General features: G+C 70.9%; 49 protein-coding genes and 1 tRNA gene (1 of these 50 running past the window's edge). 10 read left to right on the top strand and 40 right to left on the bottom strand.

Features of this window, described 5'->3' with window-relative positions:
• Positions 1–144: 144 nt before the first annotated feature.
• From mmsB to KSO98_RS18850, 6 genes are all read right to left on the bottom strand, one after another.
• Positions 145–1,371 carry a multiple monosaccharide ABC transporter permease gene (gene mmsB, locus KSO98_RS08855; RefSeq protein WP_225284961.1) on the bottom strand — a complete coding sequence of 409 codons (1,227 nt, stop codon included), beginning with the start codon at positions 1,369–1,371 and terminating at the stop codon, positions 145–147.
• Complete coding sequence (gene mmsA / locus KSO98_RS08860; RefSeq protein ID WP_225284963.1) at positions 1,368–2,945, bottom strand: multiple monosaccharide ABC transporter ATP-binding protein; 1,578 nt, start codon at positions 2,943–2,945, stop codon at positions 1,368–1,370. The genes mmsB and mmsA overlap by 4 nt, the downstream gene beginning before the upstream one ends.
• A 128-nt stretch (positions 2,946–3,073) precedes the next feature.
• Entirely contained in the window at positions 3,074–4,114 is a 1,041-nt protein-coding gene (gene chvE, locus KSO98_RS08865; RefSeq protein WP_225284965.1) for a multiple monosaccharide ABC transporter substrate-binding protein, read from the bottom strand.
• A gap of 199 nt (positions 4,115–4,313) precedes the next feature.
• Positions 4,314–5,828 carry an arabinosylfuranosidase ArfA gene (arfA, locus tag KSO98_RS08870; RefSeq protein ID WP_225284967.1) on the bottom strand — a complete coding sequence of 505 codons (1,515 nt, stop codon included), beginning with the start codon at positions 5,826–5,828 and terminating at the stop codon, positions 4,314–4,316.
• A 22-nt stretch (positions 5,829–5,850) separates the two neighbouring features.
• The gene (locus KSO98_RS08875) at positions 5,851–7,011 is read right to left on the bottom strand and encodes a cystathionine gamma-synthase (protein ID WP_225284969.1); all 1,161 of its coding nucleotides are present in this window, start codon (positions 7,009–7,011) and stop codon (positions 5,851–5,853) included.
• Positions 7,012–7,110: 99 nt separating this feature from the next.
• Positions 7,111–8,121 carry a GNAT family N-acetyltransferase gene (locus KSO98_RS18850; protein ID WP_225284971.1) on the bottom strand — a complete coding sequence of 337 codons (1,011 nt, stop codon included), beginning with the start codon at positions 8,119–8,121 and terminating at the stop codon, positions 7,111–7,113.
• Positions 8,122–8,238: 117 nt separating this feature from the next.
• Between KSO98_RS18850 and msrA the strand changes: the two genes are divergently transcribed.
• The gene (msrA, locus tag KSO98_RS08885) at positions 8,239–8,886 is read left to right on the top strand and encodes a peptide-methionine (S)-S-oxide reductase MsrA (protein ID WP_225284972.1); all 648 of its coding nucleotides are present in this window, start codon (positions 8,239–8,241) and stop codon (positions 8,884–8,886) included.
• A 233-nt stretch (positions 8,887–9,119) separates the two neighbouring features.
• On the opposite strand, the gene KSO98_RS08890 is transcribed toward msrA, so the two are convergent.
• The 3 genes from KSO98_RS08890 to KSO98_RS08900 are packed head-to-tail and all read right to left on the bottom strand — an operon-like array spanning position 9,120 to position 10,857.
• A complete protein-coding gene (locus tag KSO98_RS08890) occupies positions 9,120–9,503 on the bottom strand; it encodes a nitroreductase family deazaflavin-dependent oxidoreductase (protein ID WP_225284973.1) in 384 nt (127 codons plus the stop codon).
• Positions 9,504–9,542: 39 nt separating this feature from the next.
• Positions 9,543–10,094: a YbaK/EbsC family protein gene (locus tag KSO98_RS08895; RefSeq protein WP_225284975.1), complete on the bottom strand. Its 552-nt coding sequence runs from the start codon at positions 10,092–10,094 to the stop codon at positions 9,543–9,545.
• Between the two features lie 25 nt (positions 10,095–10,119).
• A complete protein-coding gene (locus KSO98_RS08900) occupies positions 10,120–10,857 on the bottom strand; it encodes a VOC family protein (protein ID WP_225284976.1) in 738 nt (245 codons plus the stop codon).
• 23 nt (positions 10,858–10,880) lie between these two features.
• On the opposite strand from KSO98_RS08900, the gene KSO98_RS08905 reads away from it, so the two are divergent.
• Positions 10,881–11,108, top strand: coding sequence for a DUF167 domain-containing protein (locus KSO98_RS08905; protein ID WP_225284977.1), 228 nt, complete (start codon positions 10,881–10,883; stop codon positions 11,106–11,108).
• Positions 11,109–11,136: 28 nt separating this feature from the next.
• Positions 11,137–12,045, top strand: coding sequence for a glucose 1-dehydrogenase (locus KSO98_RS08910; protein ID WP_225284980.1), 909 nt, complete (start codon positions 11,137–11,139; stop codon positions 12,043–12,045).
• Positions 12,046–12,052: 7 nt separating this feature from the next.
• On the opposite strand, the gene KSO98_RS08915 is transcribed toward KSO98_RS08910, so the two are convergent.
• From KSO98_RS08915 to KSO98_RS08935, 5 genes are read right to left on the bottom strand one after another with little or no spacing between them, the layout of a single operon-like run.
• Complete coding sequence (locus tag KSO98_RS08915; RefSeq protein ID WP_225284982.1) at positions 12,053–12,496, bottom strand: TspO/MBR family protein; 444 nt, start codon at positions 12,494–12,496, stop codon at positions 12,053–12,055.
• Between the two features lie 52 nt (positions 12,497–12,548).
• Positions 12,549–13,322 (bottom strand): sulfite exporter TauE/SafE family protein, encoded by a 774-nt coding sequence (locus tag KSO98_RS08920; protein ID WP_225284988.1) that lies wholly within the window; start codon positions 13,320–13,322, stop codon positions 12,549–12,551.
• 22 nt (positions 13,323–13,344) lie between these two features.
• Positions 13,345–15,327 (bottom strand): vWA domain-containing protein, encoded by a 1,983-nt coding sequence (locus KSO98_RS08925; protein ID WP_225284990.1) that lies wholly within the window; start codon positions 15,325–15,327, stop codon positions 13,345–13,347.
• A gap of 9 nt (positions 15,328–15,336) precedes the next feature.
• Positions 15,337–16,659: an MFS transporter gene (locus tag KSO98_RS08930; RefSeq protein ID WP_225284994.1), complete on the bottom strand. Its 1,323-nt coding sequence runs from the start codon at positions 16,657–16,659 to the stop codon at positions 15,337–15,339.
• A gap of 4 nt (positions 16,660–16,663) precedes the next feature.
• On the bottom strand, positions 16,664–18,052 hold the full coding sequence (locus KSO98_RS08935; protein WP_225284996.1) for a MoxR family ATPase: 1,389 nt from the start codon (positions 18,050–18,052) through the stop codon (positions 16,664–16,666).
• Between the two features lie 32 nt (positions 18,053–18,084).
• Here KSO98_RS08935 and KSO98_RS08940 point away from each other — a divergent pair, with 32 nt between their 5' ends.
• Entirely contained in the window at positions 18,085–18,456 is a 372-nt protein-coding gene (locus KSO98_RS08940; RefSeq protein WP_225284997.1) for a YchJ family protein, read from the top strand.
• 32 nt (positions 18,457–18,488) lie between these two features.
• Here KSO98_RS08940 and cydD read toward each other — a convergent pair whose 3' ends face one another.
• From cydD to KSO98_RS08960, 4 genes are all read right to left on the bottom strand, one after another.
• Entirely contained in the window at positions 18,489–21,884 is a 3,396-nt protein-coding gene (gene cydD, locus KSO98_RS08945) for a thiol reductant ABC exporter subunit CydD (protein WP_225284999.1), read from the bottom strand.
• 1 nt (position 21,885) lies between these two features.
• Entirely contained in the window at positions 21,886–22,896 is a 1,011-nt protein-coding gene (gene cydB / locus KSO98_RS08950) for a cytochrome d ubiquinol oxidase subunit II (protein WP_225285000.1), read from the bottom strand.
• Positions 22,897–22,906: 10 nt separating this feature from the next.
• Entirely contained in the window at positions 22,907–24,382 is a 1,476-nt protein-coding gene (locus KSO98_RS08955) for a cytochrome ubiquinol oxidase subunit I (RefSeq protein WP_225285001.1), read from the bottom strand.
• A 106-nt stretch (positions 24,383–24,488) separates the two neighbouring features.
• Entirely contained in the window at positions 24,489–25,883 is a 1,395-nt protein-coding gene (locus KSO98_RS08960; protein ID WP_225285002.1) for a cystathionine beta-synthase, read from the bottom strand.
• A gap of 36 nt (positions 25,884–25,919) precedes the next feature.
• Between KSO98_RS08960 and KSO98_RS08965 the strand changes: the two genes are divergently transcribed.
• Entirely contained in the window at positions 25,920–26,900 is a 981-nt protein-coding gene (locus tag KSO98_RS08965; protein ID WP_225285003.1) for an SGNH/GDSL hydrolase family protein, read from the top strand.
• Between the two features lie 2 nt (positions 26,901–26,902).
• Here KSO98_RS08965 and KSO98_RS08970 read toward each other — a convergent pair whose 3' ends face one another.
• Positions 26,903–27,766: a Bax inhibitor-1/YccA family protein gene (locus KSO98_RS08970; protein WP_225285004.1), complete on the bottom strand. Its 864-nt coding sequence runs from the start codon at positions 27,764–27,766 to the stop codon at positions 26,903–26,905.
• Positions 27,767–27,938: 172 nt separating this feature from the next.
• Between KSO98_RS08970 and KSO98_RS08975 the strand changes: the two genes are divergently transcribed.
• Positions 27,939–28,631 carry a hypothetical protein gene (locus KSO98_RS08975; RefSeq protein ID WP_225285005.1) on the top strand — a complete coding sequence of 231 codons (693 nt, stop codon included), beginning with the start codon at positions 27,939–27,941 and terminating at the stop codon, positions 28,629–28,631.
• 26 nt (positions 28,632–28,657) lie between these two features.
• On the opposite strand, the gene KSO98_RS08980 is transcribed toward KSO98_RS08975, so the two are convergent.
• The 5 genes from KSO98_RS08980 to KSO98_RS09000 all read right to left on the bottom strand — a co-directional run bounded on the left by KSO98_RS08980 (position 28,658) and on the right by KSO98_RS09000 (position 31,016).
• Positions 28,658–28,731: transfer RNA gene (locus tag KSO98_RS08980), tRNA-Leu, on the bottom strand.
• Between the two features lie 59 nt (positions 28,732–28,790).
• Positions 28,791–28,952, bottom strand: a complete 162-nt coding sequence (locus tag KSO98_RS08985; RefSeq protein ID WP_225285011.1) for a hypothetical protein — start codon at positions 28,950–28,952, stop codon at positions 28,791–28,793.
• Positions 28,949–29,911, bottom strand: coding sequence for a Ppx/GppA phosphatase family protein (locus KSO98_RS08990; protein ID WP_225285012.1), 963 nt, complete (start codon positions 29,909–29,911; stop codon positions 28,949–28,951). The genes KSO98_RS08985 and KSO98_RS08990 overlap by 4 nt, the downstream gene beginning before the upstream one ends.
• A gap of 6 nt (positions 29,912–29,917) precedes the next feature.
• Positions 29,918–30,433: a DUF501 domain-containing protein gene (locus KSO98_RS08995; protein WP_225285014.1), complete on the bottom strand. Its 516-nt coding sequence runs from the start codon at positions 30,431–30,433 to the stop codon at positions 29,918–29,920.
• A gap of 1 nt (position 30,434) precedes the next feature.
• The gene (locus KSO98_RS09000; RefSeq protein WP_225285016.1) at positions 30,435–31,016 is read right to left on the bottom strand and encodes an FtsB family cell division protein; all 582 of its coding nucleotides are present in this window, start codon (positions 31,014–31,016) and stop codon (positions 30,435–30,437) included.
• Positions 31,017–31,175: 159 nt separating this feature from the next.
• Between KSO98_RS09000 and KSO98_RS18855 the strand changes: the two genes are divergently transcribed.
• On the top strand, positions 31,176–32,084 hold the full coding sequence (locus KSO98_RS18855; RefSeq protein ID WP_308012748.1) for a collagen-like domain-containing protein: 909 nt from the start codon (positions 31,176–31,178) through the stop codon (positions 32,082–32,084).
• A gap of 61 nt (positions 32,085–32,145) precedes the next feature.
• On the opposite strand, the gene eno is transcribed toward KSO98_RS18855, so the two are convergent.
• Positions 32,146–33,423, bottom strand: a complete 1,278-nt coding sequence (eno, locus tag KSO98_RS09010; protein ID WP_225285018.1) for a phosphopyruvate hydratase — start codon at positions 33,421–33,423, stop codon at positions 32,146–32,148.
• 154 nt (positions 33,424–33,577) lie between these two features.
• On the opposite strand from eno, the gene KSO98_RS09015 reads away from it, so the two are divergent.
• Positions 33,578–34,186 (top strand): malonic semialdehyde reductase, encoded by a 609-nt coding sequence (locus KSO98_RS09015; protein ID WP_225285020.1) that lies wholly within the window; start codon positions 33,578–33,580, stop codon positions 34,184–34,186.
• 123 nt (positions 34,187–34,309) lie between these two features.
• On the opposite strand, the gene KSO98_RS09020 is transcribed toward KSO98_RS09015, so the two are convergent.
• The 6 genes from KSO98_RS09020 to KSO98_RS09045 form a co-directional block, all read right to left on the bottom strand.
• On the bottom strand, positions 34,310–34,714 hold the full coding sequence (locus tag KSO98_RS09020; RefSeq protein ID WP_225285022.1) for a MazG nucleotide pyrophosphohydrolase domain-containing protein: 405 nt from the start codon (positions 34,712–34,714) through the stop codon (positions 34,310–34,312).
• Positions 34,711–35,292 (bottom strand): DUF4916 domain-containing protein, encoded by a 582-nt coding sequence (locus KSO98_RS09025; protein WP_225285023.1) that lies wholly within the window; start codon positions 35,290–35,292, stop codon positions 34,711–34,713. Before KSO98_RS09025 ends, KSO98_RS09020 begins: the two co-directional genes overlap by 4 nt.
• A 28-nt stretch (positions 35,293–35,320) precedes the next feature.
• Complete coding sequence (locus KSO98_RS09030) at positions 35,321–36,565, bottom strand: arginine deiminase (protein WP_225285024.1); 1,245 nt, start codon at positions 36,563–36,565, stop codon at positions 35,321–35,323.
• Positions 36,566–36,576: 11 nt separating this feature from the next.
• Positions 36,577–38,040, bottom strand: coding sequence for a basic amino acid/polyamine antiporter (locus KSO98_RS09035; RefSeq protein WP_225285029.1), 1,464 nt, complete (start codon positions 38,038–38,040; stop codon positions 36,577–36,579).
• A gap of 79 nt (positions 38,041–38,119) precedes the next feature.
• A complete protein-coding gene (mfd, locus tag KSO98_RS09040; RefSeq protein ID WP_225285031.1) occupies positions 38,120–41,686 on the bottom strand; it encodes a transcription-repair coupling factor in 3,567 nt (1,188 codons plus the stop codon).
• Between the two features lie 26 nt (positions 41,687–41,712).
• On the bottom strand, positions 41,713–42,975 hold the full coding sequence (locus KSO98_RS09045; RefSeq protein ID WP_225285036.1) for an oxygenase MpaB family protein: 1,263 nt from the start codon (positions 42,973–42,975) through the stop codon (positions 41,713–41,715).
• 45 nt (positions 42,976–43,020) lie between these two features.
• Between KSO98_RS09045 and KSO98_RS09050 the strand changes: the two genes are divergently transcribed.
• The gene (locus KSO98_RS09050; protein ID WP_225285037.1) at positions 43,021–43,614 is read left to right on the top strand and encodes a TetR/AcrR family transcriptional regulator; all 594 of its coding nucleotides are present in this window, start codon (positions 43,021–43,023) and stop codon (positions 43,612–43,614) included.
• Positions 43,615–43,670: 56 nt separating this feature from the next.
• Here KSO98_RS09050 and KSO98_RS09055 read toward each other — a convergent pair whose 3' ends face one another.
• The 9 genes from KSO98_RS09055 to KSO98_RS09095 form a co-directional block, all read right to left on the bottom strand.
• Positions 43,671–44,366, bottom strand: a complete 696-nt coding sequence (locus KSO98_RS09055; protein WP_225285039.1) for a lytic murein transglycosylase — start codon at positions 44,364–44,366, stop codon at positions 43,671–43,673.
• The gene (locus KSO98_RS09060) at positions 44,363–45,226 is read right to left on the bottom strand and encodes a phosphate ABC transporter ATP-binding protein (RefSeq protein ID WP_225285042.1); all 864 of its coding nucleotides are present in this window, start codon (positions 45,224–45,226) and stop codon (positions 44,363–44,365) included. Before KSO98_RS09060 ends, KSO98_RS09055 begins: the two co-directional genes overlap by 4 nt.
• Positions 45,227–45,332: 106 nt before the next feature.
• Positions 45,333–46,802 (bottom strand): substrate-binding domain-containing protein, encoded by a 1,470-nt coding sequence (locus KSO98_RS09065; protein WP_225285044.1) that lies wholly within the window; start codon positions 46,800–46,802, stop codon positions 45,333–45,335.
• A gap of 44 nt (positions 46,803–46,846) precedes the next feature.
• Positions 46,847–47,785: a sortase gene (locus KSO98_RS09070; protein ID WP_225285047.1), complete on the bottom strand. Its 939-nt coding sequence runs from the start codon at positions 47,783–47,785 to the stop codon at positions 46,847–46,849.
• Positions 47,782–52,194, bottom strand: a complete 4,413-nt coding sequence (locus KSO98_RS09075; RefSeq protein ID WP_225285049.1) for a substrate-binding domain-containing protein — start codon at positions 52,192–52,194, stop codon at positions 47,782–47,784. Before KSO98_RS09075 ends, KSO98_RS09070 begins: the two co-directional genes overlap by 4 nt.
• Positions 52,191–53,429, bottom strand: a complete 1,239-nt coding sequence (gene pstA / locus KSO98_RS09080) for a phosphate ABC transporter permease PstA (RefSeq protein WP_225285052.1) — start codon at positions 53,427–53,429, stop codon at positions 52,191–52,193. The genes KSO98_RS09075 and pstA overlap by 4 nt, the downstream gene beginning before the upstream one ends.
• A 49-nt stretch (positions 53,430–53,478) precedes the next feature.
• Positions 53,479–54,648 (bottom strand): PstC family ABC transporter permease, encoded by a 1,170-nt coding sequence (locus tag KSO98_RS09085; RefSeq protein ID WP_225285054.1) that lies wholly within the window; start codon positions 54,646–54,648, stop codon positions 53,479–53,481.
• Positions 54,649–54,870: 222 nt separating this feature from the next.
• Positions 54,871–55,623, bottom strand: a complete 753-nt coding sequence (locus tag KSO98_RS09090; RefSeq protein ID WP_225285055.1) for a siderophore-interacting protein — start codon at positions 55,621–55,623, stop codon at positions 54,871–54,873.
• Positions 55,620–56,405 (bottom strand): 3'(2'),5'-bisphosphate nucleotidase CysQ, encoded by a 786-nt coding sequence (locus KSO98_RS09095; RefSeq protein WP_225285058.1) that lies wholly within the window; start codon positions 56,403–56,405, stop codon positions 55,620–55,622. Before KSO98_RS09095 ends, KSO98_RS09090 begins: the two co-directional genes overlap by 4 nt.
• Before the next feature lie 198 nt (positions 56,406–56,603).
• Between KSO98_RS09095 and KSO98_RS09100 the strand changes: the two genes are divergently transcribed.
• Positions 56,604–57,354, top strand: the 5' portion of a protein-coding gene (locus KSO98_RS09100) for a hypothetical protein (RefSeq protein WP_225285060.1). 191 nt of this gene lie beyond the right edge of the window; 751 of the gene's 942 nt are visible here — the first part of the coding sequence; the start codon lies at positions 56,604–56,606; the stop codon falls past the right edge of the window.

Below are 57,354 nucleotides of genomic sequence, written 5' to 3' on the forward strand. Positions count from 1 at the left end.
CGGGCTGTCGCGCTTCCTGGGCCCCGTGACCGTCGGCCACGTGCCGAGACTCGGGCCCCGGCGAGACCGGGGACGGCCGCCGTCCCCCGTGGGACGGCGGCCGTCGCTGTCAGCCTCGTGTCGAGGCCGGTGTTCAGGCTGGGGTCAGGCACCCGCAGGCGCGCTGAGCTCCTCGGCGAGCGCTGTCGGAGGTGGCGGCGTGGCCTCCTCGGCCCCGGCTCCTCCCCCGCCCGCGGTGCGGCGCTTGTTCCACACGTCGAAGGCGACGGCGGCCAGCAGGACGAGGCCCTTGACCGTCTGCTGCCAGTCGATGGAGACGCCCATCAGCGACATGCCGTTGTTGAGCACGCCCATCACGAGACCACCGATGATGGCGCCGACGACGGTGCCGACGCCGCCGGTGACGGCCGCACCGCCGATGAAGGCCGCGGCGATGGCGTCGAGCTCGTAGTTGGTGCCGGCCTTCGGGTTGGCCGCGGTGAGACGGGCGGCGGTGACCAGACCGGCCAGGGCGGCGAGCATGCCCATGTTGGCCATCACGAGGAAGTCGATCCGCTTGGTGCGGACACCCGACATGGTGGCGGCGTCGACGTTGCCGCCGATGGCGTATACGTGGCGACCGGTGATCGTGCGCTGCGTGACGAAGCTGTAGATGCCGATCAGCGCGAAGAGGATCAGGCCGACGATCGGCAGGCCGCGGTAGTCCGCGAGGCGCCAGGCGAAGGCCATGATGACGACGACGAGCGCGACCAGCTTGGCGTAGAAGAGCGGCGCCGGGGTGACGTCGAAGTTGTACTTCACCGCCGAGGCACGCTCACGGAACTCCAGCACCACCAGCAGGAGGCACAGCAGGGCGCCGAGCACGAGGGTGATGTTGGTGTTCGGCAGGAAGCCGTTGCCCATCTTGAGGAAGTTCTCCGGCAGGCTGCCGACGGTGGCGCCGTCGAGCACGACGGTCGTCAGGCCGCGGAAGATCAGCATCGAGGCGAGCGTGACGATGAAGGCCGGGATGCCGACGTAGGCGACCCAGAAGCCGTGCCAGGCGCCGATCGCCAGGCCGATCGCCAGGCAGATGACCACGGCGAGCAACCACGGAACGTCGTGCTTGCTCATCAGGATCGCGCCGACCGCGCCGGTGAAGGCCGCCACGGAGCCGACCGAGAGGTCGATGTGGCGGGCCACGATCACGATCACCATGCCGACGGCCAGGATCAGGATCGAGGCGTTCTGCGTCAGCAGGTTGGTGACGTTGAGCGGACGGAGCAGCACCCCGTCGGTCTGGAACTGGAAGAAGATCACCAGCGCGGCGAGCGCGATGACCATGCCGTACTGACGGGCGTTGCCGCGGAGCAGCGACTTGAGGGTGTTCATCGGGCGACCTCGGAGGCGTCGCGGCCGGTGCCGTGCGAGGCCCGGTCCTTGGTGGTCATGTAGCGCATCAGCGCTTCCTGGCTGGCTTCCTCGCGGGCGAACTCATGGGTGATCCGCCCTTCAGCGAGGGTGTAGATCCGATCGCAGAGACCGAGCAGCTCGGGCAGCTCGGAGGAGATGACGATGACGCCCTTCCCCTCGGCCGCGAGCTGCTGGATCACGACGTAGATCTCGTACTTGGCGCCGACGTCGATACCGCGGGTCGGCTCGTCGAGGATCAGCAGCTGCGGGTCGGTGAACATCCACTTGCTCAGCACGACCTTCTGCTGGTTGCCGCCCGAGAGCTTGTTGACGCCCTCGGTGACGGTCGGCGTCTTGATCCGCATCTTCTTGCGGTACTCCTCGGCGACGGTCATCTCCCGGCCCTCGTCGATCGTGAGGCCCTTGCGGAGCTTGCCGAGTCCGGCCGAGGAGATGGAGGTCTTGATGTCGTCGAGCAGGTTGAGGCCGAGGACCTTGCGGTCCTCGGAGACGTACGCGATGCCGGCCTCGATCGCCGCCGGGACGCTGCGCAGGCTGACCTCCTTGCCGTCGATGACCATCCGGCCCTCGACGCGGCTGCCGTAGTTGCGCCCGAAGATGCTGCGGGCCAGCTCGGTGCGGCCGGCGCCCATCAGGCCGGCGATGCCGACGATCTCACCGTGGCGCACCTTCAGGTTCGCGTCGTCGATGACCGTACGGGAGGTGTCCTGCGGGTGCTTGACCGTCCAACCGGAGACCTCGAAGAGCATCTCGCCGATCTGCGGCGTGCGCTCGGGGAAGCGGTTCTCCAGGGAGCGGCCGACCATGCCGCGGATGATCCGGTCCTCGTCGACCGGGCCGTCCTGGCCGCCGACCGCGAGGGTCTCGACGGTCTGGCCGTCGCGGATGATGGTGATGGCATCGGAGATCTGCTCGATCTCGTTCAGCTTGTGGCTGATCATGATCGAGGTGATGCCCTTGTCCTGCAGGTCCTTGAGCAGACCCAACAGGTGCTGGGAGTCGTCGTCGTTGAGCGCGGCGGTGGGCTCGTCGAGGATGAGCAGCTTCACGTCCTTGGAGAGCGCCTTGGCGATCTCGACGAGCTGCTGCTTGCCGACGCCGAGCTCCTTGACCGGGGTCAGCGGGTTCTCGGCGAGGCCGACCCGCGCGAGCAGCTCGATGGCCTCACGGTTGGAGCGGTCCCAGCTGATGATGCCGCGCGAGGCACGCTCGTTGCCGAGGAAGATGTTCTCGGCGATGGAGAGCTCGGGGATGAGGGCGAGCTCCTGGTGGATGATCACGATTCCCGCGTGCTCGCTGTCGCGGATGGACTTGAACTCCACGACCTTGCCGTCGTACACGATGTCGCCGTCGTAGGTACCGTGCGGGTAGACCCCGCTGAGCACCTTCATGAGGGTCGACTTGCCGGCGCCGTTCTCACCACAGATCGCGTGGATCTCGCCGCGCTGGACGGTGAGGTTGACGTCCTGCAGCGCTTTGACGCCGGGGAACTCCTTGGTGATCCCCTGCATCTGGAGGAGGGGACTGGTCATGCTCTGACTCCCTGGATCGGGGGTGCGCTCGTGGCGCGGGATGGGACAGAGGTACGGCGCGCGGGGTCCGCGCTGTGGCGGTGCGCCCGCGCGCCGTACTTCGTGGTGGCTGGACGCCTAGGACCGGGTCACATGCCCAGGTCGGCGGCGGTGTAGTAGCCCGTGTCGACCAGAGCGGTCTTCACGTTGTCCTTGGTCACCGGCACCGGGGTGAGCAGGTAGGCCGGGACGACCTTCTTGCCGTTGTCGTACGTGGTGGTGTCGTTGACCTGGGGCTTCTTGCCCTCGGCGATCGCCTGCACCATGCCGACGGTCACCTTGGCGAGCTCGCGGGTGTCCTTGAAGATGGTGGAGTACTGCTCGCCGGCGAGGATCGACTTGACCGACTGCGCCTCGGAGTCCTGACCGGTGACGATCGGGAGCTTCTTGCCGGCGCCGCCGTAGCCGTTGGACTTGAGCGCGGCGATGATGCCCAGCGAGAGGCCGTCGTAGGGCGAGAGGACGCCGTCGACCGTGGCGCTGGTGTACGACTTGGTGAGGAGGTCCTCCATCCGCTTCTGCGCGGTGGCCGGGTCCCAACGCAGGGTGGCGGCCTGCTGGAACTTGGTCTGGCCCGACACGATCTTGAGGGTGCCGTCGTCGATCTTCGGCTGGAGCACCTTCATGGCGCCGTTCCAGAAGAAGGTCGCGTTGTTGTCGTCCGGCGAGCCGGCGAAGAGCTCGACGTTGTACGGGCCCTTGCCGCGGGTGGCGAGACCGTCGAGCAGCGACTGGGCCTGCAGCTCGCCGACCTTCTCGTTGTCGAACGTGGCGTAGTAGTCGATGGTGTCGCTGTCGCGGATCAGGCGGTCGTAGGCGATGACCGGGATGTCGCTGGCCTCGGCCGTGTCGAGCACGTCGCCGAGGGCGGTGCCGTCGATCGCGGCGATGACGAGCATCTTCTCGCCCTTGGTGACCATGTTCTCGACCTGGGAGACCTGGGTCGGGATGTCGTCCTCGGCGTACTGGAGGTCGACCTTGTAGCCGGCGTCCTCGAGCTGCTTCTTGATGTTGTTGCCGTCGGCGATCCAGCGCTCCGAGGACTTGGTCGGCATGGCGACACCGATGGTGCCCTTGTCGCCGCCGCCGTCACCGGCGGAGTCGTTGCTGCCGCTGCCGCAGGCAGCCATGCTCAGAGCGAGCGTGGCGCCAGCCACAGTCGCGATCAACTTGCGCACTGAGTTACTCCACTTCGTTGTGCCCTACCCGCGCCGGGCCGGGGTCCTGTCGCGACGCCTGTCGTGTGACGACCGTCGCATCAGGCAGGACGTTAGCGCTAACATTTCCCCGAGTGCTAGGGGTTCAGGTCACGTTCCGGCAACGATCCGTTCAGCTGCGCTTGACGAGACGCAGGATCGTCCAGGAGACCGGGGGGAGCTCGACGGTCGCTCCCGACGCCACCACGGAGGCCGAGGCGTTGGGCCGCGGCAGCACCGATGCGGCGTCGTCCGCGGTCGCCGCCCAGGTGTGGTCGGCGTTGCTCAGGGTGAGCGCCTCGAGCACCTCGAGGTCCCCGAAACCGGCCAGGTCGACGGCCAGCTCGAGCGGCTCGTCCTGCGAGCGGTTGACCGCCAGGACCGTGAGGGAGCCGGTCTCCGCGTCGTGGGTCGCGACCGCGTCGACGAGCGCGGCCTGCCCGTACTTCCTGGTCTCGTACGTCGGCGCCTCGACCACCGCCTGCAACACCTGCCCGGCGGCGTGCTGCGCGGTCAGCGCGAACGGGTGGAAGGTGGTCTGGCGCCACGAGCGACCGCCCGGCTCGGTCATGATCGGTGCGATCACGTTGACCAGCTGCGCCTGGGAGGCGGCGTGGACGCGGTCGGTGTGGCGCAGCAGCGAGATCAGCAGGTTGCCCACCACGACCGCGTCGGCGACGGTGTAGCGGTCCTCCAGCAGGATCGGCGCGACCGGCCAGTGGTCGCCCGTCGGGGGCTGGGACTCGGCACGGTCGATGTACCAGACGTTCCACTCGTCGAACGAGATCGCGATCCGCTTGTCGTGCTTGCCGGCCGCGCGCACCGCGTCGGCGGTGGCCACGACGGCCTCGATCATGTGGTCCATGTCGACCGCGGAGGCGAGGAACGACCCCAGATCGCCGTCCTCCTCGCGGTAGTAGGCGTGTGCGGAGACCAGGTCGACCTGGTCGTACGACTCGGCGAGGACGGTGCTCTCCCAGGTGCCGAAGGTCGCCATCCCCGAGCCCGAGGAGCCGCACGCGACCAGCTCGATGTCCGGGTCGACCAGACGCATCGCGCGCGCGGTCTCGGCCGCCAGCCGGCCGTACTCCTGCGCGGTCTTGTGCCCGATCTGCCAGGGGCCGTCCATCTCGTTGCCGAGGCACCACATCCGGATGCCGTACGGCTCCTGCGCGCCGTTGGCGCGACGCAGGTTGGCGAAGTGGGTGTCGGCGGTGCCGTTGCAGTACTCGAGCAGGTCGAGCGCCTCCTGGACGCCGCGGGTGCCGAGGTTGACGGCCATCATCGGCTCGACGCCGGCCTTGCGGCACCACCGGACGAACTCGTCGACGCCGACCCAGTTCGGCTCGGTGGAGTGCCAGGCCAGGTCCAGCCGGCGCGGCCGCTGCTCGCGCGGGCCCACCCCGTCCTCCCAGCGGTAGCCGCTGACGAAGTTGCCACCCGGGTAGCGCACGGTGCTGACGCCGAGCTCGCGCGCCAGGTCGATGACGTCCTCGCGGAACCCGTCCTCGTCGGCGCTCGGGTGGGCGGGGTCGTGGATGCCCGAGTAGACGCAACGGCCGAGGTGCTCGACGAAGGAGCCGAACGTACGACGACGGACGGGTCCGACGGTGAAGGCGGGGTCGAGATGGAGGGAGGCCCGAAGCATGCGAGGTGTTCTACACCACGCTTTACCCCAGGGCGCGATCCAGGTCGTCGATCAGATCCTCGACGGTCTCGATGCCGACGCTGAGCCGGATCAGGTCGCCAGGGACCTCGAGCTCGGTGCCGGCGACGCTGGCGTGCGTCATCCGCCCGGGGTGCTCGATGAGCGACTCGACGCCGCCGAGGGACTCCCCCAGCGTGAAGACCTCGGTGGCGGCGCAGACGTCGAGCGCCTTCTGCTCGCCGGCGCGCACCCGGAAGCTGATCATGCCGCCGAAGCGCTTCATCTGCTTGCCGGCGACGTGATGGCCGGGGTGGGTCTCGAGGCCCGGGTAGATGACGTCGCCGACGGCCGGGTGGGCGCAGAGGAAGTCGACGATCCGCTCGGCGTTGTCGCAGTGGCGGTCCATCCGTACGGCGAGCGTCTTCAGGCCCCGGTGGGTGAGGTAGGCGTCGAACGGGCCGGCCACGGCGCCCATGGCGTTCTGGTGGAAGCCGATCCGGTCCGCGAGCTCGAGGTCGCGCACGACCAGGGCGCCGCCGACGACGTCGGAGTGACCGCCGACGTACTTGGTGGTGGAGTGGACCACGACGTCCGCGCCCAGGGTGAGGGGCTGCTGGAGGTACGGGCTGGCGAAGGTGTTGTCGACCACGAGCAGCGCACCGGCGTCGTGCGCGATGGTCGCCAGCGCCTCGATGTCGCCGATGTTGAGCAGCGGGTTGGTGGGCGTCTCGACCCAGACGAGGCGGGTCCGGCCAGGCTCGATCGCGGCGGCGACCTTGTCGAGGTCGCTGATCGGCGCCGGGGTGTGCTCGACGCCCCACGGCTTGGCGACCTTGTCGACGAGGCGGAAGGTGCCGCCGTACGCGTCGTCGGGGATGACCAGATGGTCCCCGGGCCTGGTCAGGCTGCGCAGCAGCGTGTCCTCGGCGGCCAGTCCGCTGGCGAACGCGAAGCCGCGCTCCCCCGACTCGACCGCGGCGAGCGCACCCTCGAGGGCGGTACGCGTCGGGTTGGCGCTGCGGCTGTACTCGTAGCCGCCGCGCAGCCCGCCGACGCCGTCCTGCTTGTAGGTCGAGCTGGCGTAGATCGGCGGATTGACCGCGCCGGTGGTCGGGTCCGGCTCGTAGCCGGCGTGGATCGCGCGGGTCTCGAAACCGCCCTTGTTCGCGTGCTCCTGGGTCATGGCATCGAGACTAGGCGACCGGGCGAGGCACTGCGAGCTGGCTCGTAGGTGCCGGGCGAGGGAGCCGGGCGCGCCCTGCGGCCCCGCCCGGCCTGCTGCTCAGACGGTGATGTCCTGGTGCCAGGACTCGGTGACGTAGTCGGTGCGCCAGCCCATCGACGTGTAGAGCCCGTCGGCTCCGGTGGGGCTGTCGGCGTCGACCTCGAGGCCGACGCGATCGCCACCGCGGGCGGCGGTGCCCTCGATGACGCTGTGCAGCAGCGCCTTGGCCACGCCGCGGCCGCGGGCGCTGCGGCTGACGCCGATGTACTCGACGTAGGCGCCCTCGGCACCGCTGGCACCGGCCTTGAGGGCGGAGGCGATCAGCGCGCCGGCGGCCTCGCCATCGACGGTGGCCAGCCGCCAGTGGTCCCACCGGTGGCCCGGCTCCTCGCGCAGCCGGGTCACGAACTCAGGGAAGCTCTCGCGGTAGGAGTTGAAGTGATCGGCGAACGACTCCTCCAGCATCCGGTGGACGGTCCGCAGATCGCTCGCGACCGGGAGCCCGTTGGGATGGATGTCGACAGGTCGCACGACCACGCCCGGGCGTGGCTGCGGCAGCGAGGTCGCCTCCTCCGAGGTGACCGGCCGGGTCATCTGCAGCCAGGTGCGGACCTTGCGGTAGCCGGCGTCGGCCAGCCAGCCGCGCTGCTCGGCGTCCTCGGCGAACGGGCTGGCGTCGAGCTGGGTCTCGTGCTGCCCGCGCATCCGCGCGATCACCCGCGCCCGCTCGCGCATCCAGCCGTAGAGGGTCGCCGCGAGGTCGGCGGCGGCCGGCACGGTGCGGTCGACGTACAGGTGCACCATCGTGCGCCCGGCGGCCCGGTCGTGCACGCTGGCCCACGCGCGGATGGCCTTCTCCTCGTCGACGGCGACGACCTGCTGGCGGGTCCAGGAGGCGAGGCCGACGATCTCGTTCTCGACGCGCTCGGGGTCGACCGGTCCGGGCCCGGCGAACCGGGTGCGGTCGGCGGTGCGCAGGGCGACGAGGCTGTCGAGGTCGGTCGGCTCCGCCGGTCGGAGCGACCAGCCGGCGGGGAGGTCGAGGTGGTTGCCGAGGGTGTCGTTCACCCCTCCACCCTGCCAAACCGACCCGAACCGATGCGACGACGGCCCACCGGGAACTTCTGGGGTGGTGGCGCGGTTGAAGCGGGTGGATCCTGTGTATGGATCTCGAAGGAGGAACCCATGTTCGGACGTACCGCCTCGCTCCAGCCCGCCGAGCGCACCCTGCCGGGTCGCGACTCGCTCGCCTGGGACCTGCCCGAGAAGCACCGCGTGCTCGGCACCCCGCTGCTCGCCTCGCCGGAGGACGGCACGGCACCCGAGGGCTATGAGACGGCGTACTTCGGCCTCGGCTGTTTCTGGGGCGCGGAGGAGATGTTCTGGCAGATCCCGGGCGTCTACACGACGGCCGTCGGCTACCAGGGCGGCACCACGCTCAACCCGACGTACGAGGAGGTCTGCTCGGGGCTGACCAACCACACCGAGGCCGTCCGCGTCGTTTTCGACCCCGCCGTGGTCGGCTACGGCGAGCTGGTGAAGCGGTTCTTCGAGGTGCACGACCCCACGCAGGGCATGCGCCAGGGCAACGACGTCGGCACGCAGTACCGCTCGGCGCTCTACTTCGTCTCGCCCGCGCAGGAGCAGACGGCGCGTGAGCTGACCGCGGTGTACGGCGCGGAGCTCGCCCGCCGTGGCCTGGACGAGATCACGACCGAGATCCGCGAGGCCCCGGTCTTCTACCCGGCCGAGCCCGCGCACCAGCAGTACCTCGACCGGGTGCCGAACGGCTACCGCTGCCACGCCAACACCGGAGTGGCCTTCCCGGCCTGAGGCGACCGAGCGAGCGACAGCGGCCGGGCGAGGGACGAGCCCGAAACGCTGGCCGCGAGCGCGGGAACCAGGCCCGAAGCGCCTGCCCGGGAGTCCACCGAGGTCCCAGCTCGACGCAGCCGCCCCGCGGGCGGCTGCTCGTGGCAGGACTTCGGTGGACCTAGCGGCAGGTCGGGCGAGCGAAGGAAGGGTCGCTGGCGGACGGCCGTGACGCTGCCGCCTCAGTCAGCGCCTCAGTCAGCGATGCTGACGGTGAGGACGTTGCCCTCGCGGGCGAGCTTGGTGATGCGCTGGAGCCACCTCGGGAGCAGCTCGCGGCCTGCCGGCATCGGAACGAGGCGGACGTTGCGGACCTCGTAGCGGCGGCCGCGGTGGATCACCACTCCCCCGTCGGCAGCCAGGAGGTTGCGGACCCAGTCCGACTCCAGGCCGTACCCGACCAGGAAGGCGAAGCCGCCCGAGCGCTCCACGCACAGCACCGGCGTGCGGTAGACGCGGCCGGACTTTCGACCGGTGTGCTCGATGATCGCGTGGCCCGGGATGCGGCCGGCCCAGCGTCGCTGGATCGGGTTGGTGACGCGCCGGTTGAAGGCGGCGAGCGCACGGGGCAGGTGCATGCTTCCTTTCTACTCCGCTCGACCTGACTTCGCGGGCGTTCAGGAGATCGGCTTGCCCAGACCCTCGATGATCTCGACGCCGGGCAGCGAGGCCAGCGCGGAGCCGGGCAGGAGCAGCTTGGAGCGCCGCAGCCCCGACCCGATCACGACCCGCTCCACGGTGAGCAGCCGGGCGTCGACGAGGACGCGCCAGCCCTCGGGCAGACCGACCGGCGTGATGCCGCCGTACTCCATCCCGGACTCCTCGACGGCGCGGTCCATCGGCAGGAACGACGCCTTGCGCACGTCGAGCAGCCGCTTCACCAGGCTGTTGATGTCGGCGCGCGAGTCGGCCGGGACCACACAGGCCGCGATGCGCTCCTCGCCTTTGCGCGCACCGGACACCACGACGCAGTTGCCCGAGCCCTCGGCCGGGAGGCCGTACGCCTCGGTCAGGGCCGCCGTGTCCGCCAGATCGGGGTCGATCTCGATCACCGCGACCGAGGGCGCGTCGGGCCAGGCGGGGAGTGCTCGCGCAGTCGGCCGGGCGACCAGCTCGGGGTGGTCGGTGGCGGGGAGGCTGACGAGGTCGGCGAGGGTCGGCAACGGCATGGCCCCATCCTGCCTCGCCGCAGGCTCAGCCGGAGAGCCCGGTCACCGGGTCGCGGTCGGTCACACACAGGACGGGCCCAGCGGGAGGACGCAGCACCGTCCACTCGTCGTTCTCCCGGACGGTCGTGGCGCCCAGCGCCTGGAGGCGGGCCACCTCTGCGGACCGGTCGTCGGTGGCGACATCGAGGTGGCCCCGCACCGCACCCTCGTCCTGCTCGAGACGCTGCAGCAGCAGCCGCGTCCCGAGCTCCTCGGGCACCCGCAGTCTGGTGAACTCCGGGCCCGCCGTGCGGGTCGGCCAACTGGTGAGCGCGGCCCAGAAGGCGCATTCGGCCTCGTAGGCCGAGGGCCCGATGTCGAGGCAGAGCTGCTCGGCCCGCGAGCGGTGGCCGTCGGGCCAGGTCGTCGGCGGGGAGGGCTCTGCCGCAGGCGCGGTGACCAGGCAGAACGGGTAGCCGCCGGGTGAGAGCAGGCTGACGTGGCCGCCGCTGCTCAGCACCGTCGCTCCACCTGAGACGGCCTGCGCCTCGGCCTGGGCGAGGTCGTCGACGTGCACGTCCAGGTGCGTGCGGGACGGGCCTTCGGCGAGTCGCTGCAGCCGGAGGTGGTCGGCCCCGGCCGACGGCAGGAGGCTCGCGAACTCGTCGTGCTCGCCGCGTGACGCCGAGAGGACGTAACCGGTCGCCGCCTGCCAGAAGGCCGTCGCTGCCGCGTGGTCGTCGACGGCGAGGTCGAGGAAGAAGGTCAGCCGGGTGACGCGCATGTGTCCTGTTCTACCCTGCCGCCATGACCCGCTACGCCGTCACTGTGAAGCCGGGCTCGAAGAAGGGCCCGCTGGTCGAGACCGGCGACGACGGCGCACTGACCGTGTTCGTCCGGGAACGGGCGGTGGACGGTGCCGCGAACGACGGCGTGGTCACGGTGCTCGCGGACCACTTCGGCGTGCCGAGGTCGCGCGTGGAGATCCTGCGCGGCCACACCAGCCGGCACAAGCTGGTCGAGGTCGACGACTGAGCCCGCCGGTGCGGGGTACGGAGCGGTCATGGCCGACACCACGTCCTCACCGGACCCTGCCGAGGTCCACACCCAGCCCGCGACCGAGGGCGAGGACCTGCCCGATCCGGGCGCCCCGGACTCGGTGACCCGCCAGATGGACGATCAGCCCGACCACGGCGAGGAGAGCTACCGCGGGCACGGGCGGCTCACCGACCAGGTCGCGGTGATCACCGGCGGCGACTCCGGCATCGGCCGCGCGGTCGCGCTCGCCTTCGCGCGCGAGGGCGCCGACGTCGTCATCGCCTACCTCGAGGGCGAGGACGAGGACGGCCGCGAGACGGCTCGGCTGGTCGAGGAGGCCGGTCGTCGCGCGGTCCTGTTCCCCACCGATCTCACCCGCGAGGAGAACTGCGCGGCCCTCATCGATCGCGCTGTGGCGGAGTTCGGGCGGATCGACCTGCTGACCAACAACGCCGCGTACCAGATGGTGCAGCCGGGCGGGATCGCCGACATCACGACCGAGCAGTTCGACCGGGTGATGAAGACCAACCTCTACGCCATGTTCTGGCTCTCGAAGATGGCCGTGCCCCACCTGCGGCGCGGCTCGTCGATCATCAACACCTCCTCGGTGCAGGCCTCCTCCCCCTCCCCCGAGCTGCTGGACTACGCCACCACGAAGGCGGGCATCGCCAACTTCACCCGTGGCCTGGCCGCGATGCTCGCCGAGGACGGCATCCGGGTGAATGCCGTCGCACCCGGACCGATCTGGACCCCGCTCATCCCGGCGACGATGCCGGACGAGAAGGTCGCGTCCTTCGGCAAGCAGGTGCCGTTGAAGCGCGCCGGCCAGCCCGCCGAGGTGGCCCCTGCCTTCGTCTACCTCGCCTCGGCCGAGTCGACCTACGTCACCGGGGAGGTGCTCGCCGTCACCGGCGGGCAGCCCGTCACGGTGTGAGCGACGCTCAGGCGTTGCGGCGCCAGATGGCGGCGTTCAGCACGGTCGCGAAGCCGCACCAGGCGGCGTACGGGGCCAGCGCCCACGCGGCGGGGCGCGACAGACGGCCGCTGCGCGACGCGAGCTCCGCGCTGCTCGCCGCCAGCGCGGCCGCGACGCCCACAGCCGGTCCCACGCGGTGCGCCCTGAAGAAGACCCAGCTCCACGAGGCGTTGAGCACGAGGTTGGCCGCCAGCGCACGGCGATAACGCCGCGCATCCTCGGGCTCGGCGCGCTCGAGCGCGGACGTCGCGGCCGCGGCGATGGTGGCGTACAGGCCCGTCCACACGATCGGGAAGGCCGCCGCCGGCGGCTGGAACGCGGGCTTGTCCAGGGCGCGGTACCAGCCGCTCGAGGCGTCCTTGCTGGCGAGGCTGCCGGCGAGGGCGGTGGCTGCGACGGCGCTGCTCACGCCGGCCAGGGTGCGACTGATCATGGCGACCGGTAACCAGGAACGCCGGTCCTCACCAGAGACCGAGGACCTCCCCGCCGATCCGGACGATGAAGCCGCCGACCACGAGCAGGAAGAAGACGCGGACGAAGGCCGCGCCACGGGCCACCGCGAGACGGGCGCCGAGATAGCCGCCCACGACGTTGCACGCACCCATCACCAGCGCGAGGCGCCACAGCACCGCACCCTGCGGGATGAAGACCACCAGCGCGGCCAGATTGGTGGCGACGTTGGCCATCTTGGACTTGGCCGAGGACTCGAGGAACGAATAGCCGAGCAGACCGACCAGGGAGATCACGAAGAACGACCCGGTGCCCGGCCCGAGCGCGCCGTCGTAGAACCCGATCGCCGCCCCGATCACCATCGCGGTGACCAGATGACGCCGCGGCCCGTGCCGCAGCAGCGTCTCACCGCCGAGCGTCGGCCGGAACCACACCCACGCCCCGATCACCACCAGCGCGACCAGCACGATCGGCTTGAAGGCTCCGGCCGAGAGGTGCGTCGCCACCTCCGCTCCGCCGGTGGACCCGAGGAAGGCCAGGGCCATCAGCGGTACGAACGTCCTCGGATCGGGCCCGACGCGCCGGAAGTACGTCACGGCGCTGGTGGTGGTGCCGCAGATGGAGGCCATCTTGTTCGTCGCCAGCACGTGCACGGGCGCGTAGCCCGGCAGCCCCAGCAGCAGGGCCGGCAGCTGGATCAGCCCACCGCCGCCCACCACCGCATCGACGAAGCCGGCCGCCATTGCCGCCATGCCCAACAGCAGCACGGTCGACAGGTCAGGCACGGCCCGAGGCTATCGCCGCCGGCTAGCCGGCCCAGAAGCCCCGTCCCCAACCGCCGAACGACTCCCCGAACGAGCCCGAGCGCGGACTGCGCGAGCCCAGGTACGACCCGACGACGGCTGCACCGAGGTCGTCGAGCTCCGGTGCGACGACCTTCCCGTCGACCCGCTTGGCCATCGACTCGATGAACCGCGCCAGCCCGGGATCCTCGCCCAACCGGAAGAACGTCGTCTGCGCGCCCAGGCGCCCGGCGTTGTCCAGCTCGCGTACGGCGTACGCGATCGTCAGCGGGTGCGGCGGGTAGGAGAACCAGACCTCCCCGTCGGGCTCGAGGTGGGAGGTCGGCTCGCCGTCGGTGACGATCAGGAGCACCGGCTGCGCGTTGGGGTGCTTGCGGAAGTGGCGGTTGGCGAGCAGCAGCGCGTGGTGGAGGTTCGTGCCCTTGGCGTAGCGGGCGTCGAGCCCCATCAGCTCCTCGATCTCCATCACCTGCGCGGCGCGGCCGAAGCCGATCAGCTGCAGGTGATCGCCCCGGAAGCGCGAGCGGATCAGGGTGTGCAGGGCGAGCGCCGTGCGCTTCATCGGCACCCAGCGCCCGTCCATCGCCATCGAGAACGACGTGTCGACCAGCAGCGCGACGCACGCCTGGGTGCGCGCCTCGGTCTCCTGCACCTCGATGTCGTCGAGGATGAGGCGGTCGCCGCCGCGCAGCGCACGGTTGAGCATGGTGCGCGGGATGTCCCAGGGCTCGGTGTCGCCGAAGGACCAGGGCCGGGAGGCGCCGGAGAGGTCGCCGGCGGCGCCGGCCGTACGGAGGTCGCGCTGACCCTGGCGCCCCGACATCCGCTGGGCGACGTCGCGCAGCAGGGCCTTCCCCAGCTGGCGCATCGCCTTCGGCGTGAGCCGCAGGTTGCCGTCGGAGCCACGCTCGAGCTGGCCGGAGTCGCGGAGCGCCTGCTCGAGCTGCTGGAGGGTGCGGGCGTCGACGGCCGCGGCGTCGCCGAGCTGGCGGGCGAGGGCGTCAAGGTCGACGTCGTCGAGACGCGCCCCGCCGTACGACTGCGAGAGCTGGTCGGAGAGCCGGTCGAGCTCGGCGAGATCCTGGAGCACGCCCGTGCCGTCGCCCAGCCCCAGCCCTTCGCCCCCTTCGCCGAACTCCTCCGAGCCGCCCCAGTCCTCGCCCGGACGCAGCGACTGCAGGTTGCCGTCGAGGCGGTCGAGCGCCTCCATCAGGGCGGGTGAGCCGAACGCCTGCGCGGAGAGCTCCATCAGCTCGGCGCGCTGCTCGGGGGTCATCGAGTTGAGCATCCGCTGCGCTGCCGCGGAGCGCTGCGCCAGTGCGTCGAGCAGCTCGTCGATGTTCTCCGGACCTTCGGGGAAGTAGTCGCCGTGCTTGGCCATGAAGTCGGCGAAGTCCTCCGGGGTGTCCTCCCCTCGCCGGTGCTTCTCGAGCAGCTCGTTGAGGTCGCCGAGCATCTCGGCGACCGCCGCCCGGTCCTCCTCGGTGGCGCCCTCGAGGGCCTGCTTCATGCCGGCGAAGCGCTGGTCGAGCAGCTCGCGCCCGAGCAGGTCCTTGATCTCCTCGTACGCCTCGCGGGCCTCGCGCGACCTCCAGTCGTACTGGCCCAGCTCGGAGACGGCGGCGGCCGTGTTCGGCGGCAGGTTGTTGAGCTGCATCTCGCGAAGCATCGCGTCGTCGGAGTCGAGCGTGGTGTCGCGGGCGATCTGGCCGCGCTCGGCCAGGACCGCCTTGTCGAGCAGCTCACGGACCTGCTGCATCGTGCCGTCGAGGTTGTGCCGCTGGAGCAGCTCCTGGCGCTTCTCGGCGACGCGGCGCGCGAGGTCGTCCAGCCCCGCCTGCGACTGCCCTCCGCGGCGCAGGAACTCCTGGAGCGCGCGCTCGGGCGAGTAGCCCGCCATCACGTCCTCGCCGATGGCGTCGAGCGCCTCGGCGATGTCGACCGGCGGGGCGAGCGGGTCGCCGCCGGCGTACCTCTTGTAGCGCATGTTCTCTCCTCAGGCTTCGGCCACGGCCGTGGGCGGGACGACGGAAGGCGCCTCGTACTGCCGCGAGAGCAGTCGATAGGCGCCGCTGCGGAAGGCGATCACGGTCAGCGCGATCGTGCCGATCCCGGCCAGCAGGAAGGCGAGCGCGATGCCGCGGGCCTCACCGTCCCCGAGCAGCCAGCGCCAGGTCGCGCGGCCCTCGTCGGAGCGCAGGTACGGGATCAGTGCGAACTGTGCCAGTGGCGCGACCAGGAAGGAGGTGATGGGTGCCGACCCGGCCTCGAACATCATCGCGAAGCCGAAGACCCGGCCCTGCGTCTCGTACGGGACGACCTTCTGGATCACGGTCTGCTCGGCCGCCTCCACGACGGGCATCAGCAGCATCCACAGCCAGATGCCGAGGATGTAGAGCCACGCCCACTCGCGCAGGGTGAAGACGGCACCGAGGACGCCCGTGACCAGGACGATGCGCAGCATGGTGCGCATCGGATTGGCGCCGAGGCCGGCCTTGGCCACGACGAGACCGCCGATGATGAAGCCGCTGGAGGAGATCGCGAGCACGATCCCCCACGCCTCGACCGAGAAGAGCGTCAGACCGTACGGATCGATCAGCGCCATGTAGACGCCACCGAGCAGGTTGTTGAGTGCGGAGAAGCAGATCAGCGAGAACAGGCCCGGCACCGCGACCACGGCGGCGATGCTGGCGCGCAGCTCGGCGCGCTTCTCGTTCGGGTCGGCGGCCGGCCGCGTCTCCGGCATCCGGATCAGCAGCAGGTCGAGCATGGTCAGGACGGTGAGGGCCAGCGCGATGGCGAGGGTCCAGCCCATCCCGAGCAGCCCGACCGAGAGCCCGGAGAGGACGCTGGTGACGACGAAGCCGATCCCCTGGACGGTGCCGACGAGGCCGTTGGCGTTCGCGTGACGCTCGGGCGGCAGCAGCAGCGTGACGGTGGTGGAGAGCGCGACGCTGCGCATGTTCTCCAGGAGCGACCCACCGAGCAGGACGGCGCTGAAGATCCAGAACCACGGCGCGTGCAGGTCGGCGACGCCCTCCTCGCCGACGGACCAGTAGAGCACGGCGGCCGCCGTGAACGCGACGGTGGTGACCACCGCCGAGATCAGCATCGCCGCATGCTTGCGGTGCCGATCGATGATGGAGCCGAAGACCATGCTGAGGGCGGCGACCAGCAGCATGTAGGTGCCTGAGATGAGGCCGTTCGCGAGTACCGATCCGGTCTGGAGGTAGGCCCAGAAGATCAGCGACCACCACAGGTAGGAGGTGGTCACGTTGGCGATCCCGGTGTTCACCAGGACCCGTACGAACGTCCTCATCGACTCATCCGTAGACGACCTCGCCGTCCTGCTCGTCCTTGCCGATCCGGCGCGCGAGGTAGAGCCCCTCGAGGGCGAGCTCCAGCGCACCGGCGCGCTCGCCGTCGTTGGACGCGTCGAGCCGCTCGCAGACGTCGTCGTAGAGCTCGGACTCTCCCAGGGCCGGCAGACCGGCGAGGAAGTCGCGGGCGGTGACCTGCTCCCCGGTGGTGATCATCTGGCCGTTCTCCAGCGCCGCGACGAGCAGCCCGAAGTCGATGCCGCGCAGGCGCGCGCGGCAGGTCTCCGCCGTGGCCGTGCGGAGCAGGTGGGTCAGGATCTCCTGCTCGCGGCCCTCCTCCCCGGTCTCGAACTCGATCTTGCCGCCGAGCACGTCGACCGCGGTCTGGAGGTCGACGACCCGGGCGACCGGCTCGTGCTCGTCACGCCGGGTGGCGCGGTGCAGCGCGGCGGCGGCGATCGTCTCCGCGCCCGCGATCGCGAACCGCGCGGAGACGCCGGAGCGCTGGTCGACGGCCGAGGAGTCGCGCAGGTTGCGGGTGAAGCGCGCGAGGATCTCGAGCAGGTAGTCGGGGACCTCGGCGACCAGCTCGGACTCCTGCCGGATCACCGCCATCTCGGCCTCGAGCTCGAGCGGGTAGTGGGTGCGGATCTCGGCGCCGAAGCGGTCCTTGAGCGGGGTGATGATTCGCCCGCGGTTGGTGTAGTCCTCCGGGTTCGCCGAGGCGACGACGAGCACGTCCAGAGGCAGGCGCAGGACGTACCCGCGGATCTGGATGTCGCGCTCCTCCATCACGTTGAGCATCGCGACCTGGATCCGCTCGGCGAGGTCGGGCAGCTCGTTGATGGCGACGATGCCGCGGTGCGAGCGCGGGATGAGGCCGAAGTGGATGGTCTCCGGGTCACCCAGGGAGCGACCCTCGGCGACCTTCATCGGGTCGACGTCGCCGATCAGGTCCGCGACCGAGGTGTCGGGGGTGGCGAGCTTCTCGGAGTAGCGCTCGCTGCGGTGCTTCCAGGTGATCGGCAGGTCGTCGCCCAGCTCCGCGGCACGGCGGCGGGAGGCGACGGTGATCGGGTCGAGCGGATCCTCGCCCAGCTCGGAGCCGACGATCACCGGCGACCACTCGTCGAGCAGCCCGACCATCGTGCGCAGCAGCCGGGTCTTGCCCTGGCCGCGCTCGCCGAGCAGAACGATGTCGTGCCCGGCGATCAGCGCCCGCTCGAGCTGCGGGATGACGGTGCTCTCCAGGCCGTGCAGACCCGGCCACGGGTCCTCCCCGGCGCGAAGCTTGGCCAGCAGGTTGTCACGGATCTCGGTGCGCAGCGGCTTGGCGGCGTACCCGGCGGCCTTGAGCTCGCCGACGGTCTTGAGGGTGGGAGCATCACTCACACCAACACGCTACTCAGCGTCACAATGGGTTTGTGTTCGGAGACCCCTGCCCCTGCGGCTCGAGCAAGCCGTACGACGCGTGCTGCGGCCCGCTCCACCGCGGCGCGCGCCAGGCCGCCACCGCGGTCGAGCTGATGCGCAGCCGCTATGCCGCGTACGCCCGGAACGAGACCGACTACGTGCTGCGCACGTGGCATCCGCGCACCCAGCCGCCCGACATCCTGCCCGGCACGTTCACGTGGACGGGCCTGGAGATCCACGGGCACGGCGAGGACTGGGTGGACTTCACCGCCCGGTGGAACGGTCCCGGCGGACCGGACGCGATGCGCGAGCGCAGCCGCTTCGAACAGCGCGCGGGGCGGTGGCTGTACGTCGACGGAGACGTCCACGACGAGGACGACTGACGCGCTTCGGTGTTCGGGCCGCCGATGCGGGTCTAGTCGGCCTGCGTGGTGATGACCCGATCGACCCGGTCCAGGCCGACGTCGCTGTGGGTGATCCAGACGATGCTGCGTTCCCGCGCGTCCAGGATCTCGCCGGCGACCTCGGCTGCGGTGCCGGCGTCGAGGTGAGCCGTCGGCTCATCCAGGACGAGCACGGGCTGGTCGGCCAGGAGGCTGCGTGCGATCGCGATCCGGGCCCGCTCGCCGCCGGAGATCGTGCTGGCGCCGAGGTGGGTGTGGAGGCCGCGGGGAAGGTCGTCGAGCCACCGTCCGAGGTGGGCATGGCGCAGCGCCTGCTCGACCTCCTCGTCGGTGCTCTCGGGGCGGGCGAGCCGGACGTTCTCCACGACGCTCGAGGCGAAGACGTGCGGATCGTCGTCCACCAGCCCGACCCGCTCGCGAACGGCCGCCGCAGCGAGGTCGCGGTAGTCGGCGTCGTCGAGCCCGATCCGGCCGCGATCGGGGTCGAGGAAGCGCAGCAGCAGCGCCGCCAGGGTGCTCTTCCCTGAGCCGGACGGTCCCACCACGGCCACCCGCTCGCCCGGCTCGATGGTCAGGTCGGGCAGGGTCCGCCGCCGGGCGTGCGCGCCCTCGGTGGTGATCGTGCTGCCGTCCGGAGCCGGTCGCGGGGTGGCGGTCTCGGTGATCGCGGGCGGCTCGGCGGCCAGGGCGTCGAGCCGGTCGCTCGCGGCGGCGCCGCGGGCAGCCGCGGCACCGGCGTCGGCCATCGAGGTGGTGGCCTCCGCCAGGGCGATCGGCAGGAGCAGGAGCAGGGCGAGGACCGGTCCGGTGAGGTCGCCGCCGGCCACCTGGGCGCGGAGCAGGAGGGCGAGGGCGGCGACCGCGGCACCCGCGGCCGTGAGGACGAGGGCGCGCGCCCCGCCGAGCCAGGTGGCGGCGGACCGGGTCGCGGCGGCGAGCTCGGCGCCGCGGGCGGCGACGGCGTCGTACGCCCGCTGCTCGGCGCCCCAGGTCCGCAGCTCGTCGGCCGTCTGGGCGGCCTCGACAACGGCGTCGGAGAGGGCCGCGCGGGCGGTGACGGCACGCTCCTCGGCGCGGCTCGCCCCTCGTCGCGCCAGGGCGAAGACCGCCCAGGCGAGGAGGGCATCGGCGAGGATCACGGCGCCCGCGACAGGACGGATCAGCGCCGCGACGAGGACCGCGAGCGTCGCGACCACGACGTAGGCGCGCACGGGCAGCCGCACGCGCAGCTCGGTGTCGAGGACGGCGTCCACGTCGTCCACCACCGACGCGAGCACATCGCCGCGCCTCCCGATGCGGCCCGGCACGAGAGGCACCAGGGCGTCGTAGACCTCGACGCGGCGGTGCGCGAGCAGCCGCAGTGCCCGGTCGTGGGACCAGAGCCGTTCGACGTAGCGGAGAACGGGACGGGCGAGGCCGAACGTGCGGACACCCACCATCGCGACGGTGAGGGTCAGGATCGCGGGCCGCGCGTCGGCGCGGACGATCAGCCACCCGGCCAGGGCGGTCAGCGCGACGCCCGAGGCGGAGGCCAGTCCCCCGAGCAGGGCGGCACCCCAGCCGCCTCTGATCGGTCGCGCTGCTGGGTCGCTATACGGATGAGCACGATCGGCTGCCGCCGCCGTTGTGCTCGTCTTTATAGGCGCCCTATACGGATGAGCACGATCCCCGTCGCCCGCCGCCGTCGTGCTCGTCTTTATAGGCGCTCTATACGGACGAGCACGATCCGCCTCGCCCACCGCCGTCGTGCTCGTCTTTATAGGCGCCCTATACGGACGAGCACGATCGGACGCCGGGGCCGTTGTGCTCATCTGTATAGCGGCCGGTGCGGCGAGTTCGACCACCCGCGAGGCGGCGGCGACCAGCGCGGGGCGGTGCGCGACCACGATGACGGTGCGCGTGCCACCCCACCGGATGACGGTGTCGGCGATGACCTGCTCGGTCTCGCTGTCGAGGTGGGCCGTGGGCTCGTCGAGCAGGACGTACGGACGACCCGACAGCCCGACCCGGGCGAGGGCCAGACGCGCGCGCTCCCCCGCGGACAGGCTCCGGCCGTCCTCGGCCAGGTCGGCCTCGAGGCCACCGAGCAGCCCCCCGACGCGCTCGGCCAGCGCGACGTCCGCGAGCGCCGCCCAGAGCTCCTCGTCGGTGGCGTCGGGCCGCGCGAGGCGGAGGTTGTCACCGATCGAGCTGGCGACGAAGACGGGTCGCTGCGGCAGGTACGCGACCTGCTCGCGCGGTGGGGCCACGACCTCACCCGAGCTCGGGTCCAGCTGCCCCGCGAGGATCCGCAGCAGCGTCGACTTCCCGCAGCCGGACGGCCCCACGACCGCCGTGACGCCCGGGCCGGCCAGGTCGAGCGAGATCGGGGCGAGCGCGGGGACCGTACGACCGGGGTAGGTCAGGGAGACCTCCTCCGCGGCGAACCGCGTCCCGACACGTCCGCTGCTCGATCCCCGCGGATCACCGAGCGCATCCACCGCCTCGAAGGTGGCCACGCCCTCGGCGGCGGCGTGGAACTCCGAGCCGGCACGGCGCAGGGGCCAGTACGCCTCAGGAGCGAGCAGCAGGACGACCAATGCCGTCCGCAGATCCATGTGCCCACCCGCGAGCCGGATGCCGACCGTGACAGCGACCAGCGCGACCGAGATGGTGGCGACCATCTCGAGGATCGCGGCCGAGGCGAAGGCGATCCGCAGCGTGGCCAGGCTGGCTACCCGGTAGCGCTCGGTGACGGCCGCGATCGTCCGCGACTGCGCCTCGGCGCGACGGAACGCGACCAGGGTCGGCAGACCGCGCATCACGTCGAGGAAATGCCCTGAGAGCAGCTCCATCGCCCGCCACTGCGTCGCGGCCCGGTCACGCGTCGCCAGCCCGACCAAGGCCCCGAAGAGCGGGATCAGCGGCAGCGTGCAGACCACGATCAACCCGCTCAGCGGATCCATCACGGCGATCACGATCAGGGTCAGCACCGGCAGCACCCCGGCCAGCACCAGCGCCGGGACGTAACGCGTCAGATACGGCTCCGCGGCCGCCACCCCCCGCGTCGCCAGCACGGAGTTCCGCCCCGGCCCTCCGGCATCGTCGCGTCGACCGTCCGGGGCGAGCAGGGCGCCGAGTACCCGGCGCCGCAGTCCCGCCCCGACCGATCCGGCCGCCCGCGCGGCAGCGACGTCACCAATCCAGCCGAGCAGTCCGCGCAGTGCGAACAGCGCCGCGACGAGCACCGCGCGCCCCACGACCGCGCCGACGGGATCCGTATGGATGATCGCCAGCACCAGCGCCGTGACCGCGAACGCCTGCGCGATCAGGGCCAGACTCCCGAGCACGCCCGTGCAGACGACGGCCAGCAGGGGGCTGCGCGCCGGCCCGAGCTGGGCGCGCAGCCGCGGATCGGTGGGTCTCACCTCAGTGCGCCAGCTCCTCGGCCGGGATGTGCTGGATCGTGAGGCGGCGCCGGAAGATCCAGTACGTCCAGCCCTGGTAGAGCACCACGATCGGGGTGAAGATCGCCGCGATGACCGTCATCACCTGCAAGGTGTAGTGGGTCGCCGAGGCGTTGTGCACGGTCAGCGACACCCCACCCTCGAGCGTCGTGGGCATCACCTCGGGGAAGAGCGCGGCGAAGAGCCCCACCACGGCGAACGCGAGGGTGAGGAACGTGCCGGCGAAGGCCCAGCCCTCTCGACCGCTCGCAGCCGCCGCGAGCCCGCCGAGCAGGCAGGCCGCCGCAGCGATGAAGAACAGCGCCGAGGTCACATCACCGGTGTGGATCTCGGCCCACAGCATGAAGACCACCGCCACCACGGCCGCCACGGTTCCGAGCCGCAGCGACAGTGCGCGGGCGCGGTGGCGGATCTCGCCGTCCGTCTTCAGCGCGATGAACATCGCGCCGTGGGTCAGGAACAGGGTCAGCGTGACCAGGCCGCCGAGGATGCCGACCGGGTTGAGCAGGGTGAAGACCGTGCCCTGGAAGTTCTTGTCCGCATCGATCGGCACGCCGCGAGCGATGTTCGCGAAGGCGACACCCCACAGGAACGCCGGCACGAAGGACCCGACCACGATCGCCATGTCCCAGCGCCGCTGCCACGTCACGTCGCTGCGCTGGTGGCGGAACTCGAACGCGACCCCGCGCACGATCAGCGCCAGCAGGATCAGCAGCAGCGGCAGGTAGAAGCCCGAGAACAGCGTCGCGTACCACTCCGGGAACGCGGCGAACGTCGCCCCGCCGGCGGTGAGGACCCACACCTCGTTGCCGTCCCACAGGGGACCGATGGTGTTGATCATCAGGCGTCGCTCGCGGTCCCCGCGGGCCAGGAACGGCAGCAGCATCCCGACCCCGAAGTCGAATCCCTCGAGGACGAAGTAGCCGGTCCACAGGACCATGATCAGGCAGAACCAGACGGTCGTCAGCTCCATGTCACTCTCCTCAGTACGCGAAGGTCAGGGGCTGGTCGTCATCGCTCTTGATGTCCTTCCAGGTCAGGTCCGGCGGTTCCACGTACGCGTCGGCCCCCTTCCGGATGAACCTCAGCAGCAGGCCGACCTCGATCACGGCGAGCACCGCGTACAGCAGGGCCAGGGCGGTGATCGAGATCCAGGCCTCGGTGGTCGAGACGTTCGGCGAGGCCGCGTCGGCGGTCTGCATCAGACCGAACACCACCCACGGCTGGCGGCCCATCTCGGTGAACACCCAGCCCACGCCGTTGCCCAGCAGAGCCCACAACGGCGCCAGCACGACGATCCAGTTGTACCAAGGCCAGGTGGGCGTACGCCGCTTGCGCGTCATCCAGGCGAGCAGCACGGCGCCGGCCACCCCGGCGACGCCGAGCCCCATCATCCAGCGGAAGGACCAGTACGTGACGGGGATGATCGGCTTGTAGTTGCCGGGCCCGAACTGCTGCTCGTACTGAGCCTGCAGGTCGTTGATGCCCTGCACCTTGGCCTGGGGGTCGCCGGTGGCCAGGAACGACAGCACGCACGGCACCTCCAGCGACCAGCGCTTCGCCGAGCCGTCCGGCGTGCCGATGGTGAAGATCGAGAAGGGGGCGCACGAGTCCGAGGTGTCCCACAGGGCCTCGGCGGCGGCCATCTTCATCGGCTGCACGTCGGTCATGATCTTGCCCTGCACGTCACCGCTGATCGCGACGCCGAGGAAGCCGACGACCGCGATCACCGCACCCAGCCGGATGCCGCGCGCGTACATGTCCCGGTCCCGACCGTTGACGGTGACGCTCTCGGCCTCTCGCAGGCTCGCGGCCTCCGTGGCGCGCTTGCCGTACAGGAACCCGCACACCGCGACCAGGAACACCGCCGCGGTCATGTACGAGGCCGCGATCACGTGGGGGAACGTGCCCAGCTGCACCTTGTTGAACATCACCGCCCAGAAGTCGGTCAGCTCCGCGCGTCCGCGCTCCTCGTTGAAGCGGTAGCCGACCGGGTGCTGCATCCACGAGTTGGCCGCCAGGATGAACCACGACGAGGCCAGCGTCCCGATGTGGACCAGCCAGATGAAGGTCACGTGGATCTTGCGGGGCACCCGGTCCCAGCCGAAGATCCACAGCCCGATGAACGTCGACTCGAGGAAGAACGCCAGCAGCGCCTCGACCGCCAGCGGCGCCCCGAAGATGTCACCCACGAAGCGGGAGTACGTGGACCAGTTCATCCCGAACTGGAACTCCTGCACGATGCCGGTCACGACACCCATGGCGATGTTGATCAGGAAGAGCTTCCCGATGAACTTCGTCAGGCGCAGCCAGTCGTCGTTCTTGGTCTTGAGCCAGATCGTCTGCATCAGCGCCACGATCGCCGACAAGCCGATCGTCAGCGGGACGAAGAGGAAGTGGTAGACGGTGATGATGCCGAACTGCCACCGGGCGATGTCGGTGATCTCAAGGGCGTTCATACGAGCCTCCGGGAGCGGTGCGCGCTGGTTTCAGCTGCCGCACAGGACGCTACCCCTCGGGATTGGGCGCTCGACCTGATCCGGGACCCTGAGGGCCCAAAGACCCTTAGTGGGCTACGCCACTGAGATGTCCCAGGAGGTCACCGCGGGTGAGCACGCCGACGGGCTTGCCGTCCTCATGCACCAGGACGGCGTCCGAGGTGCCGAGCAGGCCGACCGCGGCCGTGGCGTCCTCGGTGGCGCCGATCGTGGGCAGCGGAGCCGACATGTGCTGCTCCACCGGGTCGGTCAGGTGGGCCTCGCCGGCGAACAGGGCGTCCAGCAGGGTCCGCTCGGAGACCGACCCGGCCACCTCGGCGGCGACGATCGGCGGCTCCGCACGGACGACCGGCATCTGGCTGACGCCGTACTCGCGCAGGATGTGGATCGCCTCGGCGACCGTCTCGCTCGGGTGGGTGTGCACCAGCGCCGGGAGCGCGCCGGACTTGCCGCGCAGCACGTCGCCGACGCTCTGGGTCGGCTGCTCGGAGCCGGTCGGGAAGCCGTACTGCGCCAGCCAGGCGTCGTTGAACACCTTGGTGAGGTAGCCGCGCCCGGAGTCGGGCAGGAGCACCACGATCACCGCGTCGGTACGGCCCTCGGCAGCCAGCTCGGCCGCGAGCTGGCGGGCGGCGTAGGCCGCCATGCCCGAGGACCCCCCGACGAGCAGGGCCTCCTCCCGGGCGAGCCGGCGGGTGAAGGCGAAGGAGTCGGCGTCGGAGACCTCGATGATCCGGTCGGCGATCGAGCGGTCGTACGTCTCGGGCCAGAAGTCCTCGCCGACGCCCTCGACGAGGTAGGGGCGGCCCGTACCTCCGCTGTAGACCGACCCGGCCGGGTCGGCGCCGATGACCTGGATGTCGGGGTTGCGCTCCTTGAGGTAGCGCCCGATGCCGGAGATGGTGCCGCCGGTGCCGACGCCCGCGACGAAGTGGGTGATGCGGCCCTCGGTCTGCTGCCAGATCTCGGGGCCGGTCGTCTCGTAGTGCGAGCGCGGGTTGTGCGGGTTGGAGTACTGGTCCGGCTTCCAGGCGCCCGGCTGGGCGGCGAGCCGGTCACTCACGTTGTAGTAGGAGTCGGGGTGCTCGGGCGCGACGGCGGTCGGGCACACCACGACCTCGGCGCCGTAGGCCTTGAGCACGTTGCGCTTGTCCTCCGACACCTTGTCGGGGCAGACGAAGACGCACTTGTAGCCCTTCTCCTGCGCGACCATCGCGAGCCCGACGCCGGTGTTGCCGCTCGTCGGCTCGACGATCGTGCCACCGGGCTGCAGCGCCCCCGAGGCCTCCGCGGCCTCGATCATCCGGGTGGCGATCCGGTCCTTCACCGAGCCGCCAGGGTTGAGGTACTCCACCTTCGCCAGCACCACCGGCCCCTCGGCGGAGCCGGCATCCAGGGTGCGGCGCAAGCGCACGAGCGGGGTGTCACCGATCAGGTCCAGGACCGAGTCCACGTACTCCATGTCCGCCACCGTACTGGGGTTTCGTAGGGTGTGGGCGTGACGGGTACGAAGCGACGCCGCGCGCTGAAGGTCGGCGCGGTCGCTGGCATCCTCAGCGGGGCCGCTTTCGCCGTGCTCGTCGCCGAGGCCCGGTTCGCGTACGCGACCATCAACGCGGTCGACCTCATCCCTCCCCCGGACCCGACCGGCATGTACGGCAACGACGGCCCGCGCGCCGACGAGCCGCCGCTGACGGTGGCGCTGCTGGGCGACTCCAGCGCGGCCGGCTACGGCCTGGTCGATGCTCCGGAGACGCCGGGTGCCCTGCTGGCCCAGGGCGTCGCGGACTGGTCCGGGCGCCGCGTGCGCCTGCGTGACCTGGCCGTCGTCGGCGCGCTCTCCTCGGACCTGGACATCCAGGTCGAGCGCGCGCTGGCCTATCAGCCGGATGTCGCGGTGATCCTGGTCGGCGCCAACGACGTCACCCACCTGGTGCGCCCGAGCGTCTCCTCGAGCCACCTCGTGCGCGCGGTCGAGCGGCTGCGCGATGGAGGCGTCGCCGTGCTCGTCGGCACGGTCCCCGACCTCGGGTCGATCAAGCCGATCCTGCCGCCGCTGCGCCACCTCGCCCGCGCCTGGTCACGTCGCATCGCTGCCGAGCAGACGATCAGGTCGGTGCGCGCGGGCGCCCGGACGGTGTCGCTGGCCGACATCCTCGGCCCGGAGTTCACCGCCAACCGCGACTTCCTCTTCGGGCCGGACAAGTTCCACCCCTCCACCGCGGGCTATGCGGCGCTGGCCGAGGTGCTGCTGCCCTCGACCCTGGCTGCGCTGGGCCTGCTCGGCGACGAGCAGGCGGAGCTGGCCACCTACCGCGGCGAGCATGCCCTGCCGATCGCGGCGGCGACGCTGCGCGCGGTGAACACCCCCGGTACGGAGCTCGGCCCGGTCGCGAAGCCGCGAGGCCGCCTGGGACGCATCTGGGTGCGCGTCGCCAAGCGGCCTCGAGTGGTGCGGCGGGGTCGCGCCCGCCGCTGAGCTCAGTTGCTGCGGAAGTAGGACAGGATCCGCAGCAGGTTGATGTAGATCCAGACCAGGCTGACGGTCAGCGCGAACGCCGCCCGCCACGACTCGCGCTCCGGCAGGGCGTTGCGCACGCCCTGCTCGACGAAGTCGAAGTCGGTGATCAGCATCGCGACACCGAGGCCGAGGCCGATCACCGCGGTGATCATGCCGAGGCCGCTGACGCCGAAGAGGCCGAGGCTGTTGCCGAAGAGGCCGAGGACGAACTCCATCAGCGACAGCGCGACCATGCCGAGGACGGCCGCGGTGACGATCTGGCGGAAGCGGTTGGTGACGCGGATGTTGAAGAACTTGTACGCGGCCAGGGTGCCGGCGAAGGCGGCGAACGTGCCGAGGACCGCGCCGGTGATGACACCGTCGCCGAACTGCGCGTCGAAGGTCTTGCTCAGCGCACCGAGAGCCATGCCCTGGAGGCCGGCGAAGACGATCACGAGAGCCGGGCTGATCAGCTTCTTGAACGAGTTGACCATCGACAGCACGAACGCGCCGAGGCTGCCGACCACGGCGGCTGTGTAGACCGCGCTCAGGCCCTGCTCGGTGTCCAGCGCCGGGGTCAGCACCCAGGTGGCGACGGCGGCGGCGATGACGACGATCAGCGAGATGGCGGTCTTCTGCACCACCGCGTCGACGGTCATCGGACCGCCGGTGGCGCGGGTGTCCTGCAGGCCGTAGCTGCCGCGCTGGCCGACGCCCCACGTCGAGGGGTCGCTGCCGTAGCCGCTGTGGGTGGCGCCGTTGCCCGCGTAGGTCGCGTTGCCGTAGGCGTTGTAGCCCGGCTTGAACTCGTCCGAGTTGCGGAACACCGGGTTGTTGCTCTGCATGGTCTCTCCTTGGAGCCCTGGTGGCCGCATCACCCTGATGACAACCTGACGCTCCCATCCTAGTGAGGCGTCACGATGGGAAAACGTACGACAGGAGCGCCGCGTTCCCGACGGTCCCGCCGGTCCCTACGATTTCAGGTTCTCTTCATCGAGGTCTCATTACCGTCGTGGCATGACGGCCGTCTCCCTCCCGCGCCCCCTGCGTGGGCTCGCCGTCGCAGCGCTCGCACTGGCCATTCTGGGCAGCGCGCTGCTGGCCTGGCTCGTGGTCGAGCCGCTGGACCACGACGCGCGTCACGTGCTGATGCGGTCGACCTCCACGCAGACGGTGCGCTCCGAGGATGCGGAGATGCCGCCCGCGCCGTACGGCGAGGCGGCCTGGTCGCTCGCCGTCGATCGCGCGTACGCAGCGGTGGACGGGGGTCGCGGTGCGGCGGCCTGGCTGCGCCACCGGGCCGCAGAGCGTCGCCCGGGCGAGCAGCTCGCAGTGGTGATGGGGATCGACGACGTCATGGTGCAGACCCATCTGGCCGGGCTCGGCACGCTGGTGCCGCAGTCGGTCCGGTTCGTCCGGACGGCGCACCGGCTCGGCTACGCGGTCTTCTACGTCACCGGACGCACGTACCGCGACGGACTGGGCGCGATCCAGTCGCTGCTCGAGCGCGCGCACGTCCCGCTCAGCGGCGTCTTCCCTCCCCCGGTCGGGTCGACCGACGAGGCGACGGAGAAGGCGCGGTGTCGCGCGGCGATCCGGGCCGCCGGCTACACGATCGCCGCCTCGGTGGCCTCCGACGGCGCGAGCTTCGTCGGCTCCCCGGCCGCCGAGATGGAGGTTCGCCTGCCCGATTTCGCCCAGTCCGGCTGACCGGCGAACGGGCGACGAAGGAGAAGTGCCCCCGGTGGGGGTCGAACCCACACTGAACCGCTTTTAAGGCGGCTTCCTCTGCCGATTGGGATACAGGGGCTCGCGGGTGCCGGTCGCGGTCAAGCGCTGAATCTCGACCGGTACCCGCGAGTCAAGGGGTCAGTGCCGCCGGCCGGTCCTCTCGGACGCGGTGGCGAGCGCCGACTGGACCCGCGGGTCGCGGGTGATCCGGGCTCCGAGGGCCTTGACCTGCTCGGGCTTGAACTTGACGGCGTAGGCGACGCCGGCGGCCGCGGCCACCAGCACGATGAGCTTCTTCACGCAGGTAAGTCCGTCATGGACCAGGCGATCCCGTCAAGGATGTCGGACTCCGACACGATCAGCTCGTCCACGCCCGTACGCCGCAGGACGGCGCTGAGCACCAGGCCTCCGGCCGCGATCACGTCGGCACGGCCCGGGTGCATCCAGCGCAGCGCGGTGCGCTCCACGACCGTCATCGCGAGCAGTCGCCGGACGAGCCCGTCGAGCTCGATGAGCGGGATGCGGAGCTGGTCGGTGGCGCCGCGGTCGTACTCCGCGAGGTCGAGGAACCCGACGGCGAGCTGGGTGATGGTGCCGGCGACGCCCACGACCGACCGGGCGCGGGCCGGGTCGACCGGGCAGGCGTCGAGGGCGGCGTCGATGTCGGCCACGCAGGCGGCGATCTCGGCCTCGGTCGGCGGGTCGGTGTGCAGGTGGCGCTCCTGGAGGCGCACCGACCCGATCTGCATGGAGAACGCCTCGCTCGGACCGCCCTCGACACTCTCGCCGAGGATGAGCTCGGTCGAGCCGCCGCCGATGTCGATCACGACCACCGGCAGCGCGGGCTCGTCGCGCAGGTTGCGGATGCACCCGTCGTACGCGAGTGCCGCCTCCTCGTCGCCGCTGACGACCTCGGGCTCGACGCCGAGGCGCTCGCGGACGCCGTCGACGAAGACCGAGGCGTTGCGGGCGTCACGGCTGGCCGAGGTCGCCACGAAGCGGATCCGCTCCGGCGTGACCTCATGCGTACGGATGAGCGCGGCGTACTCGTCGATCGCGGCGAACGTGCGCTCCAGCGCATCGGGATGCAGCTCGCCGGTCGCGTCGACGCCCTGACCGAGCCGCACCATCCGCATCTCCCTCGCCAACTCGACGAGGTCGGTCGTGACGCCACCGTGCCCCTCGATGCGGCCGATGAGCAGCTTGATCGTGTTGGTGCCGCAGTCGATCGCGGCGACCGTGCGGTCCGGGTGCGACATCGAGGATCAGGCCTCGTCGGGCAGGTCCACGCAGGGGCCCGACGCCCACCAGTCGCCGAGGGTGGCGAGGACCTCGTCGCCGAGCGGGTTGGCACCCGGGCCCTGGGCCAGCGCCTGGCCGGCGAGCACGTGGAGGCACTTCACGCGCTCGGGCATGCCGCCGGCGGAGATGCCACGGATCTCGGGCACGTCCAGCCCGGCGGAGGCCTCGATGTCGTTGCGCGCGGCCAGGTACGCCTCGTGCGCGCGCTGGTAGGCGGCCTTGAGCTCGGGGTCGGACTCGAGCCGGGCCTCCATCTCCTTCATCACGCCGTCACCCTCGAGTCGCCCGATCCGCGACGCGGCACGGGGACAGGTCAGGTAGTACGTGGTCGGGAACGGCGTGCCGTCGGGGAGCCGCGGCTCGGTGGTCACCACGTCGGGCAGCGAGCACGGGCAACGGTGGCCGATCTCGTGGATCCCGCGCGGCACCCGGCCGAGCTGGGCGCCGATGGCCGCCTCGTCGCGAGGGTCGATGCTCACTTCACTGTCCGATCTTCGTTGCTGGGGGTGTGCCGACGGCGGGCGGGTGGCCGGCGATCAGATCGCTGCTCCACACCTCGCTCCACCAGGCGGTGGGCTCCTGCGGCTTGCCGACCGAGTCGGGCGAGCTGAGCCGGCCCGAGGGCTTGATCGGCTCGCCGTTCGCGTCGAGGGCAACGTACGCGGTCTGGCCCGGCATCACGTAGCCGAACTTCTCCCGCGCCTGCTGCTCGAGGTAGGCCGGGTCGTCCCACCGGGTCTTCTGGTCCTGCAGCTCCGCGATCGCCTTCTCCCGCTCCACGATCTGCGAGGACAGGGCGTCGATGTCGTGGCGCTGCTGGAGGTAGGCCTTGAGCGAGGAGGCGTACGAGACGACGAGCACCAGCATGACCAGGACGAAGACACCCATCCGGCCGGTGACCCGCGGGCGCGGCACCGTCCGCCCGGGGCGGTCCGTACGGCCTGCGCCGGTGCGTGGCTGGGAGCCGGTGTCGCCGCTCAGCGAGCGGCCGGTGCGCCCGGAGCCACGTCCGGGGCCGGTCCGCCCCCGGGGTCCGCGGTTGCCGGATCGCTGCTGTGCCACGGCGGTCATTCTGCCAACCGGGCAGCCGAATCGTGGTCCGCCCCGCCGAGACCGGCGAGGTCGCGGCCTCGAAGCATGGCTAGACCGGACCCGGGACGTTGTCCCCCAGTGACCCCGGATCGTCCTGGCGCGCCGCGAACGCGCCTAGCGTCATCCATCGTGACTTCTTTCGCCTCGCGCTCCGTCGTGCTCACCGCAGCCGGAGTGCTCGCCATCGCCGGGATCGCCGGCTTCGTCGACTCCGCGTCCGCCAAGCCCACCAGCGTCAGGGCCTGCGTCGACGACGGCGACATCCGCGTGCTCAACGGCAAGCAGGACTGCAAGGCCGGCGAGCAGCCGATCACCTGGAGCGTGAAGCCGCAGGCGGGCCCCATCGGTCCGCGCGGCGCTACCGGCCCCGCAGGTCCGGCGGGCGCGACCGGCGAGACGGGCGCCGTCGGGCCGCAGGGCCCGGTCGGCCCGGCCGGCTCCGGCGCGCAGGGACCCGTCGGCCCGGTGGGGCCGAAGGGCGACACGGGCGACACGGGCGCGACGGGCGCGATCGGCCCCATGGGGCCGATGGGTATGGGCATGCCGGGCCCCGCCGGTGCGACCGGCCCGCAGGGCCCCAAGGGCGACACCGGAGACACCGGCTCGACCGGCCTGACCGGTCCCCAGGGCCCGAAGGGCGACACCGGAGACACCGGGGCCACCGGCCTGACCGGTCCCCAGGGCCCGAAGGGCGACACCGGAGACACCGGGGCCACCGGGCCGCAGGGCACGAAGGGCGACACAGGTGCCACGGGAGCAGCGGGGGGCTTCAGCTCGGTCCGCTATGTGACGGGAGGCACCGCCTCCGGCGACGGGGCCGTTGCGACCCACCGCATCGTCGGCGGAGCCTGCACGACCGGCGAACAGCCCATCGGGGGTGGCGTCTACAACTCCGACCCTACCGACTGGACCTACACCCTCCAGAGCTATCCGAGCGACGGTGGCGGCGCCCTCAGCGCCAGCACCCCGACGAACTGGGCGCTCGTCGTGGGCGTCACGAACGGAACCGCGACCGCGTACACCATCTGCGCCAAGTGACCCACGAACGACAGCGGCCGCGCTCCCCTCGGGGGGCGCGGCCGCTGTCGTTCGTACGCGATCAGGCGTTGTAGCGCGGGAACGCGCTCGCACCGGCGTAGCGGGCGGCGTCGCCGAGCTCGTCCTCGATGCGGAGCAGCTGGTTGTACTTGGCGACGCGGTCCGAGCGGGCCGGGGCCCCGGTCTTGATCTGGCCGCAGTTGGTGGCGACGGCCAGGTCGGCGATGGTGGTGTCCTCGGTCTCGCCGGAGCGGTGCGACATCATGTTGCTGAAGCCGCTGCGGTGGGCGAGCTCGACGGCGTCGAGGGTCTCGGTGAGCGAGCCGATCTGGTTGACCTTGACCAGCATCGAGTTGGCCTGGCCGCCGGCGATGCCGCGCTGCAGGCGCTCCACGTTGGTGACGAAGAGGTCGTCGCCGACCAACTGGACCTTCGAGCCGAGCTCGTCGGTGATGGTCTTCCAGCCCTCCCAGTCGTCCTCGTCCAGCGGGTCCTCGATCGAGACGATCGGGTAGTTGGCGACCAGGTCGGCGTAGTAGGCCGTCATCTCGGCGGAGGTCTTGGACTGGCCCTCGAACGTGTAGACGCCGTCCGTGCAGAACTCGGAGGCCGCGACGTCCATCGCGAGCGCGACGTCGGTGCCGAGCGAGTAGCCGGCCTTGGCGACGGCCTCGGCGATGAGGTCGAGCGCGGCGCGGTTGGACTCGAGGTTGGGGGCGAAGCCGCCCTCGTCGCCGAGCCCGGTGGAGAGGCCCTTCTCCTTCAGCACGGACTTGAGCGCGTGGTAGACCTCGGCACCCATGCGCAGGGCCTCGGCGAAGGTCGGAGCGCCGATCGGGGCGATCATGAACTCCTGGACGTCGACGTTGGAGTCCGCGTGGGCGCCGCCGTTGAGGATGTTCATCATCGGAACGGGCAGGACGTGGGCGTTGTTGCCGCCGACGTACTTGAAGAGCGGGAGGCCGGCGCTGTCGGCGGCGGCCTTCGCGACGGCGAGGGAGACGCCGAGGATGGCGTTGGCGCCCATGTTGGCCTTGTTCGGGGTGCCGTCGGCGGCCAGCATCGCCTGGTCGATGGCGCGCTGGTCGGAGGCGTCGAGGCCGACGATGGCCTCGGACAGGGTCTCGATGACGTTGATGACGGCCTTCTGGACGCCCTTGCCCAGGTAGCGGTCGCCGCCGTCGCGGAGCTCGACGGCCTCGAACGCGCCGGTGGAGGCGCCGGACGGGACGGCGGCGCGCGCGAACGTGCCGTCCTCGAGCAGGACCTCGACCTCGACGGTCGGGTTGCCTCGGGAGTCGAGGATCTCGCGTGCGCCGACTGCTTCGATGACTGCCATCGTCGATGTGCTCCTGTAAGTCTGTGGAAGATGCGGCGCCAGCCTAGTCGGCCACGCGCCTACCGGCAGGTACGGGCCGCTGGGCCGGACGCCTGTGAGCGGGGCCACACCTAGAGGGCGGAATCGTTGACCGACGCAAATAGTTGAAAGAGGCATGACTGACGCGATCACCCTGCAGAAGCTCGACGAGACCGGCCGCCAGATCGTCTTCACCGGCGCCCGGACGTCCAACTCCTTCGCCGACACCCAGGTCTCCGACGACGAGCTGCGTGAGATCTGGGAGATGACCCGCTTCACGCCGACGATGGCGAACACCCAGCCGCTGCGCGTGGTCTTCGTCCGCGACGCCGCCGGCAAGGAGCGGCTCCTGCCGCACATCGCCGAGGGCAACGCCGCCAAGACGGCCGCCGCACCGGTCACCGCGATCCTCGCGTACGACAAGAACTGGCACGAGGAGATCCCGAACGTCTTCCCGATCCGCCCGGAGATGAAGGACTACTTCGCCGCCGACGAGGCCGCCCGCCACGGTGCCGGCAACTTCTCGGCCGGCCTGCAGTCGGGTGCCTTCATCCTCGCGACCCGCGCCGCCGGCCTCGCCGCCGGTCCGATCGCGGGCTACGACAAGGACGGCATCGACGCCGAGTTCTTCCCCGAGGGCGACTGGACGACCCTGCTGGTCGTCAACATCGGTCACCCGGGCGAGAACCCCTGGTTCGACCGCCTCCCCCGCGTCGACGCCGACAAGGCGATCGTCTGGGCCTGAGGCCGCGCCCGGTGACCACGATGTCACCGTGATACATCGCGCTGGGAGTGACAGCTCACGCTGTCACTCCCAGCGCTTTTCGTTCGGTCACCGTGCGGAAGCATCACCGCGACGGTGCGGGCCTCAGGCGCGCTCCGCCCGCTTGGCCGCCTGCCACTGCTCCTCGATCTGCTCGAGGGTGTACGGGCCGGCGGCCGCGACGGCCGGGTCGAACACATGCGGGTTGCGTCGGACCATCTTGGCGTGCAGCCCGGCGATCACGTCGTCCATGGTGAACTCGCCGCGCTCCTCGGCGATCGCGGCGTGGAAGTAGATCTGCAGCAGCAGGTCGCCGAGCTCCTCGCACAGATGCGCGGGGTCACCCTCCTCGATCGCCTCGAGCACCTCCTCGGACTCCTCGCGCAGGAAGCGCGCCAGCGACCCGTGGGTCTGCGAGGCCTTCCACGCGCAGCGCTCGCGCATCAGCCGCATGGTGGCGAGGAACTCGACCAGCCCCTCGCCCGAGGCCCCACTCGGCGCGTCGGTCACAGCGCGCCGGCGTGGTGCAGCAGCTGGCGCAGCAGCGCGCCGCGACCACCCTCGAGATCAGCGCCGACCGCCTCGGCCGCCGCCTCCTCCGGCGTCATCCAGGTCAGCTCGAGCGCGTCCTGGCGCGGCTGGCACTCGCCGGTCACCGGGACGACGTACGCGAGCGCGACGGCGTGCTGGCGCGGGTCGCTCAGCCGCTCGCCGGGCCAGGGGAAGTACTCGGCCACGGCCGCCGGCACGATCGAGGGCGGCAGCGCCGGGAAGGCGGTCGGACCGAGGTCCTTCTCCAGGTGCCGGATCAGCGCGTCGCGGACCCGCTCGCCGTGCAGCACCCGCCCCGAGACCAGAGTCCGGTTGATGGAGCCGGTCACCGGCGAGCCGCGCAGCAGCAGCCCGACCTCGACGACGCGCCCGTCGTGGCCGACCCGTACGGGAAGCGCCTCGACGTACAGGATCGGCACCCGGCCCCGGGACTCGGCCAGCTCCTCCTCCGAGAGCCAGCCCTGCTGCTTCTCCAGCCCCTCGGACCAGCCCGGCTCCTCAGGGAAGTTCTGCTCGCCGAACGCCTCCATCGTCATGGGCCGATCCTGCCAGATCGGCCCCGCCTCACCACTCGAGCGGGTCGCGAACGATCGGACACGTCATGCAGTGCCCGCCGCCGCGCCCACGGCCGAGCTCGGCGCCGACGATCGTGATCACCTCGACACCCGCCTTGCGCAGGGCCGTGTTGGCGACGGTGTTGCGGTCATAGGTGATGACGACGCCGGGCTCGAGCGCGACGGCGTTGTTGCCGCTGTCCCACTGCTGGCGCTCGGAGGCGTAGACGTCACCGCCGATCTCGATGAGGTTGAGCCGGGGCAGCCCCAGGGACTTCGCCACCACGTCCACGAACCGCTCGCTGCCGTGGTCGATCACCTCGACGCCGGGAGCCTTGTCCGAGGGCATCAGCGTGAAGGCGTGGATGTGGTCGACGATGCTCGGGTAGATCGTGACGATGTCGCGGTCGGCGAAGGTCATCACGGTGTCGAGGTGCATCGCCGCGCGCAGCTTGGGCATGCCGGCCACCACCACCCGGGTGGCCGCGCCCTGGGCGAAGAGGGCCGCCGCGACCTGCGTGATCGCCTGGCGCGAGGTGCGCTCGCTCATCCCCATCAGGACCACGCCGTTGCCGACCGGCATGATGTCGCCGCCCTCGAAGGTGGCGCTCCCCCACGACCGCTCGGGATCGCCCCACCAGACGCGCGATCCGACGTAGTCGGGGTGGAAGGAGTAGATCGCCTTGTACAGCAGCGTCTCGTCCTGGCGGGCCGGCCAGTACAGCGGGTTCATCGTCAGGCCGCCGTAGAGCCAGCAGGTGGTGTCCCGGGTGTAGAGCGTGTTGGGCAGCGGCGCCATGAGGTACTCGCGGCCGCTCGACTCCCGGGCGAGGCTGACGTAGCCGGTGCGGAAGTCCTCGGGCAGGTCGTCGACCGCCATCCCCCCGATCAACAGCTCGGCGAGCTGCGGCGAGGGCAGCGTCTCGAGGTAGGCGCGCGTGCCGTCGACGAGCCCGAGGCCGACGTGGTTGGGGTCCACCTTGCGGTCCAGCAACCACTCCCGTCCGCCAGGGACGTCGAGGGTCTCGGCGAGCAGGTCGTGCAGCTCGACCACCTCGACACCGCGCTGGACCATCTTGTTGACGAAGTCGGCGTGGTCGCGCTGGGCGTTCTCCACCCACAGCACGTCATCGAAGAGCAGCTCGTCGTTGTTGCTCGGCGTGAGGCGCCGGTGCGCCAGCCCCGGTCGACAGACCAGGACCTTGCGCAGCCTGCCGACCTCGGAGTGCACGCCATACGTGGAGGAGAGAGACATCGGACTGCCTTTCAGATGGAGAGATGGCCGGACCAGAGACCGATGACACCCGCTGCCGCACCGAGCACGATGAGCGCACACAGGCACGCCTCCACCGGAGTGAACAGGCGCCTCGCCTGCTCGCTGCGGGCCTTGACGTAGAGCAGCGTGGCCGGCGCCAGGATGACCGTCGAGAGCAGGACGAACTTGAGGCCGGCAGCGTCGAAGAGGAAGAGCGTGTACGCGGTCGCGGCTCCCGCCACGATCGTCTCGGTGCGGCGCACGCGCGGTGGGACGCCCTCGTACGCCTCACCGGTCAGGCCGAGCTTGAGGGCGTACCCCGCCGCCAGGAGGTACGGCACCAGCGCCAGCACGGTCGAGAAGTCGAGCATGAAGTCCAGCGCGTTGTTCACGAAGAGCGTCAGGCCGAGCAGGGCCTGGATGCCCAGGGAGGTGACCACGAGCGCCGTGATCGGGACACCGTTCTCGTTCTCGAGTCCGAGGAAGCGCGGCATGTCGTCGCCGCGCGCCGGGTTGTACAGCACCTCGGCAGCCATCAGGGTCCATGCCAGGTAGGCGCCGAGGACGGAGATGATGATGCCGACGCTGATGAAGATCTGACCCCAGTGACCGACCTGGCTCTCGAAGACGCCGATCATGGACGGCTGCCGGGTTCGGGCGATGTCGGGCTGCGGCACCACGGAGTAGGTGGACAGCGTGACGAGCGCGAAGATCGCCAGCACGCTCAGGAAGCCGAGCACCGTGGCACGGCCGACGTCTCGCCGGCTCTTCGCGTAGCGGGAGTAGACCGACGCGCCCTCGACACCGATGAACACGAAGGTGGTGATGATCATCGTGTTGCGGACCTGCTCGTTCAGGTTGCCGAGCTCGCCGTAGGTGTCCGCCAGCCAGTTGTCGGCGAAGACACCGGCATCGAAGTAGACGAACATCACCACGATGAAGGTGAGGATCGGCAGCAGCTTCCCGATCGTCACGATCGTGTTGATCGCGGCCGCGTCCTTGACGCCGCGGGCGACCAGGTAGTGGAAGAGCCACACCCCGACCGACGAGATCGCCACGGCGAGCACGGTGGCGCCATCGCCGAAGCTCGAGGTGAAGGCGCCGATCGTGGCCGACATGAACACCCAGTAGAACGTGTTGCCCGCCACGGTGCTCGCCCAGAAGCCGATCGCGGAGTTGAAGCCCGCGTAGTCCCCGAAGCCCGCCTTGGCGTAGATGTAGACGCCGGAGTCGAGCTCGGGCTTGCGGATCGCGAGGTTCTGGAAGACGAACGCGAGCATCAGCATGCCGGTGCCAGCCACAGCCCAGGCGATGAGCGAGCCGAGGATCCCGGTGGCGACGGCGAAGCGGGCAGGGAGCGAGAAGACACCGGCCCCGACCATGCCGCCCACCACCATCGCCGTGAGCATCGGCAGGCTGAGCTTGGCCACCGGCCGGGCCGCGGCCGGGACGACGGTCTCCGGGCTGCTGGTCATGCCACCTCCTAGGCAGATGGTCCCAACCTAGCGGCCCGTTTGACGATCGGTCAGTAGTAAATCCCGCTGTTCACGCCGCCTACTCCTTCGGGTCGACGACGGCGTCGATGACCACCCGCGCCCACTCCAGCAGCGCGATCCCGTCGAGCGGCTTGGCGGGGAAGCCGGTCGAGACCGGGCGCGGCACCAGGATCGTGTCGGTGGCGCCCTTGATGAGGGACTTGGGATACATCCGCTGGAGCCGCACCTGGCGCGACTCGGGCAGCGAGACCGGCGAGAAACGGACGTTCTTGCCCGCGATCGTCACCTCGGTGACTCCGGCCTGGCGCGCGCGGGCGCGGAAGCGCGCGACCAGCAGCAGCGAGGCCACCTCGATCGGCGGCTCCCCGTAACGGTCCTTGAGCTCGGCCTCGACCGCGTCGACGTCGGCGTCCGCCCGTACCTCGGCGAGGCGCTTGTACATCTCCAGGCGCAGCCGCTCCGAGGGGATGTACTCGTGCGGCAGGTGCGCGTCGACCGGCAGCTCGATGCGGACCTCCTCGTACTGCTCCTCGGTGGTGCCCTTGTAGTCACTGACGGCCTCGCCGACCAGACGGACGTAGAGATCGAAGCCGACGTCCGCGATGTGGCCGGACTGCTGCCCGCCGAGCAGGTTGCCCGCGCCGCGGATCTCGAGGTCCTTCATCGCGATCGCCATGCCGCCGCCGAGGTCGGAGTGCTGCGCCAGCGTCGCGAGCCGCTCGTGGGCGGTCTCGGTGAGCGGCTTCTCGGAGGGATAGAGGAAGTACGCGTACGCCCGCTCGCGCGAGCGCCCGACGCGGCCGCGCAGCTGGTGCAGCTGCGACAGGCCGAGGGTGTCGGCGCGCTCGATGATCATGGTGTTGGCGTTGGACACGTCGAGGCCGGACTCGACCAGCGTGGTGCAGACGAGGACGTCGAAGGTCTTCTCCCAGAAGTCGACCATCACCTGCTCGAGCTGCTTCTCGTTCATCTGGCCGTGCGCGACCGCGACCCGCGCCTCGGGCACGAGCTCGCGGATCCGCGCGGCGGCCCGCTCGATCGAGTCGACCCGGTTGTGGATGTAGAACACCTGGCCGTCGCGCAGCAGCTCACGCCGGATGGCGGCGACGACCTGCCGGTCCTCGTACCCGCCGACGTAGGTGAGCACCGGGTGGCGCTCCTCGGGCGGGGTGGTGATGGTGGACATCTCGCGGATGCCCGTGATCGACATCTCGAGCGTGCGCGGGATCGGGGTCGCGGACATGGCGAGGAAGTCGACCGAGGTCCGCAGGCGCTTCATCTCCTCCTTGTGCTCGACGCCGAAGCGCTGCTCCTCGTCGACGATGATGAGGCCGAGGTCCTTGAACCGGATGTCCTTGTTGAAGAGCCGGTGGGTGCCGACCACGATGTCGACGGTGCCGTCGGCCAGGCCGGCGATGACCTCCCGGGCCTCCTTGTCGGTCTGGAAGCGCGACAGTCCGCGCAGGTTGACCGGGAAACCCGACATCCGCTCGATGAAGGTCGACAGGTGCTGGTTGACCAGCAGGGTCGTCGGGACGAGGACCGCGACCTGCTTGCCGTCCTGGACCGCCTTGAAGGCCGCACGCACGGCGATCTCCGTCTTGCCGTAGCCGACGTCGCCGCAGACCAGTCGGTCCATCGGGATGGGCCGCATCATGTCGGCCTTGACCTCGTCGACGACCGAGAGCTGGTCGACGGTCTCCTGGAAGGGGAACGCGTCCTCCATCTCGCGCTGCCACGGGGTGTCCGGTCCGAAGGCGTAGCCCTTGGTGGCCTGGCGCGCGGCGTACAGCTTGATCAGCTCGCCGGCGATCTCCTTGACCGCCTTCTTCGCCTTCGCCTTGCGCTTCTGCCAGTCGGCGCCACCGAGCCGGTCGAGGCTCGGCTGCTCGCCGCCGACGTAGCGGGTGACCTGGTCGAGCGCGTCGGCCGGTACGTAGAGCCGGTCCGGCGGACCGGCCTTCTTCGACGCGCCGTACTCGAGGACGAGGTACTCGCGGACCGCTCCCCCGACCTCGCGCTGCTTCATCTCGACGAAGCGGCCGACGCCGTGCTGCTCGTGCACGACGTAGTCGCCGGTCTTGAGCTCGAGCGGGTCGATCTGCTTCTTGCGACGCGTCGGCATCTTCTGCATGTCGCGCGTCGAGGACTTCTGCCCGGAGATGTCCTCGCCGGTGAGGACGGCGAGCTTGAGCTCGTCGTCGACGAAGCCGTGCTGGAGAGTGGCCTGGACGACCGTGACGACGTTGAGCCGCGGCTTGCTGGACTCGGGATCGGCGGGGTCGGCCAGCCGCGCGGGCACGTCGTTCTCGGCCAGCTGCTCGACCGTCCGCTGGGCCAGGCCGTGGCCCGGCTGGACGACGACCACGCGGTAGCCGTCGTCGCGCCAGCGGGCGAGGTCCTTGATGGCGGCCGGCAGGTCGCCGCGGTAGCTCTCGGCGGCCTTGACCGGGACGGCACGCGACGGGACGCCGGCGGTCGCTGCGTCCAACCGAGTAGTGTCGATCGGTCCGCTTTCATCGCCGAGGCCGAACGGGCTGATCGACCACCACGGCAGGCCGTTGGCGATCGCGTGGGCGCGGACGTCGCCGAGCTCCTGGTACGAGGCGCGGGACAGGTCGATCGGGGCGGTGCCGCCGCTCGCGGCCGCGGCCCACGACGCGCCGAGGAACTCCTCGGCGGTGGCGACCAGATCGTGCGCCCGGCGCCGGACCCGCTCAGGGTCGCAGACCAGGATCCCGCCGTCGGCCGGGAGCAGGTCGATGAGCAGCTCCATGTCGTCGACCAGCACCGGTGCCAGGGACTCCATGCCGTCGACCGCGATGCCCTGGCTGATCTTGTCGGTGAGCTCGATGAGGGTGGGGTGGGCCTCGCCGAGCGCCTTGGCGCGGGCGCGGACCTCGTCGGTCAGCAGCATCTCGCGGCACGGCGGCGCCCACAGGCGCTCCTTCTTCTCCACGGTGCGCTGGTCGGCGACGGCGAAGCTGCGGATCTCCTCGACCTCGTCGCCCCAGAACTCAACTCGGAGCGGGTGCTCCTCGGTCGGCGGGAAGACGTCGACGATGCCACCGCGCACCGCGAACTCGCCACGCTTCTCGACCAGGTCGACCCGGCTGTAGGCGGCGTCCACGAGCGCCTTGACGGTGTCGTCGATGCTGGCGCTCTGGCCGCTGCGCAGCTCGACCGGCGCCAGGTCGCCGAGGCCCTTGACCTGCGGCTGGAGCACGGATCGTACGGGCGCGACGACCACCTTGAGCGGTCCGTGCGCCTCGCCGGCGGCCTCGGGGTGCACCAGCCGGCGCAGCACCGCGAGGCGGCGCCCGACGGTGTCGGATCGCGGGCTCAGCCGCTCATGCGGCAGCGTCTCCCAGCTCGGGAAGTAGGCGACCGACGCCGGCCCGATCAGGTCGCCGAGATCGCTGACCAGGTCCTCGGCCTCGCGGCTGGTGGCGGTGACCGCGAGCACGGTGCGACCGGCACTGACCAGACCCGTGACCAGGAAGGGGCGCAGCGCCTCCGGGCCGGTGATGTCGAGCGACAGCACCCTCCCGCCCTGGGCCTCCTCGAGCACCTCGGCGAGGTGCGGGCTGGCGAGGAGCTGACCGGCGAGCGGAGAGAGGGTCACGTGGGCCGAGTCTACGGCGGCCCCGGTCAGGGATGGCCTGCGGGAAGGGCGCCGACGCCCTGCGCATCGCCCTTGAAGTAGCTCGCCAGCACCCGCTCGGCGGTGCGCCGGCCCCAGCCGTCCAGCATCCGCCTGCCCGCCGCCGTCCGGCCGAGCACCTGGTAGCGCAGCATGTTGAGCGGGACCAGGTAGCCGAACGCCCACGGCGGCCGCGGCGCCAGGCCGAGGTCTCTCATCGACTCGAGGCCGAGGAACACCGTCAGCATCGACAGCAGCCGCTCCTGCTCGTAGCGACCGCGCAGCGGCTGGAGCGCCGCCGGCCAGCCGTGCCACTGCCGATCGCGCTGCGCGCGTACGACCGCCTGCGCGAGCTGCGGGCCCGCCTCGGTGAGCGCGCCCTGTGCCTGGAGCACGTGGTAGTTGATCCGGTGCCGGTCGCGCTCGCGCTCGACGAGAAAGTCGGGGTGGACGCCCATCAGGTGGCCGACGTATCGCCACAGGTGCAGGTAGTCCTCCGCGTCCGGACGCGTGATCCGCACGCCGAGCGCCCGGCAGCCGATGAGCGGTACGCCGTCGAAGAGGCCGAGCGTCGAGGCCAGGTCGGTCTGGTTGATCGGCAGCCCCCACTGCTCGGTGTCCCACTCGGGCTCGTACTGCGCGTTGACCAGGGCGTGCATGAGCCGCACATGCACGGTCAGCCGCCACGCCTCCTGGTGCGGGCGCAGCGCGTCGGCTCCCTGCAGCGAGGTGGCCCACTTCTGCGTCTCGGCCAAGCGCCGCGAGGTGGCCGCGCCGGTCAGCCCGTCGGTCCGCACCAGGAGGTCGGTGGGGCCGCCGAACCGGTACCCGCCGATCAGCGAGAGCTGGAGCAGGACGTCGCCGGCGTTGCGACCCATCCGCCGGAAGACGGTCGCACCGCGTTCGACGCGCTCCTGGTCGACCCACACCGGCACGGTCTCGACCTCGCGGAAGAAGTCGACGAGGGCCGGGGCTGCGTCCGGGACGGCGTCCACGCCCCGTTCGAGCGCTGTCCGGAACTGCTTCATCGTCACCCTGCCCGGCTCGCCTGCTCGCATCCGGATCGCGTCCGCGAGGGCCGCGCCGAGCTCGTCGCGCTCGGTGAAGCCACGCCCGATCCGGGCCATCAGGTCCTCGTCGAGGTCACCGACCCGGGCCAGCAGCTTGAGGCTGCGCCCCAGGCGCAGGTTGCGCTGCTCGCCGGCCCGGTAGCGAGCCGGGAAGGGGTGGTCGTCGGGGCGCGGGCGGAGTGCTGCGACAGCCGTGGTCATGCCTTCATCGTGACGCGAGCGATTACTCGCATACAATTCGCATCCATGCGCAAGGAACCGCGCCAGGCGCGCTCCCGGGAGATGGTCGAGCGGATCGTCGCGGCCGGTCGGCAGGTGCTCGTCGAGCGCGGGTACGACGCCTTCTCCACCAACCAGGTCGCCACGACGGCCGGGATCAGCCCGGGCTCGCTCTACCAGTACTTCCCCGACAAGGCCTCGATCCTCGAGATCGTCGTCGACCGCTACTGGGATGAGGTCGCCGAGTCCGTCGCCGCCTCGCTCGCGGACCACCTCGGCGAGGTCGGTCCGCAGATGGTCCGGCAGGTCGCCGACGCGCTGATCAGCGCGCTCGAGGCCGACCGCACGCTCCTGGGCGTGGTGGCCGAGCAGCTCCCGCTGGCCCGAAGCCGCGAGCGCCGCCGGGCGCTGGAGCGTCGGGTCCGGGAGCTGGTCGGGGCCTATCTCGTCGTGCGGCCCGACGCCAGCACCCGCCCGGATCCGGGCGTCGCCGCGTGGATGATCGTGCTCGCGATCGAGAATCTCGCCATGCGGTGGGTCCTCGACCGGCCGCCGATCGACCGGGACGTGGTCATCGAGGAGATGACCGCGCTGGTCGCGGGCTACCTCGGCGGCGTGTGACGGACGGCCGAGTCAGTCGTGCGCGCGGGCCGAGTCAGCGGTGCGCGAGGGCCGAGTCAGCGGGTGCGCTGGGCGTAGGACTGGGCCGCCGCGTACACGTCGTCCACGTACTGCTGCGAGTGGTTGTACGCGAAGATCGCCTGCGACCAGCCCTGACCGGTCGCGAGGTCGTCGCCGGCACCGCAGAGGTAGCGCATCGCGGTCATCGCGGCGTCGTCGAGGTCGTCGATGTCGGCCAGACCGTCACCGTCGCCGTCGGAGGCCCACCGCGACCACGTCGAGGGGATGAACTGCATCGGGCCGTACGCGTGGTCGAGGGCGCCGAGAGCGGAGCCGACGATCGGCGTCGACGACCGCCCGTCGTCGGCGACCGTACGACCGCCGAGGGTGCCGTGCTGGGACTCGATCCAGCCGACGCCGGCCAGGGTGGTCCAGCCGATCGCGCAGCCCGCCGGGCGGGCGAGCTGGGCGCGGGCGTACGCGCGCATCGCCGGCACCGGGATCCCGGCCGCGGCGGCGGTCTTCGCCACCCAGGCCGGGTCGGGGTCCTTGACGACGGCGCCGCTGCCGGCCGGCGCGGCCGGCGCGGGCGCCGCGTCAGCGACGGGGGCGGCAGGAGCTGCGACCGGTGCCTCCACGTAGGCCATCGGCGCCGCGTCGGGCGCCGACACGAAGGCCCACGCGACATAGGCGAGGACGGAGACGACGAGCACACCCGCCGCCACCGGGAGCCACCGGTGCAGGCGGATCACCCGAAGCGGCCGTTGACGTAGTCGGCGGTGCGCGGGTCCTGCGGGTTGCTGAACATCGCCTGGGTGTCACCGTGCTCGACGATGCCGCCGGGCGTGCCCTGCGAGGCGAGGAAGAAGGCCGTCTTGTCGGAGACGCGGGCGGCCTGCTGCATGTTGTGCGTGACGATCACGATGGTGACCTCCTCGGCCAGCTCGCGCATCGACTCCTCGATCACGCGGGTCGAGGTCGGGTCGAGCGCCGAGCAGGGCTCGTCCATGAGGAGGACGCGCGGGCGGATCGCCATCGAGCGGGCGATGCACAGCCGCTGCTGCTGGCCGCCGGAGAGGCCGCCGCCGGGCGCGTCGAGGCGGTCCTTGACCTCGTTCCAGAGGCCGCCGAGGCGCAGGCAGCGCTCGACCAGGTCGTCCTTCTCGGACTTCGACGCCTTGGCGCCGGTGAGCTTCAGGCCCGCGAGGACGTTGTCGCGGATGGACATCGCCGGGAACGGGTTGGGGCGCTGGAAGACCATGCCGATGTCACGACGGGCGTCGGTGAGCTTCTTCTCCGGTGCGTAGATGTCCTCGCCGTCGAGCAGGACCTCGCCGCCGAACTTCGCGATCGGGACGAGCTCGTGCATCCGGTTGAGGGTGCGCAGGAAGGTCGACTTGCCACAGCCGGAGGGCCCGATCAGCGCCGTGATCTCGCCGGCAGCCATGGTCAGCGAGACGCGGTCGAGGACGAGCCGGTCACCGAACCAGCAGGAGACGTCGCGCGCCTCGATGGTGGCCAGCCGGCTGTTCGACGCGGCGCCGGGTGCGGGGACGGCGGCGGGCGACCCGTCGAGGGTCGGGATCACCTGGGTGGACTCGGCGGTGGCCATGGCTCAAAGTCTCTCTGATTAATCGGGAAAGTTCTATTTTCGCACGGGTGCCGACCCGGGGCGTGCACCCCGGGTCGGCAGCTGTCGCGCGAAAGCGGTGCGACCGTCAGGCGGCAGCCGCGACGGCGGCCTTGTCCTTCTTGATCGCCTTGTTCAGCTTGACGATCTTCTTCTTCCAGACGGCCTTCTTGTGGCCCTTGGCCTTCTTGAGGGCCTTCTTGGCGGCCTTCAGCTTGGCCTGGTCGGCCTTGAGCTTCGCCTGGGCGGCCTTGAGGGCGGCGTTCGGCGTGGTGGACGGCGGGGTGACGACCGGAGCCTGCTCGAGGAGCGGGTTCGGGACGAACATGCTCGCCGGAGCAACGCCGGTGGACGGGACGATGTCACCGGAGGTCGTCCGCGGAACGCCACAGGCCGAGCCCGAGAGCGCGTAGAAGCCGTCGGCCGCGATGATGGCCTGGGCCTCGGGCGAGCAGAAGAAGCCCGAGCCGTTGGCGAGGAGCTTCTTGGTGACGTTGCCGTCGGCGTAGACGCCCGCGTTGACCTTGGTCTGGCCCAGGGCGCCGGCCGTGGTGGCGTTGTTGCGGGCGAAGAGCCACAGCGCACGCTGCTTCTTGAACCCGCCGATGACGCGGATCTGCGAGTTGGCGTCGTGGGTGGCGTTCCACACCTTCGCGCGGCCCAGCGAGATCGGGACGACGGCGTTGACGTCGGCGACCAGCGGCGCGCCGCTGTGCTCGGCGACCGGGGTGCCGTCGGTGCCGTACTTGTCCGGGATGCCGACGACCTGGCTGCCGTCGTTGATCGCGGTCGGGTCACCCTGGTCGAGCGTGCCGTACAGGTTGCCGATCTGGGCGGCGAAGAACTTCGCGGTGCCCGAGCCCGACTTCGGCTGGAGCGCGTCGATCACGCCGGCCTTGCCGCCGACGCTCGACCAGTTCTTGGCGTCACCGTGGTAGATGTCGAGGACCTGCTGGTCACTCAGCGCCGCGGGGGCGGTGGTGTTCTTCGCCGACACGGCGAGGACCACGGTGTCGAGGGCGAACGGGAAGCCGGTCGCCTCCTTCGAGCCCTTGTCGACCAGCGACTTGTCGATGTTCGGCGCCGACGAGGAGCGGGCGTAGGAGATGACCGATCCGCCGTTCGCGTCGGTCTTGCCGAGCAGCTGCAGGCCCGGGCCCGAGCCGTTCGGCGTGGTGATGTTGGTCGCGGCGTCGGTGCCGTCGATACCGGCCCAGCCGGTGCCGATGCTGGTCACCGCGGTGCCGTCGTCCTTCAGCGCGTTGTAGCTGAGGACGTTGTAGGCCTTGCCGTCGATGGTGCGCTCGGCGACGGACTTCTTGTTCCACGCGTCGGCCAGGTCGGCGATGACGTACTGGATCGTGTCCGAGCCGGCGAAGACGATCGTGCCGGTGCCGTCGGTGGCGGCGTTGTCGACCGGCTTGGCGGTCGAGGCGGCACCCTGGTTGAGGGTGGTGTTGAGACCGGCGGCCGAGGCCGGGGCCAGAGCGGCGAACGCGACGGCGCCGGCGGCCAGGCCAGCAACGCCGAGCTTGGCGCTGTACTTGCGAACGAACATCAGTTGCTCCCTGATTTCTTGTTCTGTTACGTCCTGATGTGGGTTCACATCAAGTTCGGTAGGAGGGCGACGACCTGGTCGGTCGCCACCCAGGCCAGTGCGATCGCCACCGGAGCGGCGACGAGCCACACCAGCGACGTCCGGACACGGCGTCGCGCCACCGACACACCCAGGACGAGGGCGATCAGCAGAGCGAGACAGAGGGACAGCAGCGGCAGCACGCTGGTGTCGCGAGCCATCACGGCATCGGCCGGAGCGGCGCCGGCGGTGTAGCCCGCACCGGTGCCCTTCTGGGCGATCGCGTCGACGAAGATCGCGTCACGCGGACGCAACGCCGACAGGGCGCCGCTGCTGGCCGCGGAGACCAGGGTCAGGCGGGCCTGCGTGCCGGTCAGCGCCGTCGGCACCGGGTCACCGGCACGGCGGACGTCCTCGACGTGGTAGGTCACCGACGCCTCGGCGTTCTGGACCACGACCTGGTCGCCGGCCTTCAGGGCACCGAGGTGGCGGAACGGCGCTCCGTAGGTGCTGGCGCGTCCCATCACCACCGAGGTGCCCTGCTGACCCGGGAGGACCGTGGAGGGCAGGTGCCCCGGGCCGGCCATCAGGTCGCGCGAGGTCGAGCCCTGCACGACGACCTGCTCGAGGCCGAGGGCCGGGATCGCCAGCATCGACACCGGAGCACCACGCTCGACGGCGACACCGTTGTAGTCGAGCGCGCCGGTCGGCGCCGTCGCCGCGGCCAGCTGGCCGCGGAACTCGCCGTAGAGCAGGTGCTGGCTGCGCAGGTGGCTCAGGCCACCGAGGACCAGGAGCTGGAGCACCAGCCAGACGCAGACGATCGCGACGACCGTCAGCGCGGACGAGGCGATCTCGAGGGCCTCCTCGGCCTCGCCGGGACGGATCGCGCGACGCTCCTGGGTCAGGATCGAGCCCTTCTTGCGGGCACCGGTGACCGCGGCCGGGGTGGTCGCGGCGCTCACTTGACGCTCCGGATCAGCAGGGCGACTCGCAGCGCCAGCGAGGCGAGCAGGGCGGCGAGGGCGCCGGCGAGGAGCAGCGGCAGCATGCCGCCACCGACCGAGGAGCTGACCAGGGCGGTCGTCACCACGGGGCCGCCGGCGGTCGTGGTCGTGTCGCCTCCGGTCGTGGTCTGCGGGCCGCCGACGACGTCGGTCGGAGCCGGTGCGACACCCGGCGGAATGGCCACGGTGCCGCCGCCGGTCGTGGTGGTGCCGTTGCCGCCACCGGTGGGCGGGGTCGACGTCGGCGCCGAGGCGGCGGCGCCGTCCCCCGGGACGCCCTTCTGGGCGAGGATCGCGTGACGGGCGACGACCGCGGCGTCGAAGAGCTTTGCGGTCGGGCCGGACTTACGGATCGGCACGTACCCGGTGGGCAGCTGACCGTTGCCACGGCCAGGGGCCTGACCCTCGGTCGTCGAGACCTGGATGAACTGGGCGACGTGCGCGGCGTCGGGCTTGGCCAGGCCGCGCCCCTTCGCGGCCGTGTACACGACCGAGGTCCCCGGGTAGGCGGTGTCGCTGCCGCGGACGTCGTCCTGGGTGAGCGTGAACGGCTTGTCGTCCTTCGGCTGCTTCATCAGCTTGACCGCAGCCTCGATGCCGGCCTGGTCGGCGGCGACGAAATGGCCCGGCGAGGCCTGCAGGCTGGCGACGGTGAGGCCGTAGCGCGCGGCGTCGCCGAGGGTGACGACGCCGAACTGCATCCGGCGACCGATGCCCTGCTGGGCGACCCGGCCCAGCGACCAGGTGTTCGAGGTCGGGTCGAGCGTGCAGACGGTGCTGACGTTGGGCCAGCTCAGCAGCATGGCCCGGGCGATCAGCGCGAACGTGCTGACCGGTGCGGCGACCTTCTGCAGGTACGGCGCCGGGTTGGCGTCGAGGCAGGAGATGCCGGTGTGCTTGGGCACCCACTGGTCGAGCAGCGGCCAGGTGCTGACCGGCAGGTCGATGCCCTTGTAGTAGGAGTTCACCTTCATCCCCCACTGGTCGGGCTTGCCCTTGAGCCAGGCCATCGCTGCCGGATCGGCGGCGATGTACGAGGTGAGCTGATCCATCACGGCCGAGTCGGTCGACAGGGCGAGCAGCGTCGCCGCGGCCTCGCTCGCGGCACCGGTGTTCAGCCCCGGGTTGAGCGCCTGGAACTCCGGGTCGCGGTTGATCGACAGCGGGTTCGCGGCCAGGTCGGGCTTGCCCTGGGCATCGGCGTGCGCGCCCGAGATGAGGTTGGAGCCCGGGTAGGACTCGGTCAGCAGCTTGGCGATCAGGCGCGGGTTGAGCTTGAGCGAGGTGTCGATGCTGCCATCGGGACGGTCCATGTTGTACGCGATGCCCCAGCCGGTGAGGGCGGTCGGCGCGTACGCCAGCCCCTTGTCGCCGTCGACCCGGGCGGACGGCTGGGACGCGACGGCACCCCCGTTGAGGACCAGCTGGGTCGCGGCCTCGTCCGGCATGGAGTTGGCCTGCCAGTTGAAGCGGCTCTCGTTGAGGCAGTACGCCGGGGCCCACTGCAGCGCAGCCTGGCTGAGCAGCTCGGAGCCGTAGAACGGCACCGGGGCGCCGGAGCCGTTCAGCGAGCAGGTGTCCGGCGGCGGGGCGAAGGTGAGCGGGATCGAGAAGCGTCGGCTCCAGTTCGACGGCGACCACCAGTAGAGCGGCGAGAGCGCGTCGTCGATGGCGGACTTGTCGAAGTTCATGGTGCCGGGCTCGAAGTTCCCGCTGCCGTTGCACGGGTCGGCGACCGAGGCGCAGTCGATGCCCATCATCGGGATGACGACCACCGAGCACGGGACGCTCTGCGAGCAGCCGAGCGCCTCGTTCTCGATCTTGGTGCGGACCTCGAACTGCGCCGAGCCGCGGCCGTCAGGCCCGGTGAACGCGTAGAGCTCGTTGGTGGGCTCGCCTGCGTTGTTGGAGGCCGAGGGCGGCATCGTCTGGTCGTTGCACTCGTCGTAGGCCTTCTCGTCCTTGTCCTGGGACGTCGGCGCGGAGACGAACTGCGTGATGTGGAAGGCGAAGGTCGAGCCCGTGGGGCAGTCCTTGCTCAGCGTCGACGGGTCGACGCCGCTGACGCCCGGCTTGGCGTCGGCAGGGTCGAGGACCGGGTCCTTGCCCCGGGCGTCGAAGAGCCAGGTGGCGTGATCAGGGTCGGCCTGCGAGGTGCGCTGGTTGTAGGTGCTCGTCCAGCACGTCTGCGGCGACAGCTGCTGCGAGGCCGGGAGCGCCGGGTTGTCGATGCCGCGGCACTCCATGATCATCACCGGGTACTCCTGGGCGACGCCGTTGATGCCGTACGGGTTGAGCGCGCGCCCGCCGGTCGGGTGGGCGCCCGACCAGGAGATGTTGATCCGCTCGCGGGACTGCAGGTCGGTGGTCTTGTTGGCCTGGACGGTGACGGTGTTGGAGACCGTCTTCTTCTCGCCCTGCGGCGCCGGGCTCGGCGACGCGGTCGCGCTCGGGTCCGCGGAGGCCGACGCCGGGTCGCTCGCACCGCCGGCGCTCGGCAGGTAGTACGAGCGGGTCAGCTTCTGAGTCTTGGAGTACGCGGGGGCGTTGCTGGCCGCAGTCGCCTGGCCCGGCAGGGCCGCGAGGACGGCGAGGAGCAGCGCGAGGATGCCGGCCAGGACCGTCAGCCGCCGGGCGAGCTGGTCGCCAGCCACCAGTCGAAGGGTGCTCATGCCTTCGCCCCCGCCTTGAGGCGGCGCCGGAAGGCGACGTAGAGACCGGGCGCGAGCACCAGGGCGGCGAGCTCGATGACCGAGACCCAGCCGAAGACCCGGTTGTCGCCGGGGTGGGACGCGCTGAGCTCGATGGCGTTCGCGCTGGCGGTGACGGCCGTGCCGCCGGCGGCCGCCGCCGCCGGGGCGACGACGCCGGGCGCCGGGTCCACCCCCGCCCCGACCGGGGCAGCACCGCCCGGCCCCCGCGGGTGGCGCCGGCGTGCCGGCACCCGGAACTCCACCGGTGCCGGTGGTCGTCCCGCCCTTGGCTCCGGTGGTCTCGTTGCTGCCGGCCTCGGTGGTCGTGCCCGGCGCGACGACGGTGGCGCCACACGGGTCGTTGCCCGACTTCTGGCAGGCGAGTGGCTGCGGGGCCACCTGCGCGAGGTGGTTGGCGGCGAGGTTGCCCTTGACGAAGGTCGGGTTGTCGCAGCCCTGCAGGTTGGCGGTCGCGTCCTTGATGTTCACGCCGGCGACGGCGCCACCCTCAGCGCCGGGGCCGAGCTTCTGGACCTGCCCGAAGGCCGCCTTGACCAGGTTGAGCGGCAGCGGCGAGTAGCCGTACGGGCCCGCCTTGGACTGCCCGCCGCACAGCGAGTAGGTGAGGAAGTCGGCGAGCGTCTGGCGCTTGGCCGGCGTCATCCGGCGGTCGTCCTTCGACGTCGGGATGATCATGTAGGAGTACGACGAGACCGGGTAGGTGCGCGGGTCCGTCGACGTGTAGACGCCGTCGAGGTTCTGGTTGAGGTACGTGTTCGGAGCCAGGCCGGCGGGGCTGCAGTCGCCGTTGGCGTTGCAGCCGTTGATCTTGGCGTTGGTCAGGGCGACCGCGACGTTGTACTGGGTCGGCTGGACGAAGTAGCCGGCCTTGTTCTCGATGTAGGCGACCGGGTAGTGCGCGTTGAGCGGGTAGGAGTACTCGGCGTACCCGATGGTGCCGTTGCCGGTCGCGGCCGAGACGGTGTTCATGATGCCGTCGTCACCGGCGGCCGCGATCTGGCGGCCCTTGCGCGGGTAGAGCGAGGTCAGACCGGCCGCGCCGTTGTAGGCGCGCCAGATCGACGGGTACTGCTTGTCCATCCAGAGCGTGAACTGGGCGGTCGCGCCCGAGCCGTCGGAGCGCACGACCGGCGTGATCGGCAGGGACGGCAGCGCGTGGCCGTTGTTGTCCTTGGTGATCTGCGGGTCGTTCCAGTTGGTGATCTGGTTGGTGAAGATCTTGGTGACCGTCTCGCCGGACAGGCGCAGGTTCGTGACGTTCTTGCCGCCGACCTTGATCTGGTAGGTGAACGCGGTGCCGCCGGCGACCACGGGCAGGTACGCGTACGGACGGACCGAGATGTCCTGCTGGTGCGTGACCGGGTCGGTGCCCTGGTACGGGATGTCGGAGTCACCGAAGTCGGTGACGTAGCCGGCGAAGTCCTTGCGGCCCTGCGAGGAGCCGTTGTTGTTGAACGTGACCTGCATGCCGTTCTTCGACACGTCGGCGATCCACTGCTGCACGATCGTGTAGGCCCAGGTCGAGCCGGAGCCCTCGATCGAGGCGTACTCGGCCGAGGCGGGCCCCACCATGTGGCCGAGGACGGCACCCGAGAGGAGCGCGACGAGCAGGACGCGCCACCGGGCGCGGCGGGACAGGAGTCGGGAGATCACGAGGCTTCCTCGGCAGTCACAGAAGGGGTACGACGAGCGACGGTGCTGCGCACCGAGCGCAGCGAGCCGGCCAGGGCATGGCGGAGACGACGCAGCAGCGACGGCTTGTTGGACGCGGGACGGGCCAGGTAGCGGGCCGTCGCGAAGAGGGCGACCACGAGGACCAGCAGGACCGCAGCGGCGCCGAAGGCGCGCTGGACCTGGAGATCCTCGCCGCTGCGGGCCCCGTCGAAGATGAAGAGCGGCAGCGAGCTCATCACGCCACTGCCCGGGTTGAGGTGCAGGAACGGTGAGTTGCCCGACGTGATGAGGACGGGAGCCGTCTCGCCGACGCCGCGCGCGATCGCCAGGATCAGCGCGGTGCCGAGGCCCGAGCGGGCCGTCGGCAGCACCACGTTCCACACCGTCGCCCAGCGACTGGCGCCCAGTGCCAGCGAGGCCTCGCGCAGCGTGCCGGGCACCACGCGCAGCACGACGTCGGAGGTGCGGGCGATGATCGGCAGCATCATCACGCTGATCGCCAGTGCGGCGGCCAGACCCGACTTCGGCAGGCCGAAGGCGATGATCCAGACGGTGTAGATGAACAGACCGGCGAGGATGTCGGGCAGCGCGGTCATCGCCTCGACGACCGTACGGACGATCTTGGCGAACGTGCCGCCGACCTCGTTCATGAAGACCGCAGTGCCGATGCCGAGCGGCAGCGAGATCGCGGAGGCGATGCCGAGCTGGACCGCCGAGCCCGCGATGGCGTGCGTGATGCCGCCCTGGGTGAGCGGGTCCTTGGAGCTGACGCCCGACATGTCATGGGTGAAGAAGTTGGCGTGGTGCAGCGCGGGCCAGCCCTTGTGCAGGACGTAGACGATCACCGAGCCGAGCGCGACGTAGACGAAGACCGCGGCCGAGGAGACGGTCCACTGGGCGACCCGGTCGGAGACGGCGACGTTGGTGTCGAAGACCGCGGTGCCGACGGCCAGCAGCAGGACGTTGCACAGCGCGAAGACGACCACGAACCAGCCCGGGCCGTGCCACGGCAGGAGCCGCTGGGTGATGATCCAGGCCATCGCGAGCGCCGCGAAGCGGGCACCCCAGGTGAGGAAGTGGTTCTCGAGCGGGAGACCGCCGAGCGTGGCGCGCGGGACCGGGCGCACGCTCGTGTCCTTGGTCGGCAGCGCGGTGCTGATCTGTCGCACGGGCGCGGCCGGCGTGCCGTCGATGGGGTCGAGGAGGGCGGTCATGCGGGGTCCCCGTTCCAAGCGGAGCGAAGCGAGCGTTCCAATGGGGTGCTCATGCGGTGTCAGCTCCCGACCGCGAGCGGCTGACCACGATCGCAGCGAGCGTGTTGACGATCAGCGTGAGGACGAACAGGACGAAGCCGGCGGTGAGCAGCGCGGAGACCTGGATGCCCTGGGCCTCGGCGAACTGGCTGGCGATCAGCGAGGCGACCGACTGGCTGCCGATCTCGAAGATCCGGCCCTTGATGACGAAGTCGGGGCTGACGATCATGACCACGGCCATGGTCTCGCCGAGCGCGCGGCCGAGAGCGAGCATGGTGCCCCCGATGACGCCGCCCCGACCGAACGGCAGCACGACCGTACGGACCATGCCCGACTTGGTGGCGCCGAGGGCGAGCGCGCCCTCCTTCTCGCCCTCCGGGGTCTGGCTGAAGACCTGGCGGATGACCGAGCACGCCATCGGCATCACCATCATCGCGACGACGACGCCGGCGATGAAGGCGCTCTTGGTGTACCGCGTCATGTCCGGAACGGCCGCGTTCGGGTCCGCGTCCACGACGGTCAGCAGCGGCAGCAGCGAGACCGCGGCCGCCGCGGCGATGCCGAACGGGATCCAGAGCAGGCGGCCCGTGATCCGCATGCCGAAGCGCATGCCGAGACCGGCGATCAGGCCGACGACCATCACGAGGATGACGATGGTGCGGGCGGTGCCGTGGAGCAGCAGCGGCAGGAAGGTGCGCTGCACGAAGAGCGAGAAGAACGCCGCATGCGGCATGACCAGGAAGACGCCCCACAGGCCGTAGACGACCGACGGGATGGCGGCCATCAGATCGGTCGCCGCGACCAGCGTCGAGCGCATCCTCGGCGGCGCGTACTCGGTGATGTAGATGGCGGTCGCGACCGCGAGCGGGAAGGCGATGACCAGTGCGACGAGCGCGATCAGGACGGTGCCGGACAGGACCGCGGCGATGCCGAGGACGTCGTGGCCGATGTCCCACTGGTGCTCGGTGAAGAAGCTCAGACCGTAGTGCCGCAGTGTCGGGACCGACTGGTAGGCCAGGAAGACGCCGATGCCGCCGGTGACCGCCAGGACCGAGGCCCCGATGACCCGGAAGGTGTGCGCGAAGACGGCGTCGCCGCCGGTCGGCGTACGAGAGATCCGGCGGGGCGTGGCAGGGGGTTGTGCGCCGGACGCGGGGTCCGACAACGGCAGGGTGGTCAAGCGGCAGCCTTACTGGTCGTCGCCCGAGGGCGGCGGTCGATGCGCCGCAATCCTGGGGAGGCCAGCCGACCAATCGGTCCGCAGTCGGTTACGAGCCGGTGAACGCAAACCCGGAAAACGAAGAACAATCCCAGGGAGGGGGTTTACCCCCGCCGCCGGTGGCTTCGGGACGTCGTCACTCGGCGCACGAACACGCGCGAGCGCGGCTCGCTACCTCGCTCCTCACCCCTCAGTAGAGGCGAGCTCCTGCTTCCACGCCCGGAAGCCCTCCTCCGTACGGCCTCGGCGCCAGTAGCCCGAGATGCTCACGTCGGCGCGCGGGAGGCCGCGCTCCTTGAGGAGGTAGGGGCGGATGCCGTGCATGACGGCGTGCGCCTCGCCGTGGACGAAGGCATGCACCCGGCCCACCGGCCAGGCGATCTCGCGGACGGCCTCGGGCAGGGCGTCGGGCTCGGTCGAGACCACCCAGGTGACCTCCACGCCTGCCGGGCCGTCGAGCTCCTGGATGTGCTCCTCGGCCGGGACGTGCACGACGGCATGGCCGGACGCCTCCGCCGACAGGGCGGCGAGCGCCGCACGGACGGCGGGCAGGCCGGCCTCGTCCGCGGCGAGCAGGTGCCAGTCGGCGCCGGGGTCGGGGGCGTACGCGCCACCCGGGCCGCGGACGGTGATGCGGTCGCCCTCCTCGGCGTCGGCGGCCCACGGGCCGGCGATCCCCTCCGTCCCGTGCACCACGAAGTCGATCGCCAGCGTGCCGGCGCCGATGTCGGGCTCGAGCGCGGTGTACGTGCGCAGGACGGTGCTGCCGTCGGGCTGCGGGAAGACCAGCTTCACGTAGCGGTCGGTGAAGGCGCTGTCAGCGAAGGCGGCCGCGAAGACCTCGTGGTCGGCGGCCTCGAAGCGGACCCGGACCATACCTGGGGTGAGCTGCTCGCGAGCGGTGACGACCAGCTCGGTGAACGGACGCTCGCTCACGCGTCGATGCCGTGCTTCTCGATGAAGGCCAGGATCTGCTCGGACAGCTCCGGGCGGCAGACGATGACGTCGGGCAGGTAGACGTCGTCCTGGTTGTAGCGCAGCTCGCTGCCGTCGACGCGGCTGGTGAAGAGGCCGGCCGCGCGGGCCACCGCGACCGGGGCGGCCGAGTCCCACTCGTACTGGCCACCGGCGTGGACGTAGGCGTCCGAGATGTCGCGGACGACCGACATCATCTTCACGCCGGCCGAGCCCATCGGGACCAGCTCGGCGTCGAGCTCCTCGGCGAGCGCCTGGACGAACGCCGGCGGGCGGCTGCGGCTGACGGCGATCCGGATCCGCTCACTGGTCCGGGGCGGGACCACCGGTGCGGCGCCGGTGTGGAAGGTGCTCTGGATGGCGGAGGCGGCCAGGGCCGGCTGGGCGACGGCGCCGGCGATGAGATCGCCGCGGGACCACAGCGCGACGTGCACGGCCCAGTCGTCGCGCGGCGGCTCGGAGAACTCGCGGGTGCCGTCGAGGGGGTCGATGATCCAGACCCGCGGCGCGCTCAGGCGGGCCTTGTCGTCCTTGCCCTCCTCCGACAGCACGGCGTCGTCCGGCCGGTACGTCGCCAACAGCCCCATCAGCAGCTCGTGGGCCGCCTGGTCACCGGCGTCCTTGAGCTCCTTGCCCTCCAGGCCCTGGGTGCGGACCTCGAGCAGCCGCTCCCCCGCCCGCTCGGCCAGCCAGGCGGCGAGCAGATGGTCGTCGGCGATGATCTCGGCGGTCGGCGCAGTCATGCGGAACACCCTAGGCGAGCCGACGCGCGCAGCGTCCTCAGGGAGTGCCTGCCGGCATCCGCGTGACAGACGATGCAGGTGCGGGGTTCGTCACGCCGACCGGCCGATGCTCCCCGGAAAGACCGTGCGGGTGCGTGATCTGTCACGGCCTGTGGATGAGCGACGACCTCGCTGCCGAAACTCGGGCACGCTCGTGTCATGACCGACGCCGCAGCGGCCTCTACGTTCGACCCCCGTCTGCCGTTCACGCGAGGGCAGGCGCTCGCCGCCGGCGTCCCGCGTCGTTCCCTCTACGGCCCCGCCTATCGCCAGCTCCACACGGGCATCTTCGTCAGTGCTGTCGTCGATCCCGACCCGCTGTTGCTCGCCCAGGCAGCGCTGCTTCCATTCGATGCCGACGCCCACGCCTCGCACGCGACCGCGGCGCGCGTGTGGCGACTGCCGATCCCGGTCCTGCCGGACGAGCACGTCACGGTGGCCGACCGCAAGCAGCGCCGATCGAGAGCAGGGATCCACTGCCACTGGACGAGCCGGCGAGACGTCGTCTCCGAGAAGGGCATCCGGGTCTCCTCTCTCCCCCAGACCTTCGTCGAGCTCGGCACCTTGCTCCACCTTGTCGACCTGGTCGTCGTCGGGGACCACCTGGCGCGGCGATGCGACATCGCACCGTCACAGCTCACCGCGTTCTGCAGCGAGAGCCGACACGCCGGCGCTGGCCGCGCTCTCGAGGCCGCACGCCTCGTCCGGGAGCGCGTCGACTCACCGATGGAGTCGCGCACCCGAATGTTGATCGTGCTGGCAGGCCTGCCCGAGCCCGAGGTCAATCCCACCATCCTCGCGGACGACGGCTTCACGGTGCGCAGATACGACCTCTGCTACCGGCGCTCACGCACGATCGTGGAGTACGAGGGGCGCCAGCACGTCGAGATCGTCCGCCAGTGGGAACAGG

Source organism: Nocardioides nematodiphilus (genome assembly GCF_020216525.1).
Taxonomy (GTDB): Bacteria; Actinomycetota; Actinomycetes; order Propionibacteriales; family Nocardioidaceae; genus Nocardioides; species Nocardioides nematodiphilus.

What these genes read in the sequence shown, in the direction of transcription:
- KSO98_RS08960 (WP_225285002.1), bottom strand. Translation starts at nt 25,883, where the DNA reads ATGGAGTACGTGGACTCGGTCCTGGACCTGATCGGTGACACCCCGCTC.
- chvE (WP_225284965.1), bottom strand. Translation starts at nt 4,114, where the DNA reads ATGGCTGCCTGCGGCAGCGGCAGCAACGACTCCGCCGGTGACGGCGGC.
- KSO98_RS09050 (WP_225285037.1), top strand. Translation starts at nt 43,021, where the DNA reads ATGCGCAAGGAACCGCGCCAGGCGCGCTCCCGGGAGATGGTCGAGCGG.
- KSO98_RS08930 (WP_225284994.1), bottom strand. Translation starts at nt 16,659, where the DNA reads ATGAGGACGTTCGTACGGGTCCTGGTGAACACCGGGATCGCCAACGTG.
- KSO98_RS08925 (WP_225284990.1), bottom strand. Translation starts at nt 15,327, where the DNA reads ATGCGCTACAAGAGGTACGCCGGCGGCGACCCGCTCGCCCCGCCGGTC.
- KSO98_RS09015 (WP_225285020.1), top strand. Translation starts at nt 33,578, where the DNA reads ATGACTGACGCGATCACCCTGCAGAAGCTCGACGAGACCGGCCGCCAG.
- KSO98_RS08990 (WP_225285012.1), bottom strand. Translation starts at nt 29,911, where the DNA reads ATGTCGCACCCGGACCGCACGGTCGCCGCGATCGACTGCGGCACCAAC.
- mmsB (WP_225284961.1), bottom strand. Translation starts at nt 1,371, where the DNA reads ATGAACACCCTCAAGTCGCTGCTCCGCGGCAACGCCCGTCAGTACGGC.
- eno (WP_225285018.1), bottom strand. Translation starts at nt 33,423, where the DNA reads ATGGCAGTCATCGAAGCAGTCGGCGCACGCGAGATCCTCGACTCCCGA.
- KSO98_RS08910 (WP_225284980.1), top strand. Translation starts at nt 11,137, where the DNA reads ATGGCCGACACCACGTCCTCACCGGACCCTGCCGAGGTCCACACCCAG.
- KSO98_RS09065 (WP_225285044.1), bottom strand. Translation starts at nt 46,802, where the DNA reads ATGTTCGTTCGCAAGTACAGCGCCAAGCTCGGCGTTGCTGGCCTGGCC.
- KSO98_RS09060 (WP_225285042.1), bottom strand. Translation starts at nt 45,226, where the DNA reads ATGGCCACCGCCGAGTCCACCCAGGTGATCCCGACCCTCGACGGGTCG.
- pstA (WP_225285052.1), bottom strand. Translation starts at nt 53,429, where the DNA reads ATGACCGCCCTCCTCGACCCCATCGACGGCACGCCGGCCGCGCCCGTG.
- KSO98_RS08970 (WP_225285004.1), bottom strand. Translation starts at nt 27,766, where the DNA reads ATGCAGAGCAACAACCCGGTGTTCCGCAACTCGGACGAGTTCAAGCCG.
- KSO98_RS08975 (WP_225285005.1), top strand. Translation starts at nt 27,939, where the DNA reads ATGACGGCCGTCTCCCTCCCGCGCCCCCTGCGTGGGCTCGCCGTCGCA.
- KSO98_RS08875 (WP_225284969.1), bottom strand. Translation starts at nt 7,011, where the DNA reads ATGACCCAGGAGCACGCGAACAAGGGCGGTTTCGAGACCCGCGCGATC.
- KSO98_RS09045 (WP_225285036.1), bottom strand. Translation starts at nt 42,975, where the DNA reads ATGACCACGGCTGTCGCAGCACTCCGCCCGCGCCCCGACGACCACCCC.
- cydB (WP_225285000.1), bottom strand. Translation starts at nt 22,896, where the DNA reads ATGGAGCTGACGACCGTCTGGTTCTGCCTGATCATGGTCCTGTGGACC.
- KSO98_RS09025 (WP_225285023.1), bottom strand. Translation starts at nt 35,292, where the DNA reads ATGACGATGGAGGCGTTCGGCGAGCAGAACTTCCCTGAGGAGCCGGGC.
- arfA (WP_225284967.1), bottom strand. Translation starts at nt 5,828, where the DNA reads ATGCTTCGGGCCTCCCTCCATCTCGACCCCGCCTTCACCGTCGGACCC.
- KSO98_RS08895 (WP_225284975.1), bottom strand. Translation starts at nt 10,094, where the DNA reads ATGCCGTTGCCGACCCTCGCCGACCTCGTCAGCCTCCCCGCCACCGAC.
- KSO98_RS08905 (WP_225284977.1), top strand. Translation starts at nt 10,881, where the DNA reads ATGACCCGCTACGCCGTCACTGTGAAGCCGGGCTCGAAGAAGGGCCCG.
- KSO98_RS09095 (WP_225285058.1), bottom strand. Translation starts at nt 56,405, where the DNA reads ATGACTGCGCCGACCGCCGAGATCATCGCCGACGACCATCTGCTCGCC.
- KSO98_RS08900 (WP_225284976.1), bottom strand. Translation starts at nt 10,857, where the DNA reads ATGCGCGTCACCCGGCTGACCTTCTTCCTCGACCTCGCCGTCGACGAC.
- mmsA (WP_225284963.1), bottom strand. Translation starts at nt 2,945, where the DNA reads ATGACCAGTCCCCTCCTCCAGATGCAGGGGATCACCAAGGAGTTCCCC.
- KSO98_RS08890 (WP_225284973.1), bottom strand. Translation starts at nt 9,503, where the DNA reads ATGCACCTGCCCCGTGCGCTCGCCGCCTTCAACCGGCGCGTCACCAAC.
- msrA (WP_225284972.1), top strand. Translation starts at nt 8,239, where the DNA reads ATGTTCGGACGTACCGCCTCGCTCCAGCCCGCCGAGCGCACCCTGCCG.
- KSO98_RS09035 (WP_225285029.1), bottom strand. Translation starts at nt 38,040, where the DNA reads ATGACCAGCAGCCCGGAGACCGTCGTCCCGGCCGCGGCCCGGCCGGTG.
- KSO98_RS09030 (WP_225285024.1), bottom strand. Translation starts at nt 36,565, where the DNA reads ATGTCTCTCTCCTCCACGTATGGCGTGCACTCCGAGGTCGGCAGGCTG.
- KSO98_RS08955 (WP_225285001.1), bottom strand. Translation starts at nt 24,382, where the DNA reads ATGAACGCCCTTGAGATCACCGACATCGCCCGGTGGCAGTTCGGCATC.